Source organism: Barnesiella propionica, from assembly GCF_025567045.1.
GTDB classification, from domain to species: Bacteria; Bacteroidota; Bacteroidia; order Bacteroidales; family Barnesiellaceae; genus Barnesiella_B; species Barnesiella_B propionica.
In genome coordinates, this window is the sequence record NZ_JAOQJK010000008.1 from 115,343 (window position 1) to 172,807 (window position 57,465).

At 39.4% G+C, this 57,465-nt stretch carries 64 protein-coding genes (2 of these 64 only partly in view); 50 read left to right on the forward strand and 14 right to left on the reverse strand.

Translation table 11 applies throughout. From position 1 onward, the window contains the following. Both OCV73_RS11365 and OCV73_RS11370 read left to right on the forward strand, forming a co-directional pair. Positions 1–146, forward strand: partial view of an Ig-like domain-containing domain gene (locus tag OCV73_RS11365; RefSeq protein WP_147552290.1) — the final stretch only. The gene continues 1,822 nt to the left of window position 1, outside the view; 146 of the gene's 1,968 nt are visible here — the last part of the coding sequence; its start codon lies beyond the left edge, outside the window; the stop codon is at positions 144–146. Continuing rightward, positions 85–888, forward strand: a complete 804-nt coding sequence (locus OCV73_RS11370; protein ID WP_147552292.1) for a DUF3108 domain-containing protein — start codon at positions 85–87, stop codon at positions 886–888. Before OCV73_RS11365 ends, OCV73_RS11370 begins: the two co-directional genes overlap by 62 nt. Positions 889–952: 64 nt before the next feature. Here the strand turns inward: OCV73_RS11370 and cysS are convergent, their stop codons facing one another. The 5 genes from cysS to OCV73_RS11395 form a co-directional block, all read right to left on the reverse strand. Beyond that, on the reverse strand, positions 953–2,428 hold the full coding sequence (cysS, locus tag OCV73_RS11375; protein WP_147552293.1) for a cysteine--tRNA ligase: 1,476 nt from the start codon (positions 2,426–2,428) through the stop codon (positions 953–955). 77 nt (positions 2,429–2,505) lie between these two features. Beyond that, positions 2,506–2,820 (reverse strand): DUF3467 domain-containing protein, encoded by a 315-nt coding sequence (locus tag OCV73_RS11380; RefSeq protein WP_147552295.1) that lies wholly within the window; start codon positions 2,818–2,820, stop codon positions 2,506–2,508. Between the two features lie 21 nt (positions 2,821–2,841). Continuing rightward, positions 2,842–3,504, reverse strand: a complete 663-nt coding sequence (locus tag OCV73_RS11385) for a NigD1/NigD2 family lipoprotein (RefSeq protein WP_167551259.1) — start codon at positions 3,502–3,504, stop codon at positions 2,842–2,844. Next, positions 3,497–4,174: an ABC transporter ATP-binding protein gene (locus OCV73_RS11390; protein ID WP_147552299.1), complete on the reverse strand. Its 678-nt coding sequence runs from the start codon at positions 4,172–4,174 to the stop codon at positions 3,497–3,499. Before OCV73_RS11390 ends, OCV73_RS11385 begins: the two co-directional genes overlap by 8 nt. Next, entirely contained in the window at positions 4,171–4,890 is a 720-nt protein-coding gene (locus tag OCV73_RS11395) for a tRNA threonylcarbamoyladenosine dehydratase (protein WP_147552301.1), read from the reverse strand. The genes OCV73_RS11390 and OCV73_RS11395 overlap by 4 nt, the downstream gene beginning before the upstream one ends. 246 nt (positions 4,891–5,136) lie before the next feature. Here OCV73_RS11395 and OCV73_RS11400 point away from each other — a divergent pair, with 246 nt between their 5' ends. Beyond that, positions 5,137–5,430: a hypothetical protein gene (locus OCV73_RS11400; protein ID WP_147552303.1), complete on the forward strand. Its 294-nt coding sequence runs from the start codon at positions 5,137–5,139 to the stop codon at positions 5,428–5,430. Between the two features lie 47 nt (positions 5,431–5,477). Here OCV73_RS11400 and OCV73_RS11405 read toward each other — a convergent pair whose 3' ends face one another. Then, a complete protein-coding gene (locus tag OCV73_RS11405; RefSeq protein ID WP_262512957.1) occupies positions 5,478–7,643 on the reverse strand; it encodes a cation:proton antiporter in 2,166 nt (721 codons plus the stop codon). Between the two features lie 307 nt (positions 7,644–7,950). On the opposite strand from OCV73_RS11405, the gene OCV73_RS11410 reads away from it, so the two are divergent. Beyond that, positions 7,951–8,952: an aspartate-semialdehyde dehydrogenase gene (locus tag OCV73_RS11410; protein WP_147552305.1), complete on the forward strand. Its 1,002-nt coding sequence runs from the start codon at positions 7,951–7,953 to the stop codon at positions 8,950–8,952. Positions 8,953–9,049: 97 nt separating this feature from the next. Here the strand turns inward: OCV73_RS11410 and OCV73_RS11415 are convergent, their stop codons facing one another. The 3 genes from OCV73_RS11415 to dgt form a co-directional block, all read right to left on the reverse strand. Next, complete coding sequence (locus OCV73_RS11415; RefSeq protein WP_147552307.1) at positions 9,050–10,873, reverse strand: beta-N-acetylhexosaminidase; 1,824 nt, start codon at positions 10,871–10,873, stop codon at positions 9,050–9,052. Between the two features lie 591 nt (positions 10,874–11,464). Next, a complete protein-coding gene (locus OCV73_RS11420; protein ID WP_147552309.1) occupies positions 11,465–12,691 on the reverse strand; it encodes a TPM domain-containing protein in 1,227 nt (408 codons plus the stop codon). A 19-nt stretch (positions 12,692–12,710) separates the two neighbouring features. Further along, positions 12,711–14,039, reverse strand: a complete 1,329-nt coding sequence (gene dgt / locus OCV73_RS11425) for a dGTP triphosphohydrolase (protein ID WP_147552311.1) — start codon at positions 14,037–14,039, stop codon at positions 12,711–12,713. Positions 14,040–14,253: 214 nt separating this feature from the next. Between dgt and dut the strand changes: the two genes are divergently transcribed. The 7 genes from dut to OCV73_RS11460 are packed head-to-tail and all read left to right on the forward strand — an operon-like array spanning position 14,254 to position 21,792. Next, positions 14,254–14,694: a dUTP diphosphatase gene (gene dut, locus OCV73_RS11430; protein ID WP_147552313.1), complete on the forward strand. Its 441-nt coding sequence runs from the start codon at positions 14,254–14,256 to the stop codon at positions 14,692–14,694. Positions 14,695–14,701: 7 nt separating this feature from the next. Next, positions 14,702–16,432, forward strand: coding sequence for a tetratricopeptide repeat protein (locus tag OCV73_RS11435; RefSeq protein WP_147552314.1), 1,731 nt, complete (start codon positions 14,702–14,704; stop codon positions 16,430–16,432). Continuing rightward, a complete protein-coding gene (locus OCV73_RS11440; RefSeq protein ID WP_147552316.1) occupies positions 16,429–17,259 on the forward strand; it encodes a DUF4292 domain-containing protein in 831 nt (276 codons plus the stop codon). The genes OCV73_RS11435 and OCV73_RS11440 overlap by 4 nt, the downstream gene beginning before the upstream one ends. Further along, positions 17,256–18,518 (forward strand): murein hydrolase activator EnvC family protein, encoded by a 1,263-nt coding sequence (locus OCV73_RS11445; protein WP_147552318.1) that lies wholly within the window; start codon positions 17,256–17,258, stop codon positions 18,516–18,518. The genes OCV73_RS11440 and OCV73_RS11445 overlap by 4 nt, the downstream gene beginning before the upstream one ends. A 28-nt stretch (positions 18,519–18,546) precedes the next feature. Next, complete coding sequence (locus OCV73_RS11450) at positions 18,547–19,479, forward strand: GNAT family N-acetyltransferase (RefSeq protein WP_147552320.1); 933 nt, start codon at positions 18,547–18,549, stop codon at positions 19,477–19,479. An 8-nt stretch (positions 19,480–19,487) separates the two neighbouring features. Further along, positions 19,488–20,930, forward strand: a complete 1,443-nt coding sequence (locus OCV73_RS11455) for an O-antigen translocase (RefSeq protein WP_147552322.1) — start codon at positions 19,488–19,490, stop codon at positions 20,928–20,930. Positions 20,931–20,940: 10 nt separating this feature from the next. Further along, positions 20,941–21,792 (forward strand): glycosyltransferase family 2 protein, encoded by an 852-nt coding sequence (locus OCV73_RS11460; protein ID WP_147552324.1) that lies wholly within the window; start codon positions 20,941–20,943, stop codon positions 21,790–21,792. On the opposite strand, the gene OCV73_RS11465 is transcribed toward OCV73_RS11460, so the two are convergent. Then, a complete protein-coding gene (locus tag OCV73_RS11465; protein WP_147552326.1) occupies positions 21,749–22,849 on the reverse strand; it encodes a glycosyltransferase family protein in 1,101 nt (366 codons plus the stop codon). The genes OCV73_RS11460 and OCV73_RS11465 overlap by 44 nt on opposite strands. A gap of 95 nt (positions 22,850–22,944) precedes the next feature. Here OCV73_RS11465 and OCV73_RS11470 point away from each other — a divergent pair, with 95 nt between their 5' ends. Further along, a complete protein-coding gene (locus tag OCV73_RS11470; RefSeq protein WP_147552327.1) occupies positions 22,945–23,883 on the forward strand; it encodes a glycosyltransferase family A protein in 939 nt (312 codons plus the stop codon). On the opposite strand, the gene OCV73_RS11475 is transcribed toward OCV73_RS11470, so the two are convergent. Beyond that, positions 23,884–24,951, reverse strand: coding sequence for a M20 family metallo-hydrolase (locus tag OCV73_RS11475; RefSeq protein ID WP_147552329.1), 1,068 nt, complete (start codon positions 24,949–24,951; stop codon positions 23,884–23,886). It abuts the gene before it with no gap. Between the two features lie 281 nt (positions 24,952–25,232). On the opposite strand from OCV73_RS11475, the gene OCV73_RS11480 reads away from it, so the two are divergent. The 3 genes from OCV73_RS11480 (at position 25,233) to argB (ending at position 29,014) form a co-directional block, all read left to right on the forward strand. Further along, complete coding sequence (locus OCV73_RS11480) at positions 25,233–27,035, forward strand: AMP-dependent synthetase/ligase (RefSeq protein WP_147552331.1); 1,803 nt, start codon at positions 25,233–25,235, stop codon at positions 27,033–27,035. Between the two features lie 95 nt (positions 27,036–27,130). Then, positions 27,131–28,241 (forward strand): peptide chain release factor 2 gene (gene prfB / locus OCV73_RS11485; RefSeq protein WP_147552332.1). Its coding sequence is split into 2 segments (ribosomal slippage): positions 27,131–27,193 and positions 27,195–28,241, totalling 1,110 coding nucleotides; the frame shifts between segments, so codons are not numbered across the junction. Positions 28,242–28,243: 2 nt separating this feature from the next. After that, positions 28,244–29,014 (forward strand): acetylglutamate kinase, encoded by a 771-nt coding sequence (gene argB, locus OCV73_RS11490; RefSeq protein WP_147552334.1) that lies wholly within the window; start codon positions 28,244–28,246, stop codon positions 29,012–29,014. 87 nt (positions 29,015–29,101) lie between these two features. On the opposite strand, the gene OCV73_RS11495 is transcribed toward argB, so the two are convergent. The 3 genes from OCV73_RS11495 to OCV73_RS11505 form a co-directional block, all read right to left on the reverse strand. After that, positions 29,102–31,858 carry an ATP-binding protein gene (locus tag OCV73_RS11495; RefSeq protein ID WP_147552336.1) on the reverse strand — a complete coding sequence of 919 codons (2,757 nt, stop codon included), beginning with the start codon at positions 31,856–31,858 and terminating at the stop codon, positions 29,102–29,104. A 788-nt stretch (positions 31,859–32,646) separates the two neighbouring features. Then, positions 32,647–33,837, reverse strand: a complete 1,191-nt coding sequence (locus OCV73_RS11500) for a putative sugar nucleotidyl transferase (protein WP_147552338.1) — start codon at positions 33,835–33,837, stop codon at positions 32,647–32,649. A gap of 71 nt (positions 33,838–33,908) precedes the next feature. Continuing rightward, a complete protein-coding gene (locus OCV73_RS11505; protein WP_147552340.1) occupies positions 33,909–36,791 on the reverse strand; it encodes a M16 family metallopeptidase in 2,883 nt (960 codons plus the stop codon). A 125-nt stretch (positions 36,792–36,916) separates the two neighbouring features. On the opposite strand from OCV73_RS11505, the gene OCV73_RS11510 reads away from it, so the two are divergent. From OCV73_RS11510 to OCV73_RS11680, 35 genes are all read left to right on the forward strand, one after another. Then, complete coding sequence (locus tag OCV73_RS11510) at positions 36,917–37,153, forward strand: acyl carrier protein (RefSeq protein WP_147552342.1); 237 nt, start codon at positions 36,917–36,919, stop codon at positions 37,151–37,153. 28 nt (positions 37,154–37,181) lie between these two features. Further along, positions 37,182–38,885, forward strand: coding sequence for an asparagine synthetase B family protein (locus tag OCV73_RS11515; RefSeq protein WP_147552344.1), 1,704 nt, complete (start codon positions 37,182–37,184; stop codon positions 38,883–38,885). A 570-nt stretch (positions 38,886–39,455) separates the two neighbouring features. Then, complete coding sequence (rfbC, locus tag OCV73_RS11520) at positions 39,456–40,004, forward strand: dTDP-4-dehydrorhamnose 3,5-epimerase (protein WP_147552346.1); 549 nt, start codon at positions 39,456–39,458, stop codon at positions 40,002–40,004. Between the two features lie 317 nt (positions 40,005–40,321). Further along, the gene (gene rpsL / locus OCV73_RS11525) at positions 40,322–40,726 is read left to right on the forward strand and encodes a 30S ribosomal protein S12 (RefSeq protein WP_147552347.1); all 405 of its coding nucleotides are present in this window, start codon (positions 40,322–40,324) and stop codon (positions 40,724–40,726) included. 163 nt (positions 40,727–40,889) lie between these two features. After that, positions 40,890–41,366 carry a 30S ribosomal protein S7 gene (rpsG, locus tag OCV73_RS11530; RefSeq protein ID WP_147552349.1) on the forward strand — a complete coding sequence of 159 codons (477 nt, stop codon included), beginning with the start codon at positions 40,890–40,892 and terminating at the stop codon, positions 41,364–41,366. A 28-nt stretch (positions 41,367–41,394) separates the two neighbouring features. Beyond that, the gene (gene fusA, locus OCV73_RS11535) at positions 41,395–43,518 is read left to right on the forward strand and encodes an elongation factor G (RefSeq protein ID WP_147552351.1); all 2,124 of its coding nucleotides are present in this window, start codon (positions 41,395–41,397) and stop codon (positions 43,516–43,518) included. Positions 43,519–43,544: 26 nt separating this feature from the next. Next, entirely contained in the window at positions 43,545–43,850 is a 306-nt protein-coding gene (rpsJ, locus tag OCV73_RS11540) for a 30S ribosomal protein S10 (RefSeq protein ID WP_147552353.1), read from the forward strand. Positions 43,851–43,867: 17 nt separating this feature from the next. Next, complete coding sequence (gene rplC / locus OCV73_RS11545) at positions 43,868–44,485, forward strand: 50S ribosomal protein L3 (protein ID WP_147552355.1); 618 nt, start codon at positions 43,868–43,870, stop codon at positions 44,483–44,485. Beyond that, positions 44,485–45,105 (forward strand): 50S ribosomal protein L4, encoded by a 621-nt coding sequence (gene rplD / locus OCV73_RS11550; protein ID WP_147552356.1) that lies wholly within the window; start codon positions 44,485–44,487, stop codon positions 45,103–45,105. The genes rplC and rplD overlap by 1 nt, the downstream gene beginning before the upstream one ends. A gap of 17 nt (positions 45,106–45,122) precedes the next feature. Further along, complete coding sequence (rplW, locus tag OCV73_RS11555) at positions 45,123–45,413, forward strand: 50S ribosomal protein L23 (protein ID WP_147552358.1); 291 nt, start codon at positions 45,123–45,125, stop codon at positions 45,411–45,413. Between the two features lie 7 nt (positions 45,414–45,420). Further along, positions 45,421–46,245 (forward strand): 50S ribosomal protein L2, encoded by an 825-nt coding sequence (gene rplB / locus OCV73_RS11560; RefSeq protein WP_147552360.1) that lies wholly within the window; start codon positions 45,421–45,423, stop codon positions 46,243–46,245. 20 nt (positions 46,246–46,265) lie between these two features. Continuing rightward, positions 46,266–46,535 (forward strand): 30S ribosomal protein S19, encoded by a 270-nt coding sequence (rpsS, locus tag OCV73_RS11565; RefSeq protein ID WP_147552362.1) that lies wholly within the window; start codon positions 46,266–46,268, stop codon positions 46,533–46,535. A gap of 48 nt (positions 46,536–46,583) precedes the next feature. Next, entirely contained in the window at positions 46,584–46,994 is a 411-nt protein-coding gene (gene rplV / locus OCV73_RS11570) for a 50S ribosomal protein L22 (RefSeq protein ID WP_147552363.1), read from the forward strand. A 5-nt stretch (positions 46,995–46,999) separates the two neighbouring features. After that, positions 47,000–47,731: a 30S ribosomal protein S3 gene (gene rpsC / locus OCV73_RS11575; RefSeq protein WP_147552365.1), complete on the forward strand. Its 732-nt coding sequence runs from the start codon at positions 47,000–47,002 to the stop codon at positions 47,729–47,731. A 19-nt stretch (positions 47,732–47,750) separates the two neighbouring features. After that, positions 47,751–48,182, forward strand: a complete 432-nt coding sequence (gene rplP / locus OCV73_RS11580) for a 50S ribosomal protein L16 (protein ID WP_147552367.1) — start codon at positions 47,751–47,753, stop codon at positions 48,180–48,182. Between the two features lie 6 nt (positions 48,183–48,188). Then, positions 48,189–48,386 carry a 50S ribosomal protein L29 gene (gene rpmC / locus OCV73_RS11585; RefSeq protein ID WP_147552369.1) on the forward strand — a complete coding sequence of 66 codons (198 nt, stop codon included), beginning with the start codon at positions 48,189–48,191 and terminating at the stop codon, positions 48,384–48,386. A gap of 13 nt (positions 48,387–48,399) precedes the next feature. After that, a complete protein-coding gene (rpsQ, locus tag OCV73_RS11590) occupies positions 48,400–48,657 on the forward strand; it encodes a 30S ribosomal protein S17 (RefSeq protein ID WP_147552371.1) in 258 nt (85 codons plus the stop codon). A gap of 1 nt (position 48,658) precedes the next feature. Continuing rightward, positions 48,659–49,024 (forward strand): 50S ribosomal protein L14, encoded by a 366-nt coding sequence (rplN, locus tag OCV73_RS11595; RefSeq protein ID WP_147552372.1) that lies wholly within the window; start codon positions 48,659–48,661, stop codon positions 49,022–49,024. 17 nt (positions 49,025–49,041) lie between these two features. After that, on the forward strand, positions 49,042–49,362 hold the full coding sequence (gene rplX, locus OCV73_RS11600; protein ID WP_147552374.1) for a 50S ribosomal protein L24: 321 nt from the start codon (positions 49,042–49,044) through the stop codon (positions 49,360–49,362). Further along, complete coding sequence (gene rplE, locus OCV73_RS11605) at positions 49,362–49,919, forward strand: 50S ribosomal protein L5 (RefSeq protein ID WP_147552376.1); 558 nt, start codon at positions 49,362–49,364, stop codon at positions 49,917–49,919. The genes rplX and rplE overlap by 1 nt, the downstream gene beginning before the upstream one ends. A 3-nt stretch (positions 49,920–49,922) precedes the next feature. Beyond that, a complete protein-coding gene (rpsN, locus tag OCV73_RS11610; RefSeq protein ID WP_147552378.1) occupies positions 49,923–50,192 on the forward strand; it encodes a 30S ribosomal protein S14 in 270 nt (89 codons plus the stop codon). A 58-nt stretch (positions 50,193–50,250) separates the two neighbouring features. Next, positions 50,251–50,646: a 30S ribosomal protein S8 gene (gene rpsH, locus OCV73_RS11615; protein ID WP_147552380.1), complete on the forward strand. Its 396-nt coding sequence runs from the start codon at positions 50,251–50,253 to the stop codon at positions 50,644–50,646. Positions 50,647–50,662: 16 nt separating this feature from the next. Next, on the forward strand, positions 50,663–51,217 hold the full coding sequence (rplF, locus tag OCV73_RS11620; RefSeq protein ID WP_147552381.1) for a 50S ribosomal protein L6: 555 nt from the start codon (positions 50,663–50,665) through the stop codon (positions 51,215–51,217). A 21-nt stretch (positions 51,218–51,238) separates the two neighbouring features. Beyond that, complete coding sequence (gene rplR, locus OCV73_RS11625; RefSeq protein WP_147552383.1) at positions 51,239–51,580, forward strand: 50S ribosomal protein L18; 342 nt, start codon at positions 51,239–51,241, stop codon at positions 51,578–51,580. 5 nt (positions 51,581–51,585) lie between these two features. Further along, on the forward strand, positions 51,586–52,104 hold the full coding sequence (gene rpsE, locus OCV73_RS11630) for a 30S ribosomal protein S5 (protein ID WP_147552385.1): 519 nt from the start codon (positions 51,586–51,588) through the stop codon (positions 52,102–52,104). A 14-nt stretch (positions 52,105–52,118) separates the two neighbouring features. Further along, positions 52,119–52,295, forward strand: coding sequence for a 50S ribosomal protein L30 (gene rpmD, locus OCV73_RS11635; RefSeq protein WP_147552412.1), 177 nt, complete (start codon positions 52,119–52,121; stop codon positions 52,293–52,295). 31 nt (positions 52,296–52,326) lie between these two features. After that, a complete protein-coding gene (rplO, locus tag OCV73_RS11640; protein WP_147552387.1) occupies positions 52,327–52,773 on the forward strand; it encodes a 50S ribosomal protein L15 in 447 nt (148 codons plus the stop codon). A 4-nt stretch (positions 52,774–52,777) separates the two neighbouring features. Further along, on the forward strand, positions 52,778–54,103 hold the full coding sequence (secY, locus tag OCV73_RS11645; protein ID WP_147552389.1) for a preprotein translocase subunit SecY: 1,326 nt from the start codon (positions 52,778–52,780) through the stop codon (positions 54,101–54,103). A 20-nt stretch (positions 54,104–54,123) separates the two neighbouring features. Next, positions 54,124–54,906 (forward strand): type I methionyl aminopeptidase, encoded by a 783-nt coding sequence (gene map / locus OCV73_RS11650; protein WP_147552390.1) that lies wholly within the window; start codon positions 54,124–54,126, stop codon positions 54,904–54,906. A gap of 9 nt (positions 54,907–54,915) precedes the next feature. Next, the gene (gene infA / locus OCV73_RS11655) at positions 54,916–55,134 is read left to right on the forward strand and encodes a translation initiation factor IF-1 (protein WP_009318521.1); all 219 of its coding nucleotides are present in this window, start codon (positions 54,916–54,918) and stop codon (positions 55,132–55,134) included. A gap of 11 nt (positions 55,135–55,145) precedes the next feature. Further along, complete coding sequence (gene ykgO / locus OCV73_RS11660) at positions 55,146–55,262, forward strand: type B 50S ribosomal protein L36 (protein WP_147552392.1); 117 nt, start codon at positions 55,146–55,148, stop codon at positions 55,260–55,262. Positions 55,263–55,294: 32 nt separating this feature from the next. Then, entirely contained in the window at positions 55,295–55,675 is a 381-nt protein-coding gene (rpsM, locus tag OCV73_RS11665) for a 30S ribosomal protein S13 (protein WP_147552394.1), read from the forward strand. A 9-nt stretch (positions 55,676–55,684) separates the two neighbouring features. Then, on the forward strand, positions 55,685–56,074 hold the full coding sequence (gene rpsK / locus OCV73_RS11670; RefSeq protein WP_147552396.1) for a 30S ribosomal protein S11: 390 nt from the start codon (positions 55,685–55,687) through the stop codon (positions 56,072–56,074). A gap of 121 nt (positions 56,075–56,195) precedes the next feature. Then, complete coding sequence (gene rpsD / locus OCV73_RS11675) at positions 56,196–56,801, forward strand: 30S ribosomal protein S4 (RefSeq protein WP_147552398.1); 606 nt, start codon at positions 56,196–56,198, stop codon at positions 56,799–56,801. 11 nt (positions 56,802–56,812) lie between these two features. Then, positions 56,813–57,465, forward strand: partial view of a DNA-directed RNA polymerase subunit alpha gene (locus OCV73_RS11680; protein ID WP_147552399.1) — the 5' portion only. 340 nt of this gene lie beyond the right edge of the window; 653 of the gene's 993 nt are visible here — the first part of the coding sequence; it begins with the start codon at positions 56,813–56,815; the stop codon falls past the right edge of the window.

Consider the following 57,465-nt stretch of genomic DNA (forward strand, 5'->3'; position numbering starts at 1 on the left):
AGAATAAGCCCAAGGAAAAAACTCCGGTGACTGAAGAGAATGAAGAAGAGGATGATAATTATAGTAACCAACAAATGAACGGATATGGATATGGTCAGCAAAATATACCGGGCCGGCAAAATTACGGCGGTAATTATAATTATTAATTTTCTGTTTTTTACAAGTGGGGCGGTTACTGCTTTTGCCCAGTGCCCTGTTAAGACGGATTTTAAAGATGAAATGTTGCCTTATGATGTAATATATCAATGGGGTATTCTTTGGAAGCGTGCCGCGGAAGCAAGTCTAAGTCTGGAAGTTTCCCCTCTCAATTACAAGTCTGTCCTTACTGCACGGACCCTTTCATTCGCCGATGCCATATTTCCGGTGAGAGATACGCTTATATCGGTCATGAAACGCCAGGATATGGCTCCGTTATACTATGCAAAGATTGCCAATGAAGACGGAACGTACCGGAAAGATGAAGTCAAATATATTTATAATGCCGGAAATTGTATTGGCGACATAACTTTATACAGGCCGAAAAGAAATGCAGTCGAGCATTATACGGCGGTGGTCGAGAATTGTGCGTATGACATGTTGAGTGTGTTTTATCTTATTCGTACGATCGATTTTGCCGGGTTTAAGATGAATCAGGTAATAGAAACGAAGATATTCAGCGGTAAGAGTGTGGAACATTTGAAAATAGAATATCTCGGTCGTACCATACTTAAACAAAATAAGAAAGAGTATAATGCCTATAAAATAGCTTTCCGTTTCTCGGACGAAAGCGGTAAAAAAGTAAGTGATAATATATGGGCTTGGATTAGTGAAGATGCTGGGCGCATACCATTGAGAGTCGAGGGTAAATTACCTATCGGTACGATGAGAGCCGAATATAAAGGGTGGTAAATAAATACAAAATGCCGCTTGAAGTTTTTCCTTCAAGCGGCATTTTTGTTGAATAAAAGCCCGCTTATTTAAGTTTCCATTCGGAGCCTTCTTTCGTATCTTTTATTTCAAAACCTATTTCGGTGAGTTTATCCCTTATGAAATCCGAAGTAGCCCAGTCTTTACGTAACTTGGCTTCTTTACGTATCTCCATCATGAGATCTACCGCTTGTTTATAGGCTTTATTGCTTTCGTCGCTATCTCCTTTATTCTCTTCTTTCAGGCCCAGTACATCGAACATGAATATCCTGAAAGTTTCTTTCAGTTCCTGAAGATCCTGCTCAGTGATGGTTTCATTTCCTGCCAGGATGTTGTTGATAATGCGTACTCCTTCAAACAAATGGGATATGACGATAGGAGTACTTAAGTCATCATTCATTGCTTCATAACACCGTTCCCGCAAAGAAGTTATGTTTACGCTGGAAGTTTCGGATACTTGTATTCTGGACAGGTTATTCCAGCCTTCCATTAACCGGGACAGGGCTTTTTCCGAGGCCTGTAATGCTTCGTTGCTGAAATCTACTGTACTGCGGTAATGAGCCTGCAAAATAAAAAACCGGATCGTCATAGGAGAGTACGCTTGTGTCAGCAATTTGTGCTTTCCCGTAAAGAATTCGTCCAGCGTAATGAAGTTTCCTAATGATTTGCCCATTTTCTGGCCATTGATGGTAATCATGTTATTATGCATCCAGTAATGTACCGTTTCTTTTCCTTGTGCGGCTACCGATTGGGCGATTTCACATTCATGATGGGGGAAGAGCAAGTCCATTCCACCTCCGTGAATGTCGAATTCTTCACCGAGATATTTGGTTCCCATGGTAGAGCATTCGAGATGCCATCCGGGGAAGCCGTCACTCCAAGGAGAGGGCCAGCGCATGATATGTTCCGGAGAGGCTTTTTTCCAGAGAGCAAAATCGAAACTGTTGTGTTTTTCGGTTTGCCCGTCCAGTTCGCGGGTAGTATTTAAGAGTTCCTCGATATTCCTTCCCGATAATTTCCCGTAATGGTATTTTTTGTTATATTTTTCAACATCGAAATATACCGATCCGTTACTGATATAGGCGAATCCGGTATCTATGATTTTTTTGATGTATTCAATCTGTTCTATAATATGTCCCGACGCATGAGGTTCGATACTGGGTGGCAATACGTTAAGGGCATCCATGGCCTTATGATACCGGTTCAGGTAATATTGAACCACTTCCATAGGCTCCAGTTGTTCAAGTCTCGCTTTTTTTGCGATTTTATCTTCTCCTTCATCCGCATCGTTCTCGAGGTGGCCTACATCGGTAATGTTTCTTACATACCGGACTTTATATCCCAGATGTAATAGATACCGGAAAAGAACGTCGAAAGTGATTGCCGGCCTGGCATGCCCCAGATGACCGTCTCCATATACCGTAGGTCCGCATACATACATTCCTACATAAGGAGGATTGATAGGGATGAATTGTTCTTTCTTGCGTGAAAGAGTATTATAAACATATAAAGGATGCTCCATTTTTTGAAAAATTTGTATTGGATGCAAAGATAACAATAAAATACCGGAAATTTCCAGACGTAAATTTACTTTTTATATCAGGCTTGTCCACCCGGAGCCATAAATGGCGGAATATTATTCGCATCGGGATCGATTACACGTATAGGGCCGAACTGGGCTTCATATTTCATTACATTTTCTTGTAATGCGAAAAGCAGTCGTTTTGCATGTTCGGCCGTAAGCACGATACGGGATTTTACCGGAGCTTTGGGTACTCCTGGCATCATGCGTATAAAATCAATGACAAACTCTGAAGACGAGTGTGAAATGATAGCGAGATTAGAATAAACACCTTCTGCCATTTCCGGAGACAGTTCGATCTGTATCTCTTTTTTTTCCTGATTATTGTCCATAGGTATTAATGATTAATGTTATTATTCTTTTTTTAATCTGAAATAGTAATATTTTTCGGGGTAATTTATATTATTGACATATACTTTCAGTATTTTACACGGCCTGTTTTTTAATGCGCCTATGTAATATGACGAAACGGAATTGCTCCAGTACCCGGGAGGATCGTTCCTCCGGTTATGACGTATTTCTGCAACTATAGTGTCATTCATTAATTTATCTTTTTCTGTGACGAGTATTTGTGAATGTGGTATATTATGAAATTCGCTTTGATATTTAATATTCAGGTAATCGCCCGATTTCCAGATGCTGTTTAACCGTATTGTGTCATTTTGCAGTAATTTCATTAACTCGGGAGTTGCGCCTCTCAGCGAATCCGATAAAATACGGGAAAGTCCTTTGATCGTGATATAATATTCTTTATCATTAATCGCTTCGTCCTTAATATACTGGAGCATGACTCTGGTTCCGTCCTTAATATTATTGAGGGATAGTCGCTCGGTTGGGATTAAAGACTGCGATTCTTCTTTGTCTTTTTCCAGAATAAAATAAGCCGGGATATTGTTTGCCTGATAGGTAACAATATCGAGCCGGAAAGGACCATAGTCATAAGAAGGTTCTTTTTCGCAAGATAGGAGTAGTCCGGCGAGTAGGAAGGCTATGATATGGTTCTGGAATTTATTCATGTATTGTTTTATTTTCATGGGAAACAATGAGGCCGTCTTTCATTTGTATAACACGGTCGGTAATTTTAGCTAATGACTCATCGTGCGTTACTATAACAAAAGTATGATTAAATTCGTTTCTCAAATCAAAAAATAGTTTATGCAGTTCTATCTTGTGTTGTGTGTCCAGGCTGCCCGAAGGCTCGTCCGCAAGGATTACCGACGGATGATTTATCAGAGCTCTTGCTACGGCTACTCTTTGTTTTTCTCCTCCTGAAAGTTGTGCCGGTTTGTGTTGTGACCGGTCACTCAGATTCAGGAATGCCAGTATCTCTTTTGCTCTTTTTTTTGCTTCAGAGCTGCTTGTTTTACGAATGAGGGCCGGGATCATTACATTTTCCAGCGCGGTAAATTCTGGTAAAAGTTGATGAAACTGAAAGACAAAACCTATATTCCGGTTCCTGAATGCAGCCAGTTGTTTTTCTCCCAGATCTCCTACGCGTATTCCATCGAAAATGATTTCTCCCTTATCCGGTTTTTCCAAGGTTCCGGTTATTTGAAGCAAAGTGGTTTTTCCGGCTCCGCTTGGGCCTACTATCGAAACTATTTCGCCTTGTTGTATTGTGGCGTTTATTCCTTTTAATACTTCCAGCTGACCGTAACTTTTATGTATGTCTTTGATTTCTATCATGCTTGCGTAATTTTTTGGATGACATAAGATGCCATATAGCAGCCGAACATGGCCGGCATATACGAAATAGTGCCTACAGTTGATTTTTTATTTCTTTCTTCTTCAGTACGTATAATGGCGTTCCTATTGGTTTGTTCTGTGGAAAAAACAACTTTTACCCCTTTTGTTATTCCCATTTCCCGCAATCGGTGACGTACCGCTTTTGCCAGAGAACAGTGGTATGTGTCCGAAATATCGGCATATCTGATTTGAGTGGGGTCTATTCTGCCTCCTGCACCCATAGAAGAGATGATTTTGATCTTTCGTTTTATGCAACGATATATAAGAGATACCTTCGGAGCTAAAGTATCTATGGCATCTACTACAAAATCCGGTTTTTCCGAATCGAGAAGAGAATCTATCGAATCGGGTTCCAGAAAAGAGTGTATAAAATGTAGATGTAATTCGGGATTAATATCTATTAATCTTTCAGCAAGTACTTTTACTTTTTCAGTTGCAAGAGTGCTGTGTAGCGCTATTAGTTGACGGTTGATGTTGGACATCGTTATTACGTCTCCGTCAACTATGGATAGGGTATGGATTCCTGCTCGTACGAGCATTTCTGCGGCGTAGGCTCCGACTCCTCCAACTCCTACGACCAGTATGCGTGCGGTATGTAATTTTTCCAGTTTTTCGTCACCCAGTAATTGACGGGTACGGGATAGCCATTCTTCCATACGTTATAATAGTATTCTTTGTTACGAAGATAATGTTTTTTCTTGAAATAGACCTTATGCATAATGAATTCTTGGATGTACGGGTCGAGGAGGATATTGGTTCCGGACTGTGATTCCGGCGGTTTCCGGATCGGCGGGAGAACGTAGCATCTTTATTTTTTCTTTAAAAAACATTATTGGGAAGATCGGATAGAAAAAAACATATTATATTTACCGGACATAAATCAAATTGTAAAGGAAAAGAAGATGAAGAAGTTATTAATAATGGGTTGCATTGTTATTATGTCAATGTTTGCCGGGGATATAGTGGCTCAAAATACGGCCAAGAGGGAAAAAAAGGTTAGAATGGAACAAACTTGTAGAGCTAAATGTCCCCAAACTAAGACAGAATGTTGCGAGCCAAAGGCTAAAGAATTTTGTGTGCGGGATCAGCAATGTTGTGTGCAGAGTCAGGAGTGTCCGAATACAAAGCTGAATTGCAAAGCGAATAAAAAATGTCCTCAGGTAGTGGAGAAAAAAACCGTCAAAATGAAAAAATAAATCGTATGATTAATTGAAAAGGGATGAAATTGATTTCATCTCTTTTTTTATGACTTTATTTCTATTTTTTTCTTACGGTTCCTGTGTGTCCATTTTTTCTTTTTTACGATAAGCCGGTGGAAGAAAGAGCGCAGACCAAAGAATCGGGGAGAGTTGCTTTGTACGTCATTTAATAGAGGATCGGTAAAATAGGTGATTTCGTCATTGCTTTCGAATTGTTCCGGATATAATACCACCAGATTGTTATTAGCAAAGTATTTAGACAGAAAAGAGGGAATGGCCTCGAAATCGGTATTGAAAGATACCGATGTGCGTCTGGCACTTATGACAATGAATAGGTCGTCGTCCAGTACTTCATTTGCCAGCATAATTATATTGTCCCAGCATTCCAGAGTTTCGAATTCGTTCCGGATATGGTATCTTCCTGTTTTAAGTACAGTTTTAAGAGGACCTATGGTGTCGGGATGTGCATAAAATATAGCCCGGCATCCTATTTGTTTGGTCATGTTGGCGATGCGGTCCACCCACTTGGCGAATCCTGTTTCATATTCCGCTTTATGAGGTACGGCTATAATGATGCGGGTTATAGTATTAATGGGGATGATAAATTTTGAGATAATAATCATTTTTCGTGTACTTTTCAGTAATGATTCTATTTTAGAACCGAAAAATGAATCGACGATATTTGCTTTCTGATGCAAGCCTACCACCAGTTCCGAAATATTATGCTCTTTCATGGTATGGATAATGCCGCTGGTTATATTCATATCATACCGTGATATGGGGACTAGGTTTGTGTCGGCAGATGAAGCTACTTTGGCTGCTGTTTCCAGTGTCGTTTTTGCCGTATATGAATTGCCTGTACGGCTGTCGTCCGTGACATGTAGAGCATATATTTCGCTTTTTTTTCGGGGACTTTTAAGTAAAAGCGCCAGGTTTATCAGATTTTCTATGGTTTGGGGATTGGATATAGGGATAAGTATACGTTCTTCTCCTGTGTCGTATTTCAAATCATTATCATCTTCGTTTTGCAACTTCATGGCCATTTCTTTTGCTGCTTTTTCTGTCACAATGGAGCTGATGATACATGTCAGCAAGATCATGACGATTGTGCCGTTAAGAATACTTTCATTAAATAGTCCTATTTCATATCCGATGATAACGGCTGCAAGGGTGGCCGCCGCTTGTGCATTACTGAGTCCGAATATCATGCGACGGTCGAGGGCGGATAATTTGAATGTTTTTTGTTGCAGCCATGCGGCGATCCATTTGCACGTTGTCGCTACAATAGTCATGTTTGCTGCTACAAACAGAGTATCCCAGTTTTGAAATACGACACGGAGGTCGATGAGCATACCTACCCCGATAAGAAAATAAGGGATGAACAGTGCATTACCGACAAATTCGATTCTGTTCATCAAGGGTGAAACTCCGGGGATATATCTGTTAAGGACGATACCTGCCAGAAATGCTCCGAGTATGCCTTCCAATTCTATTAATTCTGCCAGCCAAGACGCCAGAAAGACGAGGGCCAGTATAAATATGAACTGAGTAATATTGTCATTATATGTTTTGAAAAACCAGCGTGTAAGTCTGGGATAAGTGTATACGATAGCTAAGCTGTAGAGAGTAATATATATAATCAGTTTTACTCCAAAAAGATGTGTCAGGTTTCCCCGTACTATTCCGGCAATGACGGCCAGGATTATCAGTGCCCCTAAAACTGTGAATATAGTACCTGCAATGGTTACGGTAACGGATGTGTTACGGGTCACGCCGTAGCGGCTTACGATAGGATAGGCGATCAATGTGTGCGAAGCGTACATGCTGGCCAGAAGAATGGAGGTTGTCCAATTCAGATTCAGAGTGTAATAACTGATGATTGTACCCAGGAGCATAGGTATCATAAATGTATAAAAGCCGAAAACCAACCCTTGCTTTTTGTTTTTCTTAAAATCGTACATATCTATTTCCAGTCCGGCCAGGAACATAAGATATAATATGCCAACATTCCCGAATATCTCGAAACTGCTGTCTCTTGCCAGCAAATTTAAACCGTAAGGTCCTACGATAATTCCGGCTATAATGAGACCTATGATATGGGGAATTCTTAAACGATTCAGTAAAATAGGAGCGAATAGTATAATAATCAGTACAATAAAGAATATTAGTACCGGATTCGTAATGGGTAATGCGGTCATTATACTATCCATATATATGATTATTGAGATATTAAATGTATTTATACGTAAAATACTCTACAAATTTATGAAAAATATTTGGATTATATCGAAGGGTATCTGGATATTGTCATGCAAAAAAGACTTGTATTATTCTCGTTAATTCTATGTAAAGAGTACATTTATTTTATGAGAACGACCGGATAATTTAATTTTATGGCGATAAATAGATTAAGTCATTCAAAATGTTGTATATTTGCGCAAATTTAACGTGTTTTGTAAATGAAATATGTGAAATAGATGTAGTTTTAATTCCTATTATTTATAAAAGTAAAGAGAAATGAAAGTTGCTATTGTGGGTGCCAGTGGTGCCGTAGGCCAGGAATTTCTTCGCGTTTTAGACGAAAGAAATTTTCCGTTAGATGAATTGCTGTTGTTTGGTTCGGCCAGAAGTGCTGGTAATAAATATACCTTTAAGGGTAAAGAAATTACAGTTAAAGAACTGAAACATAACGACGATTTTAAGGGCGTAGACATAGCATTCACATCGGCCGGAGCCGGTATTTCAAAAGAATTTGCCGATACGATAACCAAATACGGGGCGGTGATGATAGATAACTCCAGTGCATTTCGTATGGATGAGGAAGTTCCTTTGGTCGTTCCCGAAGTGAACGGTGCAGATGCCTTTGTACGTCCGCGGGGTATAATTGCAAATCCGAATTGTACAACGATTCAGATGGTAGTTACGCTGAAAGCTATTGAAAATATTTCGCATATTACGCGTGTACATGTTTCTACTTATCAGGCTGCCAGCGGGGCTGGTGCTTCGGCCATGCAGGAATTGAAAAAACAATATGAACAGTTGTTGAACGGCGAAGAGCCTACGGTTGAGAAATTTTATTATCAACTGGCATATAACCTTATTCCTCAGGTAGATGTTTTTACTGACAATCTGTATACAAAAGAGGAAATGAAAATGTACCATGAAACCCGCAAGATTATGCATTCCGATATACAGGTAAGTGCCACATGTGTAAGGGTTCCTGTTATGAGGGCCCATTCGGAAGCCATCTGGCTGGAAACCGAACAACCGGTTTCTGTAGAAGCAGCACGTGAGGCTTTCTCAAAAGCAGAGGGTATTGTTCTTCGCGACGATCCGGCTGATAAAATTTATCCGATGCCTTTGGATGTTGCCGGAAAAGATCCGGTGTATGTAGGTCGCATTCGTGCCGATATAACTAATTCTAATGGTTTGACTTTTTGGGCGGTCAGCGATCAGATAAAAAAAGGTGCGGCATTGAATGCTGTTCAAATTGCCGAATATTTGTTAAAGCACCAATGATAAATTTTAAGTAAAGAACGAAAAGAAATATTGCATCAATAAAAACGACCGGAAAAAATTCCGGTCGTTTTTATTGATGCAAGTATATCGTGCTCTTTTATTTATTACTTAAAACCGTGGTAACAACAATACTTCGTTTTCCCGAAGGCGTGATTACAACGCTTTTGACTATTCTCTCTTCGCCTGCAGGAACAGTTATCGTAACCGGTTTTGTATAAAGTTTATTGAATGCATACGGTATGCGTCCGTCGATGGTATAAAATATATTTGCACCTTTTACGGGCACTTTATAATTCAGAGTATATGAGCTTGTTTTAATCGTGTCATTTACTGCCCCTATCGGTTCGGGTACGCGATAAGTAAGACCGGCGTTATCAAAGACGGCCAGATGTTCCGGCAAACGGTTTTCGGAAAAGTCGGCCCAGTTCTTTTTTTCCACCGGAGTCCATGCTATTTCAGATAAAGCCAATATACGGGGAAGTACCATATAAAATGCTTTATTCGGAGTCTGTATGAATTCGACCCATAAATTTGCTTGTACACCTTTGATATGTTGTTTTTCGGTGTCGTTAAGTTCGCTCGGGGTTGGATTGTATCCGTAGATTTTATCTAATGTAAGGAACATTTTGTTATTATCGTTGATCGTATTCGGTTCTTCGTCGGAAACGGCCGCTCTTTTATCGAAATACAAGAACTCTCCGGGGGTCATTATCGCATCATGATGCATCTGTGCTGCCGCGATTCCACCTTTGGTTCCCCTCCAGCTCATGACGGTAGCGTTGGGAGCTAATCCCCCTTCCAGTATTTCATCCCATCCGATGATGTTCCGTCCTTTTTTATTCAAATATTTTTCTACACGATGTACAAAATAAGATTGTAGTTCATTTTCATCTTTCAGCTTTTCCTTTTTGATTCTTTTCTGGCAGTAGGGACATTCTTTCCATCGGATTTTAGGACATTCATCACCTCCGATATGTATATATTCCGATGGGAATATTTCTATGATTTCGTCCAATACGCCTTCTGCGAATTTAAAGGTTGCTTCTTTTCCCGGACAGAAAACTTCTTTGTGGACATCCCAGTGGCATGAAACTTCGAAAGGACCGGGATTATCTCCGCATGCCAGTTCGGGATAAGCAGCCAGTGCAGCCGTCGCGTGTCCCGGAAATTCGATCTCGGGGATTACCGTAATATATTTGGATGCAGCGTAAGCTACGATTTCTTTTGCTTCTTCTTGAGTGTAATATCCTCCGTAGGGAATATCGTCATATGTTTTTGTTTTAGCAATAAGGGTACATTTTCTTTTACTGCCTATTTCGGTAAGCAATGGATATTTTTTTATCTCTATTCTCCAGCCCTGGTCATCACTCAGGTGCCAGTGAAAAGTATTTATTTTATATTGTGCCAAAAGATCAATATATTGTTTGATGAATTCCATGGGAAAAATGTGCCGGCATACGTCCAGCATGGCACCCCGATAACCGTACCGGGGATAATCTTTGATTTGGGCAAAAGGAACTGTACCGTTTTGATTGTCTATCATTTGTGCAAGAGTCTGCAATCCGTAAAATACTCCCTTTTCCTGAGGTGCTGTAATTATAACACCTTCGTTATTCACAGTGAGGAGATATCCTTCGGCAGGAACATTGGCAGCGGGATCGAGCTGAAGGGTAAGAGTTCCTCTGTCGCAACTGAGTTTATTAAAATCTTTTACCCTATTGCCGACAATTGTTTCCGCAAAAGAAATCAGGTTTATCGGAGAAATTTTAAATCCGTTCACTTTGATTTTTGCAGCTTTCAGGTTGTACTCCCCTTCCTGCAATTGGACTTCCACCGGTTGGGGAATAACGTGTAATGATCGTCCTAAAGCGTATTCGCTGGTAAGAATAAGTATGAGAAAAAGAAAGAACACTTTTTTCATGGCACAATTATGATTTAAAATTAATATGTATGCAAATATAATAAAATATTTTATTATCTCTAAAATTCTTTTAGTGGTATTTTATTTATATGTGCTATTGAAATTTTCCTTATCAAACTAAAGAATTGCGTATGAGCATTAAAGAAAAAGTAAAGTTAGGATATCGGGATAAAGTAGTAACATGATAAAAGTAAAATTTTCACAGATATATCGAGAGTGGATAACAAAATTTTATAGAGCTGTATCACGTAGAATATATAGAAATATAAGAACTCGACAAGGGGGATAAGGGATATCGGAATCAGCTTAAGCTGTTGTCTTATTTTTTATTTGCCTGGGTCGAGTTGTACCGGATTTGCACAGGATACTCATACAGAGTTTTTTTATTTCCTCTTATAAAGTTCGGGAAATATTTTAAGCAAAATGGCCGTATATTGTTAACTGTTTTCGTATTGTCAGCCATACTGTTGCAGGTGGCTATCATACTTGTAAGCTGATTGGAGATATATATGAGATAATCCGAAATCAATGTAAATAGTCTAATATTAGATCATGATGATAGTGGTAGCTCCAAATTGTAATATTGATGCTTTACCATCCGGAGGTAGAACCTCCTCCTCCGGTCATTCCTCCTCCAAACCCTCCGCTGAATCCTCCTCCGCCCCGGTTTCCTCGTCCGGCTGCCGAGGCTGCTATAATAATAGGTATGATATAAGATTTCCGTATCGTTTTATGACAATGCTCACAATAATATATTTTTTCTCCCATTCCTTGTGAAAGAGTGGTTGCATGACGCACGATGTGATCTTTTTGCAAACTAAATGCCTTTGTGTGGCAATTAGGACATTCGGTATACCCACACATGTTGTTCTCATAAGGATATACCTGTGTGTCGCCGCATTTGTCACATAGCCAGACGTCGTAATCTACCGAATTTATTTTTTCTTCGGTGTTTTCTTGCGGGGTAAGATAAAAGTTATCTTCTTCTTCATTCAATTTTCTCATAGGAGCACCACATTGCTCGCATTTGCGAGGTTCGTTGCGCAGTCGTTTCAATGAAGAGGCGACCCACCAATAAAGAAATAGAGTAAAGACCGGAAAAATAAATGATGCCGATAATAAAAATACTTTATAAGTTTTTAAAGCTTTATATTTTTCGTATGGATTATGGTCTTTTTTTCTTCGTTTGGCTGTAAGAATGATGGCAAGCATGATAAAAGAGAAAATAACAGAGAAGGTCAGATAGCCGCTAATGAGCGATATTGCCGAAAATTCTTCATTCTCTCTTACTGCCGTAAGTTCTTCGGTGGCTCCAGGTGTGGTAAGGACTTTTGTAATGGTACCGACACCATTGATGAACCCGTTGTCATAATCTCCTTTTTTGAAATAGGGCAGCATATCTCTCGTTTGTATACGTTTGCAAATAGCATCGGGCAATACCCCCTCTACACCATATCCGGTGCGGAAAGTGATTTTTCGCTGATCCAGTACAAAAAGGATAAGGACGCCGTTGTCTTTGCTTCTTTTGCCTATTCCCCACGAGGAAAAAAGATCGGTGGCGAATATATCTATGTCTTTGTTTCCGATAGATTCTACTACTACGACAGCTATTTCCGCGGTATTCTCTGCCTGCATTTGATAAAGCATTTGGTCGAGGGTGGCGACTGTCTTATCGGAAAGGATACCATCGGGATTACTCACGAATAGTCTTCCATCGTTCAGATGGACATTCGGTATGTTTTCGACCGTATATTCTTTAGCATATAACTGGGCCGAGATAAATATAAATATGAGTATAAACAGACGGGTAATTTTCATTGCGATTGTTTTTTGTGGATTAAAGAGCCGGAAGGCTCATGCCGTTTATTTTTCTGTAAAGGTCTAGCGCATAGACATCTGTCATCCCCGATATGTAATCGATAACTGCCTGTATTTTCCCGTATAATGTATCGGCATTGGTCTCGTATTGACCGGGAACTTTATTGAGCAATAGCTGAGAATAAGCTTTTTCGGGATATTGTACGGCGTTGATCAGTTTATCCAATAAAATAGATATAATACGATTACCCGCTAATTCTATGTCTAATACGTCGGAGGATTTGTAGATGCTTTTCCAGGCTACGTCTGAACAATCGGAATAAGCTTTGCACGGTAGTCCTTCGATTTTTTCTATAAGGATTCCCTCGAAACGGCCTTCCAGGATAGCATCTTCTTCATTGCAAAAAACTTTTGAACATTCATCTACTAAGGTGCCTATGACACAGGATCGCAAATAAGCGATTTGTTCGTTCACATCATTGACCAACCGCATAACTTCTTGGATATGTTCTAATCTCTCTCCTTCGAAAAAGCCGAGAAAAAGTTCTTTGGTCTTTTCGGTAGTGAGGATTTTCAGTTTATGAGCGTCTTCTATGTCCATTACCTGATAGCAGATATCGTCTGCAGCTTCTACGAGATATACCAGAGGATGGCGATGGTAACGTAAGCCGCTGTTGCCGTCTGCCAACATGCCTAATTCTTCGGCTACTTTTATGAAATAATCTTTTTCGGAAGTAAAGAAGCCTGATTTCCCTTTTCGGGTTGATAACGAGGCTGCATAAGGATATTTAACTATAGAGGCGAGAGTAGAGTAGGTCATGGCGAATCCCCCTGGGCGGCGTCCGTTAAACTGGTGTGTCAATAGCCGGAAAGCATTGGCATTTCCTTCAAAATGAGTCAGATCCTGCCATTCTTCCGGCTGTAACTGAAATTGTAGCGGAAGTCCGTTCCCTTCTGAAAAATATGTTGCTATCGCTCTTTCTCCCGAGTGTCCGAAAGGAGGATTCCCCATATCATGTGCCAGGCATCCAGCCGCGACAATGGCACCTATTTCATTTAGTTTTTCCCGCCAGGGTTCTTCTTTGTATTTTTCCAGAAGACGCGTTGTGACATTGTGCCCTAAAGAGCGTCCTACACAAGATACTTCCAGACTATGTGTCAGTCTGTTATGAACGAATACACTTCCCGGCAAAGGGAATACCTGAGTTTTATTCTGTAATCTTCGGAAAGGAGCGGAGAATACGAGCCGGTCATAATCCCGCTGGAAATCGGTTCGGCTGTGCTGCCTGTTGTCATGATATTTTTCCATCCCGAATCGTTTGGACGAAATAAGTTTGTCCCATTCCATTCTCCGTTTTTTTCCAGAAGTACTATTGAGAGTCATATTCATTATCCTGTTTTTTATATAGATTGCAAATGTAATAAATTCATGTAGCATATAATAAGATAAGAAGTGCTAATTCCTGAGATTTTGTTTTAATTCATTTAAAAATAAACAATTCGCTGTAAAGTTTGCTTAGTTTTCGTTATTTTCGCACATTAATCGAAATGGAATTTTTCTTATGAATGTAAAAGTAAAAATTATAAATAAATCCAAACATGAATTACCCGCTTACGGAACGCTCTTTTCTGCGGGTATGGATATTCGCGCCAATCTGGATAATCCTGTAGTAGTAGAACCTATGCAGAGGATACTGATACCTACGGGACTATATATGGCTTTGCCGGAAGGTTTCGAAGCGCAGATACGTCCCCGTAGCGGATTGGCATTAAAACATGGGATAGGGATACTTAATTCTCCCGGAACTATTGATGCAGACTATCGTGGTGAAATAGGGATTATACTGATAAATCTTTCTGATAAACCGTTTGAAATAAAAGATGGTGAACGTATATGCCAGATGGTGGTGAAAGAATTTTGTAGAGTAGAGTGGGAAGAAACCGATACATTAGAAGAAACCGACCGTGGCGCGGGAGGTTTCGGTCATACAGGCGTACAATAAAAAGTATATGAATAAATTCAAAATAACAGTGGTCTTGCTTTTGTGCGGGTTACTTATGTCATGCGGAACCGGACGAAAGAGCATAAAAGCGGAATCAGGACTCTCACCACAAGAACAGAGAAAATTCGATTATTTTTTTCTGGAAGCATTACGTATGAATTCTTTGGAAAAAGAAGATGCTGCATTCGATCTTTTGAAAAGAGCTGCGGAGATAGATACGGCGAGTGCTGTCGTACAATATGAATTGTCTACATATTATTTACAGGTAGGTCAGACCGAAAAAGCATATAACAGTCTGCATGCGGCTGCCGAAAAGGAAAAAGATAATTTTTGGTATAATACTTTGTATGCGCGGCTGGCAAGCCGCTTAGGACAGTATGATGAAGCTATACGTGTGTATAAGCGTCTCGTTGCACAGAATCCGGGAAAACCGGAGATCAATTATTCTTTAGCAGAGGCGTATGTCAATAAAGGTGATTTTAAAGAAGCAATTGCTTGTTATGATCGTTTGGAAGAGTCTATGGGGAAAATGGATCTGATTACGGCTCAAAAGATGGCTTTATATCATAAAGCAGGCGATGAGAAAAGTGTTATTGCTGAGGCTGAAAAACTGGTGGCTGCTTATCCCAAGAATATAGCTTATATGATGTTGCTGGCAGATGTTTATATTGAGGCAGGCAGGGACTCGGATGTATTGGAGTTATATAAAAAAGCAGAAGAGGAAGATCCTAATAATGGGTATTTATTACTTTCCCGTGCCGGATATTATGAGAAAAAAGGAGATATAGAGGCTTATGAAGCGGAAATCCATAATGCCCTTCTTAATATGAATCTCGATATAGAAACAAAGTTGAGGATATTTACGACATACATAAGTGACAAGTTACAGAAAAAAGAGAATTTAGACCAGATAGAACCATTGTTTAAGGAGATGCTGGAGATATATCCTCAGGAGGAATCGGTTCATAAGTTGTATGCCAGTTATTTATTGTCCCGTCAGGAATTTGACAAAGCAAAAGAGCAGTTGTCTGTTGCCGTAGATCTGAACCCCGCGAATATAGAGAGCTGGATGCAGCTGATGGGTATTGCGATGAACCGTAAGGATTTTTCTTCGGTCGTGGAAACCGGAAAAAGAGCATTGACTTATTTGCCGGAAGAGAAAGACTTGTACTTGTATACTTCGGTGGGTTATAGCCAGACAGGAAGTTATGATGAAGCGGCCGCTTTGTTGGAGAAGGGGCTCGGTTATGTAGCCAAGGAGGATGTGAATACTATTTCGGATTTTTATGGCCAGTTAGGAGATGTTTATCATAGCGCCGGAAAACCGGAAAAGGCGTATGAAGCTTATGAAAAGGCTCTGGAGTATAATAGTCGTAATGTGGGTGTACTGAATAATTACAGTTATTATTTGTCCCTGGAGAAAAAAGATTTGCAGAAAGCGGAGAGAATGAGTGCCGAGACGGTAAAGGCCGAACCGGACAATGCGACTTTTCTGGATACTTATGCCTGGATATTTTTTCAGCAAGGAAATTACACTCTTGCAAAACTGTATATGGAAAGTGCAATGAGTAAGACGAAGGAAGAAAGTCCCGATATGCTCGAACATTACGGTGATATTCTTGCTAAACTGGGACAAATGGAAGAAGCGGTCGAAAATTGGAAGAAATCAAAAGAGGCCGGAAATGAATCTCCGGTATTGAAAAAGAAAATAGAATTGAAAAAATATATCGAACCATGAAACATATAATAATATGTTTGTCAGTAATTTCTTTATTATTTGCCAGTTGTAAAACTCCTAAAAGCGCAACTGAAATACCCGTTCGGGTCAAGTCGGAAGTGAAAAAACAATATGACCGCATATTGGAAAAACATAACGAGTGGAAAACGTTTACGGCAAAGGCAAATATTTCTATTTCTCAGAAACAAGGAAGTTCTATAAGTTCGGCATTGCAGATACAGATGATCAGGGATAGTGTCATACTGGTATCGGTGCGCCCTCTGCTCGGCTTTGAGGTGGCCCGTTTTCAGATGACAAAAGACAGTGTAAAGGTTGTTGAAAAGATGGGAAAACGCTGTATTGCAGAAGCATTGCCTGCACTCGGCAGTATGTTCCCGTCCGGAATGTCTTTGACGGTTGCGCAGGATGTTTTGATCAACCGCATATTCTTGTTGGGAGACGATGAATTAAACAAAAATAATTTTTCTTCTTTCGATATAAAGGAAGAAGACAGCGAATCCTGGTGGATGTCTCCACTGGAACAACCGTCTTCATTTAATTATGATTTTCTTTTGCAGAATGACCGGTTGGTTACTACGATGGTTTCCAGCAAAAGTGGAAATAAACAGGTAGTATGTAATTATACGCAATTTGAAACTGTGGGTGGCCATGAGTTGCCGCAATGGGTACAGATAAAGACGAGTGGATTCTCTTCCGCACCTTCTTTATCGTTGCGTTATGATGTTTCTTCTATTTCCTGGAATAAGAATGTAAAAAATGAATTCCCCGATATATCACGTTATTCTCAAGTTTCAATAGATATGTTGTTAAAAATGTTCGCTAAATGAAAAGACTTTTAGCTATATTTTTGTTTACAGTAATTCCTTTGCTTGCTTTTTCCGATGTTCCTTCTATGAAGGATCTGAAGCAGCAACAAAGAGAGGCGTTAAAAGCAATAGAAGAAACCAGTAAGAAGCTGGCTTCTACAAAGAAAAATGCCCGTAATTCTTTATATGAACTGAATGCAATTACATCCGAAATAAAAACGCAGAGGGGAATCATCGAAACTTTGAATAAAGAGATTTCTATGGTGAACCGACGGAATAGGGCTGTAAGTGATACGATTTATTTGTTGCAGAAAGAACTGAATGCGAAGAAAGCCAGTTATGCTAAAGCTGTCCGGGGCATGGGACACCGTCATTCCGAATATGATGAACTAATGTTTATTTTTTCAGCGTCGTCCTTGAGCCAGTCATACCGGAGAGTACGTTATTTGAAAGAATATTCGGCCTGGAGGAAACGACAGGCTTCGGAAATTATTTCCCGTCAGGAAGAGCTAAAAGTACAAAAAGCGAAACTGGAGAGAATTATAGCAGAAAAAAAAGCATTGTTAGGGGAACGGAATGTAGAGGCTGAAAAATTAAAGAAGAAAGAAAATAGTAAGCGGAGTATTGTTGCTGACCTGAAAAAGCAGGAAAAGAGTTTGCAGAGGGATTTGAAAAAAAGGCAGCAACAGGCCGATGCTCTTAACCGTAAACTAGAACAACTGATTGCGGAGGAAGAACGCAAAGCTGCTGAAAGGGCGGCGAAACTGGCTCAAAAAGAAAGTACCGGAAAAAAAGGATCGGAAGCGGCCTCGAAACCTAAATCGACAGGCGGATATAAAATGACAAAAGAGGAGCAAGCTCTTTCAGGCAGTTTCGAGAAGAATAAAGGTCGTTTACCTTTTCCGCTTTCGGGCAGTTACCGGATCGTAGGGCATTTCGGTATGCAACAACATCCTGAATTGAAATATGTGAAAATTAATAATAACGGCATTGAGATACAAACGACTCCCGGGAATGTGGCGAAAACTGTATTTGGCGGGGTTGTTTCAAGGGTATTTGTTACGCCGGGTTATAATACATCGGTAATTGTACGGCATGGAAATTATCTGACGATTTATGCTAATTTGAGCGAAGTGTATGTCAAAGCCGGAGATAAATTATCGGCCCGACAGAGTGTCGGTAAAATATATTCCGATCCTGAAGAAGGAAACAGGACTATTCTCCATTTTCAGATATGGAAAGAAAGAACGAAACTCGATCCTGAACAATGGATTAACTAACTTCGGATGCTTAAGTAGAAGAGATACTATGGAAATAAAAAGATATACGCCGGAGAATAAAATATTATGGAATTCTTTTGTGAATTCTTCCAAGAACGGCACATTCCTTTTTCTCCGGGAATATATGGAATATCATGCCGACCGGTTTACCGATCATTCTTTATTGGTGTATGAAGGAAATAAATTATTGGCCGTTCTGCCTGCCCATGAAGTGGGAAATGCTTTTTATTCCCATCGTGGATTAACCTATGGCAGCCTTGTATTGTCTGTAAAAAATACATCCGGTGAAGTCTTGGATATATTTGGCACTATAGTTTCTTATTTAAAAGAAAACGGTTTTATTTCCTGGGAATATAAATGTGTTCCTCATATATATCATACTTATCCGGCTGAAGAAGATTTGTATGCTTTATTCCGTTATAATGCAAGGTTAATAGCCCGTAATATTTCTATTGCCATTCCTATGGAGAATCGTATTCGGTTCAGCCGGGTACGTCGCAGGGCTATTTCACGGGCCGACGAAGAAGGTGTAGTTATACGAGAATCTAATAACTTCGTTCCTTTCTGGAAGGTTCTTACTGAAAATTTGCAATCACGCTTCGGGGTATTTCCCGTTCATACAGTAGAGGAGATTACTTATTTAAACTCTTTATTTCCTGACAGAATCCGTTTGTTTGATGCATGGTTGGGAGATGAAATCATAGGAGGATGTACGGTTTATGATACGGGACAGACTTTACATGTGCAATATTCATCTGCAACTCCTCATGGAAAAGAGATTGGCGCAATAGATGTTTTGTATCGCCATTTAATCGATCAGGTATATATACATAAAAAATATATAGAATTCGGACAATCGACAGAGCAGATGGGACATTATTTAAATAAAGGGCTCATAGCACAAAAGGAAGGATTCGGAGGAAGAGGTGTCGTTTATGATATCTACCAACTTGACATATAATCCTTATAATGGAGAAAACGGAAGACATAAGAAATTATCGGCGTATAGTGAAAGCGACCGGATTATTCGGAGGCGTTCAGGTCATTAATATTTTATGTTCGCTCGTTAAGACCAAATTGATTGCAGTTTGGCTTGGAGCCGAAGGCGTCGGGCTCATCGGATTATACAATACGACGGTGGATATGATGACTTCTCTTACGGGCCTCGGATTAAGGAACAGTTCGGTAAGAGATATTACGCATGCTGTGAAATCGGGGGATGAAAGAAAAATTCAGGAAACTAAATTAGTGGTTCGTCGTTGGTCCTGGTTCGTCGGATTATTGGGTTCGGTTGTTTTACTGACTTTGGCGCCTTGTCTCAGCCGCTGGACTTTTGGTAATGACAAATATATGTGGGGATTTGTTATCCTTTCGTGTACGATGTTGTTGAAAGCTTTAACCGATGGAGAGCAGGCTATTTTACAAGGGAGTAAACGACTTAAGAAACTTGCCCGATGTTCGGTATGGGGAGCGGTAGCCGGCACGGTTTTTTCCCTTCCGTTGTATTATTTCTTCGGACTGGATGGTATTGTGCCTTCTTTGGTATTGTATGCCGTTTCACTGTGGACCGCAACTTTTTTGTCACGGGATAAAGAGCCAATGCGCAGTGTGGAATCATTGTCATATAAAGAAACCTGGCAAAAAGGGCGTACAATGGCTTCTTTGGGAATATTTATGACTGTAAGTGGTTTTGTTACCACTTTATTTTCATATCTTTTTATTACTTATCTGAATTACCGGGGAGGAACGGCCGATGTCGGTTATTATCAGGCCGGATATACACTGGTCACCCGTTATGTGGGACTTATATTTACTGCGATGGGTATGGAATATTATCCCAGACTTTCTGCCGTGAGCGAAGATAAAGAGACGTTATCAAAATATGTTTCACAGCAGGCGGAAATATCTTTATTGATTTTAGCCCCGTTAGTTTGTATGTTTCTTATATGCCGGGAGTGGATCATACATTTGTTATATACATCGCAGTTCGTAATAATAGAAGGTTATCTTTCCTGGGCTATTTTAGGTACGTTATTTAAAGCTGTTTCGTGGTCTTTAGGTTTCATTTTATTGGCTAAAGGAGTCGGTAAATTGTTTTTAATAACCGAGATTTTATCTAATTTGACACTGTTTGCACTGAATCTTGGAGGATATCATTTCTTGGGACTTACGGGTATCGGTATTTCTTATATGGCGGGATATTTTATATATATGACAGGCATGTATATTCTTTGCCGCATGAAATATGGAATTCGTTTTAATAGATCATTCAGGTCTGTTTTTATAATCATATTGGTTCTGTGTCTGGGTACTTTTATATCCTATATGTTCAGATTAAACTGGTTAATGATGGGAATAACGATATTCGTATGTTTATATTCTATGATATATCTGAAGAAGAAAATTTTATAAATGTGGGGATATGAAACTTAATATTTTGATTTGTACATTTAATGACGGGATATATCGTGTACCTGATGTTTTATTGCCTCAGAGAGAAGATGTGTCATATATTGTTTCATTTCAATATACTGAGCAAAGTTTCTTGGTACCTGAAATATTAATTAAAAGACCGGATGTAAAGGTTTATTCATATTTGGGAAAAGGCTTATGCCGCAATCGTAATTATGCGCTTTCACATGCTTCGGGTGATTTGGCTATGATTGCCGATGATGATGTCCGTTATAAACCGGAGTATATAGATGAAATTATTGATATATTTAGTAAAGAAGACAGTCTTGATGTTTTATTAGGAAAAATAAAAACCGAAATCGGAGATCCCCCGTATAAAAAGTATCCCGCCCGTTCGTTTAAATATGAAGGACTGAGTAGAAAATATCATGCATCCTCTGTAGAAATGGTCTTTCGTATCAATAAAATTAAAGATTATCTCTTTTTTGACGAACGTTTCGGGTTAGGCAGCGAATATTTGTCGGGAGGAGAAGAAACGATCTTTTTACATGATTGCATTAACAGGTCTTTATTGGTAAAATATTTTCCGGTTGATATTGTAGAACATCCCTATGAAAGTTCGGGAAAAAATAAAAATTCGTTTCTTTCATTAAGGACGAAAGGAGCTGTCTATAGTTATGTTTATGGAAAAACCGCATTCTTGTATATCGGTAAGGAAGTTTTATCTTTATGGGTGAAGAAAAGACTTAATCCTTTCTTTACGCTTAGATATTTATTAGAAGGGATGAAATATCAGCGTACATCAGTAAAATTCAGGTTTAATGTGCCGACCAAAAATCAAGATATTGCTGAGCCACTTTAATGTGGTCATGATGCCTTTTGATGAATTCATGACTTTCAAAAGCCAGTTGCGGAATTTTTCTTTTGGATTTAATTAAATTTTCAAGTTTAATATAAATATCTTCCCGGCAGGGCTTTACATTGATGATAGGATGTAGTTCCTTTTCTCCGATAAAATCATACATTTCGGCTTCTCCTCCACTGACCGCTATAATTCCCTGGGCCATAGCTCCCAGTGCATTCGTGGCAGGCGTATAAGAATAAAGTTGGTCTAGTAAAACATCTGCTTTATTCATCATAATTTTATATTCGGTCAAAGGAATGGATTCGGCTTTAAGAATATTACATTCTCGTGGGTAGTCGTTTTTTATAGTTCTCAATATGTCGTATAGAATATCTGTCCCTTTAATAATAGACCTGTCTTTCTGAATTCCAATGAAGAAATTCACCGTTTGCGGAAAAGCTGATATTTCTTTTAAAGGATGTTGTGCCAAATTAATAGGAATGGGAATGTATCCTAATTTATTTTTATACTTGTTTTCATAAGAAATGTAATATTCATATAAGCAGGCTATTATGCCGTTTGTTTCTTGCGCAATTTCATGATTGGGTTTTTCATTAGGTCCTCCGATCCAGGCATTGATTATATTTTGACGTTCTGGAAATTGTAGCGGCTTACCGTTGATGAAGAAATCGGAATAACATAATTTTTTTTGCTCGAGACAGGTTTTAACATAATAATGATCGGTGCCTAATGCGCTGAGGAATATTTTTTTATTGTGTTTTTTTAGAAATCGGAAAATCATTAAATTCTTTTCGGGCCGTAAATCAAAAAAAACCGGATTTTTGATTTGTACTATGTCGTATCCTTTAAAATCTTTACAGTGATATAATACTTTGGAAAGATATTTTACGGAGTCGATAATGCCGTTGCTTTTGCGTATGAGGCTGATGTCCCGTGAGTTGTCCATCCAATGAGAACCATTGGAAGCAACGGTAACCTGATGTCCCAAGCTTCTTAATCCTTCGGCTAATGTCCAATGTAAATTGCTGGCTTCTCCTAATAACAATATCTTCATGAAACTCTTTATTTGTAGTTACAAATATACGATTTTTGTATATTACTATTTATGTGGGAATTTATAATTTGTATATTTGCTTTAAAAGAAGTTTTATGCGAGAAATCATGTCGATAGTTGTCCCCGTTTTCAATCGGGAAAAATGGATTGAAAAGATGTTTCTTTCTGTACGGGAGCAAACATATCGTCCGTTAAGATTGATCTTGGTTGATAATGGTTCGACAGATTCTTCCTTGTCTGTTTGTCATCGGTTAAAATCGGAATATGAGACGGATGATTTTACGGTTGATGTTTTACAGGAATTAAAACGGGGAGCCAATGCTGCCCGTAACAAGGGATTCTCTGAAGTGAAAAGTAGGTATGTTATGTTTTTTGATTCCGATGACGTTCTGTTGCCCATGACAGTTTCTTTATATATGAAGGAATTCAACGATAATCGGGAACTGGATATTGTTGCCGGTTTTGTCCGGTTTGTCACCGGAGACGGGCAGAGGTTGTTCTCTAAAACATCTTTTAAAGATCCGTTGAAGTCACAAATATTATATGGGATTTTGGGTACACAGCGTTTTGCAGTGAGAACAGAATTATTAAGATCGGTAGGAGGCTGGAGTGAAGAACTGATGCGCTGGCAGGATTGGAATCTTGGTGTCCGGCTGTTGTTAAATACTTCCCGTATCGGATGGATAAAAAAAAATCCTTTGGCAGATATATATTTGCATGAGGATAGTATTAGCGGAGTGAATTATTCTTCGTCCAGTAAAGATATAACTCTTTCTCTGGATCGTACATTTGAAGCTGTGATGGAGAGCAACATTCCGAATAAATGTTATTTTGCGAAACTTATTTCTTTTAAACGTATAGTAATGGCCGGAATATATAGCTATGAGGGTTGTGATGACGGAAAGGTGTTATATAGGGAAATAATAAAAGATGTTCCGGATATTTATTTAAAAAGTTTATTCCGCATTAGTTACCGGCTTGCTTCTGTTACCGGCCGGGGTTTTTCTTTTTTAGCCGATTGGTTTATCCGGTGATTATTTTAAAGTTAGTCTGTCTAATAAGGATATATATAGTTCTATAGCTTCTCTTATTTCATCAAGTTTGATATATTCGTCTGCCGTATGAGAACGGGCAGAATCGCCCGGGCCTATTTTTACCGAGGGGAAAGGCATAAGGGCTTGATCGGACAATGTCGGGGAACCGAAAGGTTGTTTTCCTGCTATAATTGCCCGTTGGACGAAAGGATGCGAAAGTTCGATACGGGAAGAGTTTAGCCGTAAAGAGCGGGGTGTGATATCGCATGGAATTTGTTTTTTCAGGATATCTACGACTTCTTTATTCGTATAATGGTCATTTGTTCGGATATCTACCACAAAGTCGCAACGGTCGGGTATAACGTTATGTTGTGTTCCAGCCTGTATTTGTGTGACACTTATTTTTATGCTGCCTAAATTTTCGGAAATTTTCGGAAAAGAGAAATCCCGTAAAGCGCTGATTATAGGCAGAGCTTTATATATTGCGTTTTCCCCTTCGTTTCTGGCTGCATGTCCTGATGTTCCGTATACACTACAATCCAGAACAATAAGTCCTTTTTCGGCTATCGCCGGAGCCATGTCGGTAGGTTCTCCCACTATAGCGAAATCTATAACCGGTAATTCAGGGAGGATACTTTCTATTCCGTTTTTTCCGGATACTTCTTCTTCGGCAGAAGCCAGAAAGATCAAATTGTATTTTTGGTCTGTTTTTATGAGATATAGAAAAGCGGAAAGAAGGGAAACTACAGACGCGCCGGCATCGTTGCTGCCCAGACCGTAAAGCCGGCCGTCTTCAATAACAGGCATAAAAGGTTCTTTTTTCCAGCCTGCTACCGGTTTTACCGTATCGATATGTGAGTTTAATAAAATAGTTGGATGAGATAAATTATATTGTGGGGAAATTGCCCATACATTATTGCCTTTACGGTAAGAAGTGATGCCTTCAGACGATATGACCGATTCGATGAGGTCGGCGGCTTTTACTTCTTCCCGGCTTATGGACGGATTGCTGATTAGATTTTTTAACAAATCCAAGGCCTTATAATATAATTCGTCTTTAGTAGCCATTTTTGTAATCTTTATATGGCAAAGATAAAAGTTTTTCCGTTTTTTCTCTCTATAAAAGCTTTAAATCTTGTATGGGTTAATGCTTTTAAGAATATGAATAGAGTAAAACGAGTAGGTTTAATTATAAATAAAAAATAATATATGTATATAAATATGTATAAAATAGCGCGATTATTCAGTAAGAGCTATATAAATAGTATGAAATAGGGTTTAAATCTTATTAAAAATAAATTCATATATAATTAATGATTAACTTTGTCGCAGATTTTGAACGTTTTTATATGATAAATCAACTTACTTCTCTAGTCCGTCGCCAGGCTTCTAAATATGGTGAACGGGAGGCATTCAGCCACCGGGACTATTCTTCAGACACATGGATATCCACTTCCTGGAATACTTTTTCCGAACAAGTTACAGATGCTGCTAAGGCTATGGCTATGATTGGAATTCGTGAATTGGAGAATATCGGTACTTATACGCAAAATAAGCCGGAAGGTCTTATTGTGGATTTTGCCGCATTCGATAACAGAGCTGTTCCGGTTCCGTTATATCCTACAAGTTCTTTAGATCAGATAGAATATATTATAAATGAAGCGGAGATTCGTTTCCTTTTTGTCGGAGAACAGGCTCAATATGACAATGCAATCGAGGCGCAGCGTATTTGCAAGACTTTGGAAAAACTTGTCATTTTTGATAATACGGTTTGCCTGAAAAAAGAGGATACGACATCTATTTATTTTGATAATTTTATGGAAATGGGACGCCATGCCGACAATGATGCTGTGGTGGAGCAACGTCGCTCAAATGGCTCTCCGGATGATCTTGCTACCCTTATTTATACATCGGGGACTACCGGAGAACCTAAAGGTGTAATGTTGACTCATTCGAATCTGGATGAAGCTATGCGTATACACCGGCAAAGATTGATTTGCGTGTCCGATAAGGATGTGTCACTTTGTTTTCTACCCCTTACCCATGTATTTGAAAGAGCCTGGACTTATTTCTGTTTGACCGTTGGAATGCGCGTGGCAATCAATCTCAATCCTAAAGATATTCAGCAAACTATACGTGAAGTACGTCCTACTATCATGTGCAGTGTACCCAGGTTCTGGGAAAAAGTTTATACGGCTGTCCAAGAAAAAATGGTATCCTCGAAAGGTCTCGTTCGTTTATTGATGAAACGCGCCTTGAAAGTGGGTAAAAAATATAATCTCGATTATGTTCGGCAGAATAAGATGGCTCCGTTATGGTTGGAGTTGGAATATAAATTTTTCGATAAAATCGTTTTAAATAAAATACGTAAAACGATCGGCATTGAAAAAGGAAATATATTTCCCACAGCCGGAGCCCCTTTGTCCGATACTATAAACGAGTTCCTGCATTCCTGTGGAATAAACATAGTCTATGGTTACGGACTTTCGGAAACGACTGCTACAGTGACGTGCTTCGACTTTACCGGTTATGAAATAGGTACGGTGGGAAGTGTTATGCCCGATGTGAAAATTAAGGTAGGAGAAAATAACGAGATTCTGGTAAAGGCGGCTACGGTAATGAAAGGTTATTATAAGAAGCCTGAAGAGACAGCCAAGGTTTTTACGCAGGATGGTTGGTTCAAAACAGGCGATGCCGGAAAATTATCTGCAGACGGTTCATTGGTATTAACGGAACGTATCAAGGATTTATTTAAAACTTCAAACGGCAAATACATTGCTCCCCAGGCTATAGAAACCCGGTTGGGAGAAGATAAATATATTGACCAGATTGCTGTTATCGGAGACCAGCGGAAATATGTAACGGCTATTATAATACCGGCTTATGAAGCTTTAAAAGAATATGCCGCACAACAACAGATAAAATATCATAATCTGGAAGAACTGGTTAAAAACCAGAAAATACATAAACTTATTGAGGAGCGTATAGATACGTTACAAAAGAATTTTGCACGTTTCGAACAAATAAAACGATTTACTCTTCTTCCCCGTGCATTCAGTATGGAAACGGGTGAATTGACAAATACTTTAAAAATACGCAGACCTATAATCAACCAACTTTATAGTGCCGAGATAGAAGCAATGTATGCTTAAATAGAGATAAAATTTGGCAGAATGGCTAAGGGTGTATATTTTTGTACACCCTTAGTCATTATTATATAAGTGATTATTTAAAATAGAATATAAATATGATTACACAAGAGCAATTAAAAGAGACGGAAGAGCGCAAGCTTGCGCTTAGGAGGTACCTTTGACATCGATTCAAAGATAATAGAAGTAGAAGAAGAAGAATTGCGCACTCATGTGCCCGACTTTTGGGAAGATCAGAAAAAAGCTGAGGCGCAGATGCGTAAAGTCAAAGAACTTCATTTTTGGATTGACGGATATAAAGAAGTCGATAAAGAAGTAGAAGAGTTGAAACTGGCCTTTGATTTTGTAAAAGAGGGGATAATTACGGAAGAAGAACTTGACCAGATTTACGAACGTGCCGTGACAATGCTTGAAAAGCTGGAGTTAAGGAATATGTTACGACGGGAAGAAGATAAACTGGGTGTCGTACTTAAAATTAATTCCGGTGCGGGTGGTACGGAAAGTCAGGACTGGGCTTCTATGTTGATGAGGCTTTATCTTCGTTGGGCCGAGCAGCACCATTATAAAGTATCGGTTGCGAATTTACTGGAAGGTGATGAGGCTGGTATCAAGTCGGTGACGATGCAGATAGAAGGTGATTTTGCCTATGGTTATTTAAAAAGCGAGAATGGCGTACATCGTCTGGTGCGTGTTTCCCCGTATAATGCTCAGGGAAAAAGAATGACATCTTTTGCATCGGTTTTTGTAACTCCTCTTGTTGATGATTCTATTGAGATTCATATTAATCCGGCCGATGTTTCTTGGGATACTTTCCGTTCCGGCGGAGCTGGCGGACAGAATGTGAATAAAGTAGAAACAGGCGTGCGGTTACGGTATAACTATAAAGATCCGGAAACGGGAGAGACTCGTGAAATCCTGATAGAGAATACCGAAAGCCGTTCTCAGTTGGACAATCGTGAGAATGCCATGCGTTTATTGAAGTCTCAGCTATATGATATGGCGTTGCAACGTAAGATGGCCGAGCAACAAAAAATAGAAGCGGGAAAGAAGAAAATCGAATGGGGTTCCCAAATCCGCAGTTACGTTTTTGATGACCGCAGGGTGAAAGACCATAGGACCAACTACCAGACGTCCGATGTTCAGGGCGTGATGGATGGTGATATAGATAATTTTATTAAGGCGTACCTGATGGAGTACGGTGCTGAATAGTGATGGAAAAGCTTACGCTTATTAAGGTCGGCGGTAAAATTGTAGAAGAGCCGGATACATTACTCAACTTGTTATCTGATTTTTCTATGGTTCCGGGTCATAAGGTCCTGGTACACGGAGGTGGCCGCTCTGCTACCCGTCTTGCCGCCCGATTAGGCATAGAAAGTAAGATGATAAATGGACGCCGTGTTACCGATGCCGAAATGCTGGAAGTGGTAACAATGGTTTATGGCGGTCTTGTGAATAAGAATATAGTAGCCGGGTTACAGGCATTGGGAGTAAATGCTTTGGGACTAACCGGAGCAGACATGAACGTATTATTATCCGATAAACGTCCTGCAGGCAGTGTTGATTATGGATTTGTAGGCGATATAAAACGTGCAGATGGTTCTGTTCTGGCAAAGCTTATCGGAGAAGGAATTGTGCCGGTAATGGCTCCTCTTACTCATGATGGTAAAGGACATATGCTGAATACGAATGCTGATACTATAGCCGGGGAGACGGCTTGTTCACTTGCCTCTTTTTTTGATGTGACACTAGTCTATTGTTTTGAAAAGCCCGGAGTTTTATTGCAGGAAGATGATGATAACAGCGTAATTCATGAAATCGATTATTGCGGTTTTTTGGATTATGTAAAAAATGGAATCATACAAGGAGGTATGATTCCTAAATTAGAAAACGCTTTTGGGGCTATTCGTGCCGGTGTGCGGGAAGTTTTGATAACCCGGGCAGATTGTCTGTGTTATCCTGAAAAAGGTACAAAAATAGTGTAAGTGTTATTATCGTAAGATTAAGAAACCATCTTTTATTTTCAATCAAATAGAAGATGGTTTCTTATTTGTAAATTATCTGTTGAACGCTTATTTATTTATGTCCAGATATATTTGTATCTTATCTTTTAATTCCTGTGCATGGATGGGTTTAGGTAAATAATCGTTGAAGCCGCTCTTGAGTACTTTTTGTTCATCTTCGGCGAATGCAAATGCCGTAACAGCGATGATAATCACGGAGCCGGATATTTCTCTTATTTTCCGGGTAGCTTCATAGCCATCCATTTCGGGCATTTTTAAATCCATTAATATGATATGAGGATTTTGTTCTTTGAACAATCTTATTGCTTCGATACCATTCCATGCATGGATTAAGGTATAGTTTTTCTTTAGAACGGTTTCGAATAATTTATAATTACTGGCATTATCTTCAGCAATTAAAATAGTGGGTTTTTCTACTATACCTGTTTCTCCCAAAGTTATGTCTTGTAATTTTTCCGATTTGTTCTCGATATTCTGGACAGGTTTGTATGGGATTTTGAACCAGAAAGTGGAACCTTTTCCTTCAGCAGATTCGGCACCGATTTTTCCTCCCAGCCGTTGGATAATGCTTTCGCTTATAGCCAGTCCTAATCCTGTCCCTTGTGCGAAATCGTTTAATTTAACAAAACGTCCGAATATCTGATCCCGTTTATCTGCCGGTATTCCGCAGCCGGTGTCAGAAACATAAAAATAGATATATCCGTCATCAGTTAATCGATATCCGAAATTTATATTTCCTTTTTCGGTAAACTTAATAGCATTCGTAATGAAGTTGTTGATTACTTGAGATAAGCGGTTACGCTCGGTATTTATGATGCATTCAGGTATTTTTTCGGTGAAAGAAACAGATACTTTGCCACTGTTTACTTTTAGTTTTGTTATTTGTTCTATTTCATTCAATAACGAGTTTATATCCACGTCGGTATAAATAAACTCCAATGTACCGGCTTCTATTTTGGACAGGTCGAGAATATCTCCGATCAGTTGTAATAAGAGGGCATTGTTATTTTCAATAATATTGAGATATTCTTGTTTTTCTTCTTCTATATCTGTTTGAGCAAGTACTCCGGAGAATCCTACTATTGCATTTAAAGGTGTACGTATTTCGTGGCTCATATTCGCCAAGAATGCCGATTTTAGCCTGTTGCTTTCTTCTGCCTGTTCTTTGGCCAGCATCAGATTTTGTTCCATCCGTTTTTGCTCGGTGATTACTATACTTGAACCTATAATTGTTTTCGGCGTGCCGTTTTCATCATATTCGTAAATGGCTCCTTGCTTGTCTATCCATTCGTATTCCCGGTCGTTGTACCAATGTACCTGATATGTTTCGTGAAATTCTGTACATTTTCCGTTGAGGAGATCGGTAAAGACGTTACGCATATGTTCTCTGTAATCGGGATGTATGGAATTGATATATTTTTCTACCGAACAATAATATTTGCCGTTGATAGGTTCTTTTTGGTCTTCGTGATGATAAATATCGTAATTGCATGAGAATATTTGGGTAGGAACGTCACAATCCCAAGGAAGAACTTTTGATAAGCTTAATACGGAAGAAAGGATCGAATTGGTAATTTCAAATTCATTTTTAGCTTTGGTTAAGGATAGTTCCATTTCTTTATGCTGGTCCACCGATGCAGTAGTACCGATCAAACGTGTTATTTTTCCTGAAGAATCTTTTTTTTCTATTGATATATGTAATTCTATCCATGTGTATTTCCCTGTTTTTCTGAAGTCGGCTCTTATTGTTTTTTGAATATTATCCACTAAACCTTTTTCGAAATTGTCAAAATCTGTACAAATACCACTTTGGTCGTCAGGATGAATAGCTTCCAGAAATTTATCGAGAGGGATTTTCAGATCCCAGTTTAGAGTTTCTACAGGCAAGCCTTTTATTTGTTTGGAATCCAGGATGAATTCTTTGTTTATTATATCGTAATTCCAAAGCATCATGCGGCTTATATTAAGGGCTAGCATCAGTTTTTGGGTAACCGATTTTATCTGTTCTTGTTGTTTTTGTAAATCTGTTATATCTGATGTGCTGCATACCAGCCATTTGGTATCTCCGTATGAAAAGATATTCTTGGTTACAAGTAATGAATGTGTTACCCCATCTTTAGTAACGAATGTTTCTATATCCTGATACGAGCCATTTGTCTTGGCTAAATCTCTGTCAAATTTACGAATGGCTTCTGCTTCTTCATAATTCATGAAAAGATGTTCCGTTTTTCCGATGACTTCTTCTGATGTAAGCCCGAAGAAAGATGATTTTTTACTCCAGAATATATATTTTTCAGTAGTCATATCTTTTATGGAAACGGGGATTGCCATATTTTCCATAGCCCGGTTCAGGAATATTCTTAATTTTTCAGATTCAATTTTATTTAAGGTATTCTCGGTTATATCTCTTAAAAATGTAATGACAAGGTTTTCTTTTAAATATGCGGTACATACTTCAAAATATATGATTTTCCCTCGTACAGGTAGATTGAATTCAAACCTTCTTCGCGTCTGGTTATTAATAGCATGGTTAAGGTTTCTGGCATAATCTTCCGCCATTTTTTTGTCCATAATAATATCACGAACGTTCATCCCTATCATTTTTTGTGAAGGGATAGGCAGTATGGTATCATCGGCATTAAATACTTTAATGATGTTCAACTCTTTATCATGGATAAATATCATATCGGGTGTTACGGATATAATTTCGTTATTCAAATCCTCCATGCCGATATTTCGTGTTGAATACGGCATTTCGATTTTGCGTTTCAGGAAATTAGCGAAAAAACTTTGAAACTTATTCATAATTGTATGCGTATATTATCTATTCAAAGTAGCTATAATTATAGTTTTAATGGGATAATCGGAGTTTCTATTTATTAAAGACTATTATTCAAAGGTAATTATAAATAATATATTTAATGTATTTATTTCTATTATTTTATGAGTATGGTGAAGTTGACGTAGTTTATTGTGGATTTTATTTATATTTGTTTATCTGATATACTCAACATCCCAGGTGGAGGAACATTTCAAGCCCGAACCCTCATTTGAATTCGTATAGAAAATATATCGGATGTGATGGCTCCGGAGCAGGTATTATTCAATAGATGATCGTATATGGTACAAGAGTATATTTGACTATACGTATTGTCTTTGTTGTAAAGCATGAGTTAATATTAAAATTCTTTTTTCATGTGACGATGCGACGTATAGATAGGTTGCCCGGTGGCTTGATCTCATAAAAATATTGCTGCTAAGGGTGTCTCATCGGCATAAGTGATCAAGTCTTGTATTTTTTATACTGCGTAGTTTAATATTGTAGAGCGTGTTTTATTTGCGATAAGATTTTTCTCTTAGATTTAAATCGAGTATGACTGTATCGGCAGGAAGTAAGTTGCTGTTTTACTTTTGGCCTGGAGGTAGTTTATTGAATGATTGGGTGTCTTTAAAAACATCGTCAATTTCTTTTGGGTGTAATGCCTAAACCATATTTGTGTTTAAAAAGTTACAAAATTAATATGGTATAAATATAGAGATAAAACAATTTTTGTATTGTAGAATTGACAGAAAACGTTTTATCGTCATATTATTTATTTATATTGTTCCGCCTGGTTGTATATAGATTCCAGAATTGTTTTGTCAATCTCGGTGAGTGTCATATTTCTTCGGGCCATCACTTTTTCGGCAATAGAGAAAAACCTGGGTAATTGGACATCGTTGAATCCGGATGTACCTCCTTCGCTGAACGATGCCACGAAATTACGGGGGAATCCGGCGCCATGTATATTTACTCCTACGCCTATAACTGTTGCCGTATTGAACATCGTATTAATTCCGGCTTTAGAATGATCGCCCATAATTAATCCGCAAAACTGTAATCCGGTGCGTAAAAAGCGCCGAGTGGTATAATTCCATAATTTTATTTCACTGTAATCGTTCTTGAGGTTAGATGCTGTTGCTCCTGCTCCCAGATTGCACCATTCCCCTATTACGGCATTTCCGAGGAAGCCATCATGTGCTTTATTTGAATACCCGAACATAACGACATTGTTAAGTTCTCCTCCTGCTTTACAATATGGTCCGAGTGTAGTAGCCCCGTATATTCTGGTTCCCATATTTACGACGGAATGATTGCAGGCGGCAAACGGAGCCCGTATACAGCTACCTTCCATTATTTCCACTTCTTTCCCGATATAAATAGGACCATTCATAACATTTAAAACAGCACATTCTACGGTTGCCCCCGGTTCGATAAAGATTTTAGGAGTTCCGTCCGGGAAATACGGGTCTCCTATGATCCGGTTTGTAGGGCTCGGGACAGAGCTGTTCCCATGGGAAGTAATATATTTAAAGTCATCTATCATGGCCTCTCCGTTCTTGATAAATATATCATAAAGCATTTCTATAGATAGGGGGGGGACGTCCAATTCTTTTACGGATTCGAATTGTTGACGAAGGAATCCTTCCTTATGACCCTTATAAGCTATTAATTCCTGTTTATAGGTAAGGGCTTCTCCTGAGGATAAATCTGTTATCATGTCCGATAGAGCTGGAGACGGCAGACAATTACCCGCTATAAAAAGGTTTTCATTTTCAAAAACGGCAGGGAATTTGACGGACAGATAAGGCTCCGTCCAATAAGAATAAATACCCGGTATTTGTTTTTCCCATTTTTCACGTATGGTAAATATACCTATTCGTATATCGGCAAGAGGTCTCGTAAAAGTCAGCGGAAGTAGGTTCTCGTGTGCTCGTGTAGTGTCAAAAAGTATGATATTCATTGATTATTCTTTTTATTTTTTACTTAAATTGAAATCCTTTTATGAAACAATTGTTGGCAAAGTAAGGTTTTTTACCTGTATATATCTTTCTCTTTTACCTTGATTATTTTTCCGAAAGAAGACAGTTTTTCCATATTTATTGTTCTGGAATTTCCTACAATAATATAGATAATGGGACGTCCCGATACCTGTTCTTCATAAAATCTGCTTATATCATTTATATCGGTATTTTGTATGCCTGTATATAAAGACCGGTTCGGATCTTCTTTATAACCGGCGTGCTTCCAGGATGCTACTTTCTTTGAAATATCCCGGAAAGAAGGATAATTGTTATTGATGTTATTCGTAATAAATTGTTTAGTGGCAGATATCCGTTCAGGTTTTTGAGGCATAAAGCGGATGAGTGAATCCAATACTCCGAGCGCGTCGATTGTTTTGTCTCCTTGTGTGGATAACATGCTTAGAAGTATCCCGGATTTTCCTTTATGTACAGGTGAAGGAAACTGGAATTTTGCATTTACACGATAAGCATAAGACCTGAATTCTCTTATTTCCTGAAATAGTAAAGAAGACATGTCGCCTCCGAAATATCCGGTATATAACTGAGACATATGTCTGTCTTTGGAATCTTTTGCCGTATCGCCTTTAACATATCCCATAATAATGCTTTGTGAGGAAGATGGCATATCATAAAAATAGATTAGGGATTCATTATAAGAAAGTTTTTCCCGGTGAACGGGGGTATGAGCTTCATATTTGGATTTCTCCACAGGAATGTATTTTCTGATGCTCTTTTCTACCTGAGAAGATGATAGTTTTCCGCAATAATGAATATCGCAGGCAATTTCTTGTATATGGGCAAATGCTTTTGACAACTGGTCTTCTTTTATTTTTTTTACTTCGGGATAAGAAAATTTAGTAAGATAGCGGGATGAATTTCCATACATAACTTTCTCTAATATGGCGTTTGCTATCATATCGCCCGATTTAAAAAAAGAGTGTTTTTCCAGCTGTTCGTTATTTCTAATTTGTTTTAGTTGCTTTTTATCCGCTTTGGCATTTTTCATAAAGTTTCCTACTAAAACGAGTGTTTCGTCAAAGTGATTGTCATATCCTGAAATGTGAATAATGAAAGACTTGTCGTCTGAGCTGAATGAAAGAGTGCTGCCTAATGATTGCAACCGGTTGCGGAAATCCTGATATGTTATGGAGTCGGTTCCCAGATATAATAGATAATCCGCCAGATGTGTCAGGATAGAATTATCCAGTATTCCGGTTCTGTATGAAATGTCCAGCGAAAATATATCATTCACGGGATTTTCTGTTGTATATAAGGTGACAAACTCGGTTAAGCCGGTAGTATGGATGTCTTTGTCAAAGTCTATATATTTAGGAGGGTGGTTGATGACAGGCATTTGTTCCAGTTGCAAGGCATATTTGGATTTAGCTTCACTGTTTTTTGGCACGATGGGATTGAAGTCGGGTTTTGAGATATTGTCTTTAGGATAATTACCGGTTTTTTTAGTTACATACAGATAATTGCCATTGAAATACGTTTTTGCTGCTTCTATTACATCTTCTTTTGTCAAGGAGTCGATACGGTTCACAAAATTTAGGTAATCATCCCAGGTTTTTCCCTGTGAAAATAATTCCATCATTACAGAACTACGGGAATCTATATCCTCCATTTGGGTGTCATAATATCGTTTCTGTTCCAGTTTTAAATTTCGAAACATTTCATCAGTGAAATCACCCTCTTTGATACGTTCGATTTGTTTCCAAACAAGTTTTTCCGCAGATGAATAGGACTGGAAAATTATTTTGGGCATAACTAATATTCCCAGTATACCGGCATCGTTCAGACTTTCATTGATAGCTTGTGCTCCCAGCAGTTTATGGCCGCTGGAAAGTTGGTCGAGATATCCGGTCCCGTTTGAGTTATTTAATATGCCTATTGCAATATTTAAAGCGATCTGGTCTTTGTGATTGGCAGGAACTCCCCTAAATCCCAGTCCCATTATTTTTACGATGGGAATAGGTAATTTTATTTTGAAATGTTCTTTCCCTTTGAACGGAGGGGGAGGAGCTGTGCCGGATCGGGGTGCTGTTCCTGACGGGATTTTGGAGAAAGTCTTTTCCAGAATAGGTAAGACTGTTTGTGTGTCGAAATCTCCGCTTAATATCAGCCCCATATTGGAACCGACATAGTAATCTTTGAAAAAACGTGCCATCTGGGTAAGCCTGGGACTTTTCAGGTTGTCGGTGTTGCCCAGTATGGGGTATGCGTATGGATGAGGTTCGAAATATCGTTTTGTAAGATTTTCTATTGCCTGGTATCCGATGAAATCGCTATACATATTTTTTTCTTCGTAAACCGTTTCCAGTTCGCTTTGGAAAAGGCGGAATACAGGGTTGATCAGGCGCTCGCTGTTGATTTCTGCCCATTGGGCGATATATTGAGGGGAGAAGGTATTGTAGTAAACTGTGCAGTCATACGATGTTCCTGCATTGATCCCTGTACCCCCGTATCGGGTAAGTAAACGGTCGAATTCGTTGGGTATGGCATATTCTCCGGCTTTTATGCTGAGGGTGTTAATCTCTGTCTGTATATTGTTGCGCTCGTTCGGGGATATTTTTGTGGCGAGTTCGTCGTATTTTTTAGCTATAGAGTCCAACCATATTTTTTCGGCGAAATAATCGGTCGTTCCTATTTTGTCTGTACCCTTGAACATCATATGTTCGAAATAATGTGCTATTCCTGTATCCGGACAATCTTTTGCACCTGCTTTTACTACGATTGCCCCGAATATTTTGGGCTGGTTGTGATCTTCGTTCAGCCATACGGTCAATCCGTTTTTTAGCGTGTATTGTTTTACCTGTAACGAGGACGAAACTTTTGCTTTTGTACAGAAAAAAACGATTGCGAATAGTAAAAAAAAGATACTTCTTTTCATTATATAAAAAATGTTGATCGAGACAAATATACCTTTTTTATCTTTTGTATCTATAATCGGTTTTAAAAAAATGAACAATACTCCGACTTAGTCCGTTAAAAAAGTCAGGATGAAAGAAGGTATTTATGGAAGAAAGGCATTTTTTGGATTTAATAGCATCTATGATGTACAAGACTCGGAAAGAAAATCTGAGACCTTTTACATGCTATAAAGAATTGTCGGAATGGAATGCGGTTTTAGCAGTATCGCTTTCTCTGATGATACAAGAGGAATATCGAGTGCAAGTAACGGATGAAGATTTCAGGCAGACCGATACCATACAAGATTTGTTTTTCAGAGTGAAGTCAAGAAAGAAATCCTGAAAGTTGAGTTATCATAAATAAAACAGATATGTGCGGAATAGCAGGAATAGCAGGAGAAGAAGAACAAATAGCAAAGAAGTTGATGCTTATGACACAGTCTCAGATTCACCGAGGGAATGATTTTGAAGACCTGTGGACCGACTTGTTTTTGGATGCCGGTATAGGACTATCTCATAATCGGCAGAAAACATTGGATATGCTTGATGAATCGAATCAGCCTTTTTCGGATGAAGATACGGGACTGGTCGTTATCGTTGACGGTGAAATCTATAATTATCCAGAATTACATCAGGAATTAAGCCGGCATTATAATTTTCGCACAAAAGGAATGATAGAAGTTATATCGAAAGCGTATCATCGATGGGGGGAGAATTGTCTCCGCCGTTTTAACGGTATTTTTGCTATAGCCATATATGACCGTACGGCCCGGCATTTGTTTTTGGCGCGGGACCGTTTCGGGATCAAGCCTTTGTATTATGCTTTTCAGCGTGGGAATTTTTATTTTGCCTCTGAAATAAGAGCCTTGTTTGCGGCGGGGATAAAGCATAAAGCTTCAGCGGAACGTTGGGCCGGATATTTCGTTTACTCTTCTTATGGTTCACCCGGGGAAACGTTTTGGGATGGGATATTTCAGTTACCTGGCGGTTGTGCTATATATTATAACGGTTATTCGATAAGGGAATCCCGTTGGTATTCTTTCGGGGACGAAGTGGAAAAAGTGCAAATGCCCAATGACCGAAGAAAAATATCCGAACATTATTTGGAGCTGATAGATGAAAGTATACATGAAAATATTCAGGCCGGTGTACCGATAGGATTTTGTATGTCCGGTAAAATAGATTCCGCAATTCTGTTATCATCTATGTTCAGGCACGGAAAAGGGTATCCTTTTAAAGTATTTTCTTATTATCACGGATCATTGGCCGGAAGCGATATTCTGTGGATTGAAGAAATGCTTGCCGGTACACCGTTTCGTCTCGACAGGGTAAAGCTTACTCCGAGACAGGCAGTAAATGAGGCTATACATATCGCTCATTGTCAGGAAGAACCGTTCGACGGTTTGGATTCGTTGGCCTGGTCGTATATGATGAGAACGACACGGCGAAAGGGAGTAGGTGTGTTGTGCGATAGTCTGGGGCTGGAAGATGTATGGCAGTGCGACTGGATGAATTCCGGATTACGGTTTGATGTACTCGATGATAGCGGTGTTTTAGATCCTGAGTTCCGGAAATTGGCAAGGAAACCGGTCTATCCGCATTATTTTTCCGATGAAAATAGAAATCTGAGATATAGCGACCTTTTTCAGGAGCGAATTCCTCACATACTCCGGTTTCACGATAAAATAAGTTCTGCTTATACAGTCCTTTTAAGACGTCCGTTCTTGAATCACAAATTGCTGGAATTTTCCTTTGCCATACCGTCGGAATATAAACGGGACCTAAATGCAAAAAGGTCTTCTTTAGTAGCCGATATGGCACACCGGGCGTTACCCGAAGATGTAAGGCTGGCCCCTTGCCGATGTGAAAGTGTTTCCCGCCAATGGTTGAAGGCGGAATTAAAGAACTGGGCCGAGGATTTGATTCTGGGGTTGAGAGAGGGACAAACTTCTTATTGGTTTAATGGTAAAAGGCTGGAGCAGGCCTGGCATGATTACAACGGAACACTGGGTGACGATTATTCTGCACATGTATGGAAATTACTGTCATTGAGATTAATAATGAGCGTTGTTTAAATAGTTATGAATGGCTGAAAGAGAAACTTGCAAACTATTGTAAATTTCTTTTTTCGTGATAATTTTAAAAATATATTTTTCTGATTATTTTGGAACAATGTAATTTGAAGTTATTATACTACGAAAACACAAAAAGGTTATCTAAACATTACGGAGACCTTGTGCCTTCTGTTCTCGATTTTTTAATAATGTTTGCTCCCGGATTAGATGAGGAGCACTTCCCTATGTCTGTTCCGTAAAAGCAGATAAGTCTGTTGGTGCTGTTTCGGATAATCATAAGGTTCCTTATACCAATCTCAACGATGGTGTAATGACTGTTAAAACGACCGATAAAATGGTAGAGAACGGAGTTAGGTCTTTTCAAGTCCTTATGTCCTGGAAGGATTGTCGGTTTTGTCTGGCAGGATTTATGTTCTTAAGATTTATTTTCCTTTAGGTGTGGATATTCATAAAGTTATGATAAACAAATAAAATATATGGTATAAATATATTTAAGACGGATATAATCGTTTTATTTCGGTAAGTTGCTCATATTTTTATTTTATTGTATTTTTGGAAAAAAATAGAAATATGCAATTTACAGAATTAGAAATTCCGGGTGTTTATGTAATAGAACCTCGTGTGTTCGGAGACATACGGGGTTATTTTATGGAAAGCTATAAAAAACACGAATTTGATGCCCATATAGGCCCGGTAAACTTTATTCAGGATAATGAATCCAGTTCGGTGTACGGGGTATTACGTGGGTTGCATTATCAAAAAGGGATATATTCGCAGGCTAAATTAGTACGTGTGACATCGGGTAACGTCCTGGATGTGGCTGTAGATTTACGGAGGTCATCTCCTTGTTTCGGAAAATATGTGGCGGTGGAACTGTCTGCAGAGAATAAAAAGCAATTATATATACCCAGAGGATTTGCTCATGGTTTTTTGGTTATGAGCGGTACGGCGCAGTTCAATTATAAAGTGGATAATGTATACGCGCCAGAACAGGAGGCGTCTATCCGTTTCGATGATCCGCAAATAGGAATACAATGGCCGGTTCCCGCGGCCCGGATGATATTGTCGTCAAAAGACAAGGGAGGGGCATTTTTGTATGAGGCGGAATGTTTTGATTGATTATGAAGAAGTAGCTCTGTCGTTTCTTTTACGGAAAGATATATGCGCCGGAACGTGGGATGTGTATAATATGCGATATATTCTTTTTCTTACTTTCCTGAGAAAGGAAAAATGAAAAATAGTGAGAAAATATTATCAATATGTTTGGTTTCTAATGATTTAGTGTTTATCTTTGCAAAGTTTTTGATGCTGTAAAAGGCTCATATTCTCGCCTAATTTGTTGATTATGTGAGAATAATGGCCATTTTTGGCGTCTGTTTAGAGAGAAACTGAAAAATAATAGATTTATAATTTTAAGATTAAAAAAGTTCTAAGAAATGCCTACAATTCAGCAATTAGTAAGAAAAGGACGGGTAGTTTTGGAAGACAAGAGTAAATCTCCTGCATTGGATTCATGTCCTCAAAGACGTGGCGTATGCGTGAGAGTTTATACTACGACTCCTAAAAAACCTAACTCTGCAATGCGTAAAGTAGCACGTGTGCGTTTGACAAATGGTAAAGAGGTGAACTCTTACATTCCGGGAGAAGGTCACAACCTGCAGGAACACTCTATCGTACTTGTACGTGGCGGTCGTGTGAAGGATCTTCCTGGTGTGCGTTATCATATCGTACGCGGTACTTTGGATACTGCCGGCGTGAGCGGACGTACTCAGCGTCGTTCCAAATACGGAGCTAAAAGACCTAAACCGGGAGCGGCACCTGCAGCAAAAGGTAAGAAGTAATTTACCTGCCGGCTTGGAAAACCAACAAGAGAATTTTAAATTAGTGTAAAAACGCTGGTTTTAGTTTATTGGATAGGCTGATTGGGTTGAGTAAATAGGGTCGGAGGACCTTGTTGAAGATGTAATAAGCAACCAAAAACAAGAACAACAATTTTTGTAAAAAATGAGAAAAGCAAAACCTAAGAAAAGGATCGTATTACCTGATCCTGTCTTCAGTGATGTGAAGGTTACGAAATTCGTTAACCACTTAATGTATGACGGCAAGAAAAGTACCGCCTATACTATTTTCTATACTGCTTTGGAGACTGTGAAGTCTAAAATGCCGAATGAGGAAAAATCTTCCCTCGAAATTTGGAAGAAAGCATTAGAAAACATAACTCCTCAAGTAGAGGTGAAATCCCGCCGTGTGGGTGGAGCTACCTTTCAGGTTCCTACCGAAATCCGCCCCGACCGTAAAGAATCTATTTCAATGAAAAATCTTATTAACTACTCTCGTAAAAGAGGTGGAAAAACGATGGCAGACAAATTGGCTGCTGAGATCGTTGACGCTTTTAACGAACAGGGTGGTGCATATAAACGTAAAGAGGATATGCATAAAATGGCAGAAGCTAACCGTGCATTTGCTCACTTTAGATTTTAATTGACAATAATAAGTAAGGGAAAAAAAGATGGCAAAATCTGACGCTCATTTAAAGTATACCAGGAATATTGGTATTATGGCACACATTGATGCCGGTAAAACAACTACCTCGGAACGTATTTTGTTTTATACCGGTCTTACTCACAAAATTGGTGAAGTACATGATGGTGCTGCTACAATGGACTGGATGGAACAGGAGCAGGAACGTGGTATAACGATTACTTCTGCTGCTACCACTACTTTCTGGAATTACGGTAATGAAAAATTTAAAATCAATCTGATTGACACTCCGGGACACGTTGACTTCACCGTAGAGGTAGAACGTTCCTTGCGTGTGCTTGACGGTGCTGTTGCTGCATTTTGTGCTGTAGGTGGTGTAGAACCTCAGTCCGAAACAGTTTGGCGCCAAGCAGATAAATATAATGTTCCCCGTCTCGGTTATGTAAATAAAATGGACCGTTCGGGTGCAAATTTCTTTGAAGTGGTTCGCCAGCTCAAAGATGTATTGGGGGCAAACCCTTGTCCTATTCAGATTCCTATCGGTGCTGAAGAAACTTTTAAAGGTGTAGTCGATTTGATTACGATGAAAGCTCTTTACTGGCATGATGAAACTATGGGTGCTGATTATAGCGAAGAGGAAATTCCTGCCAGCCTGAAAGAAGAAGCTGAAGAATGGAGAGATAAAATGTTAGAAAAGATCGCCGAATGTGACGATGCTTTGATGGAAAAATATTTTAGCGATCCATCTACTATTACTGAAGATGAAATACGTGCTGCTATACGCAAAGGAACTTTGGCTATGGAAATCGTTCCTATGATATGCGGTTCTTCTTTCAAAAATAAAGGTGTTCAGAAACTGTTGGATGCAGTTTGTGCATTCCTTCCAAGTCCTATCGATACGGCTGCTGTAGTGGGTCATGCAATCGATGATCCTGAAAAAGAAATCGTAAGAAATCCTTCTTTCGATCAGCCGATGTGTGCTTTGGCATTTAAGATCGCTACCGACCCCTATGTAGGACGCCTTTGCTTCTTCCGTGTATATTCTGGAGAAATTGAAGCCGGTTCATACATATATAACTCTCGTTCCGGTAAAAAAGAACGTATTTCCCGTTTATTCCAGATGCATTCGAACAAACAGAATCCGAAAGAATCTATCGAATGTGGAGATATAGGTGCAGGAGTAGGTTTTAAAGATATTCGTACAGGTGATACGTTGTGTGCGGAAAATGCTCCTATCGTACTTGAAGCTATGGACTTCCCCGATCCCGTTATCGGTATTGCTGTTGAGCCTAAAACGCAAAAAGATCTTGATAAGTTAGGTGTAGGTTTGCAGAAATTGGCTGAGGAAGATCCCACTTTCCGTGTACAGACAAATGAAGAAACAGGACAGACGGTAATTAGTGGTATGGGTGAGCTTCACTTGGATATTATTATCGACCGTTTGAAGCGTGAATTTAAAGTAGAATGTAATCAAGGACGTCCTCAGGTTACCTATAAGGAGGCTATTACCAAGCCTGTTGAGTTGCGTGAAGTGTTTAAAAAGCAAACAGGTGGACGTGGTAAATTTGCCGATATTATTGTACGTGTTGAACCTGCTGACGATTCATTTGAAGGAACATTGCAATTTGTAGATGAAGTAAAGGGAGGTAATATCCCTAAAGAATTCATTCCTTCGGTACAAAAAGGTTTCACCAATGCTATGAAAAATGGTGTTTTGGCTGGATATCCTTTAGATCGTCTTAAAGTTACCTTGTTAGATGGTTCGTTTCACCCGGTTGACTCGGATCAGTTGTCTTTCGAGCTTTGTGCTATTCAGGCATTTAAGAAAGCTTCTGAAAAGGCAGGTCCTGTGTTGATGGAACCTATCATGAAAATAGAAGTGGTTACTCCGGAAGAAAGTATGGGTGATGTGATTTCCGACCTTAATAAACGTCGTGGGCAAGTTGAAGGTATGGAGTCGAGCCGTTCGGGTGCACGTGTCGTAAAGGCAAAAGCTCCTTTGGCCGAGATGTTCGGTTATGTGACCGCTTTACGTACAATCACTTCGGGGCGTGCAACCTCTACTATGACGTTCTCTCACTACGAAGTAGTAAGTGCGTCGATCGCTAAGTCTGTATTGACCGAAGCTAACGGTAGAGTAGATTTGTTGTAATAAATGTTATTATTATTAATATCAATATGAGCCAAAAAATCAGAATTAAATTAAAATCTTACGATCACAACTTGGTTGATAAATCGGCTGAGAAGATTGTTAAGACGGTGAAAGCTACAGGTGCAGTAGTAAGCGGTCCTATACCCCTCCCTACCCACAAACGTATTTTCACTGTAAACCGTTCGACTTTTGTAAATAAAAAGTCAAGAGAACAGTTCGAATTGTCTTCATTCAAGCGGTTAATCGACATCTACAGCTCTACTGCAAAAACAGTAGATGCATTGATGAAGTTGGAGTTGCCCAGTGGAGTGGAAGTAGAAATTAAAGTGTGATTTAAAAATTAAGAGAAATGCCAGGATTATTAGGAAAAAAAATCGGAATGACATCCGTTTTCAGTGCCGATGGTAAAAATGTTCCATGCACTGTTATCGAAGTTGGTCCTTGTGTAGTTACTCAACTGAAAACCATTGAAAATGATGGTTATGAAGCTGTACAGGTGGGTTTTGTTGATAAAAAAGACAAACACACTACCAAACCGGAAGCCGGACACTTCAAAAAAGCTGGAGTAACACCCAAGAGACACTTGGCCGAGTTCAAAGGTTTTGAAACAAGCTACAATTTAGGTGATACAATCACAGTTGACTTGTTCGAAGGTACCGAATATGTAGATGTAATCGGTACATCAAAGGGTAAAGGTTTCCAGGGTGTAGTAAAACGTCATGGTTTCGGTGGTGTAGGTCAGTCTACTCACGGTCAGCATAACCGTTTACGTGCCCCCGGTTCTATAGGTGCATGTTCTTATCCTGCCCGTGTGTTCAAAGGAACTCGTATGGCTGGTCAGACAGGTGGCGACAGAGTAACTGTACAAAACCTTCAAGTGTTAAAAGTAATGCCGGAACACAATCTTTTGCTTATCAAAGGATCGGTACCGGGAAGTAAAGGTTCAATCGTAATAATTGAAAAATAATGGAACTGAGCGTATATAACATTAAAGGTGAGGACACGGGAAAGAAAGTTGCCTTGAGCGATGCCGTTTTTGGCATTGAGCCCAATGAACATGCTATTTATCTGGACGTAAAACAGTTTTTAGCAAACTCTCGCCAGGGAACTCACAAGTCGAAAGAAAGAAGCGAAGTATCGGGAAGTACCCGTAAGCTGAAAAAGCAAAAAGGTACGGGAGGAGCTCGTAGTGGTGATATCAACTCGCCGGTTATGGTAGGTGGAGGACGCGTATTCGGCCCTAAACCACGTGATTATCGTTTTAAATTGAATAAAAAAGTAAAAAATTTGGCTCGTAAGAGTGCATTGACATTTAAGGCTCAGGAAAATGCAATTATCGTAGTCGAAGATTTTACTTTCGAAGCTCCTAAAACTAAAGAATTTGTTAGCTTGGCTAAAAACCTGCAAGTAGCTGATAAAAAGTTACTTTTAGTTTTAGCAGACCAAAATAAAAGCGTATATTTGTCCGCTCGTAATTTAGCAAACGCAAAAGTAGTGACAGTTTCTGAACTCAATACGTACAAGGTGTTGGATAACAATGCTTTGGTTCTTACCGAGAGCTCATTGGCTGTTATTAATAATCTTTAAAGTAGAGGAGGCTTGAAATGAAAGTGATAATAAAACCTATCGTGACGGAGAAAATGACCGCATTAGGCGAAAAGCTTAACCGCTACGGCTTTTGTGTGGATCCGCGAGCAAATAAGCTGCAGATAAAGAAAGCAGTGGAAGATTTATACGGTGTAACCGTAAAAGCAGTAAATACGATGAACTATAACGGAAAAAACAAGAGCCGTTATACCAAATCTGGTCTTATACAAGGACGTACTGCAGCTTATAAGAAAGCTATGGTTACATTAAAAGAAGGTGAAACTATTGATTTTTATAGCAATATTTAATTAGAAAATGGCAGTACGTAAATTAAAGCCCACAACACCGGGGCAGAGACACAAAATTATTGGTGCATTTGATAAAATCACTGCTAGTGCGCCAGAAAAGTCTCTTGTAGTAGGTACAAAAAAATCGGGTGGACGTAACAACGAAGGGCATAGAACTATGCGCTATATTGGTGGCGGACACAAACGTAAATTCAGATTTATTGACTTCAAGAGAAGAAAAGACGGTGTGCCGGCAACAGTAAAAGCAATTGAGTACGATCCTAATCGTTCGGCTCGTATCGCTTTATTATATTATGTTGACGGTGAAAAGAGTTATATTATTGCACCCAACGGCTTAGAAGTGGGAGCAACTGTAATGTCTGGCGAAAATGCTGCACCTGAGATAGGTAATGCATTGCCATTGAAAAACATTCCTATCGGTACGGTAATTCATAATATTGAATTACGTCCGGGGCAGGGAGCTTTCATGGTTCGTTCGGCGGGTACTTTTGCTCAATTGACTTCGAGAGAAGGAGATTACGCAATTATCAAATTACCTTCAGGTGAAACGAGGAAGATACTTGCTACATGTAAAGCTACTATCGGTAGCGTAGGAAACTCCGACCACGCATTGGAAAGATCTGGAAAAGCAGGTCGTTCTCGCTGGTTGGGCCGTCGTCCTCGCAACAGAGGTGTTACGATGAACCCGGTAGATCACCCGATGGGTGGTGGTGAAGGCCGTTCATCAGGAGGACATCCAAGATCTCGTAAAGGCTTGTATGCAAAGGGTCTTAAGACGAGAGCTCCGAAGAAGCATTCTTCAAAGTATATTATTGAAAGAAGGAAAAAGTAATCTGATTAATTGAAACAATTATGAGTCGTTCATTAAAAAAAGGCCCATATATCAGTGTGAAGCTGGATAAAAAAGTAGCTGCCATGGAGGCAACAGGCAAAAAGTCTGTTATTAAGACATGGTCGCGTGCATCTATGATTTCTCCGGATTTCGTAGGTCATACTTTTGCAGTTCACAATGGTAATAAATTTATTCCCGTGTACGTTACCGAAAACATGGTAGGTCACAAGTTGGGCGAATTTGCCCCTACTCGTAACTTCCGTGGTCATGGTGGTAACAAGAAAAAATAAGGGCCTGAACGGGAATTGAGAATTTCTAATAAAAAAAAGAATTAAAAAATGGGTGCAAGAAAAAGAATATCAGCCGAAAAAAGGAAGGAAGCCCAGAAAACTCAGTATTTTGCTAAGTTAAATAATGTTCCTACTTCTCCCCGTAAAATGCGTCTTGTCGCAGATATGGTAAGAGGAATGGAAGTATTCAAAGCTCTTGGCGTACTTAAGTTTTCTAACAAGGAAGCTTCTGCAAGACTGGAGAAATTGTTACGTTCTGCCATTGCCAATTGGGAGAATAAAAACGAACGTAAGGCCGAAAACGGAGAACTTTTCATTACAGAAATCTATGTAGATGCTGCTGCAATGTTGAAAAGACTGCGTCCGGCTCCTCAGGGCAGAGGATACAGAATTCGTAAACGTTCGAACCACGTAACTTTGTTTGTTGACACAATGAGTAAAAACGATAACAAAAATTAAGCTGGATGGGACAGAAAGTAAATCCGATAAGTAACCGTTTGGGAATCATCAGAGGATGGGATTCTAACTGGTATGGCGGCAAAAACTATGGAGATACCCTGCTGGAGGATAGCAAAATCCGCAAGTATCTCAGCGCCCGTCTTGCAAAAGCGAGCGTGTCACGTATAGTGATTGAACGCACATTGAAACTGATAACAATTACGGTTTGTACTGCAAGACCGGGTATTATCATCGGTAAAGGAGGTCAGGAAGTTGATAAACTTAAAGAAGAACTCAAGAAAATTACCGATAAAGATGTACAGATCAATATTTATGAAGTAAAAAGACCTGAACTCGATGCCGAAATCGTTGCAAGCAATATAGCTCGCCAAATCGAAGGTAAAATAGCTTACCGTCGTGCCGTTAAAATGGCTATTGCTTCTACTATGCGTATGGGGGCAGAGGGAATTAAAGTTCAAGTATCAGGACGTTTGAATGGAGCTGAAATGGCTCGTTCGGAAATGTATAAAGAAGGAAGAACACCTCTTCATACGTTGCGTGCCGATATTGACTATGCTTTAGCTGAAGCATTGACAAAGGTAGGTTTAATTGGTGTTAAGGTTTGGATTTGCCGTGGTGAAGTTTACGGTAAAAAAGACTTGGCTCCAGCCTTTACAAACAATGCGAAGGAGTCTCGTGGCGGTAACAATGGCGGTGCCCCCAAAAAAGGCTTCAGAAAACAAAAAACGAATCGTTAACGAATTGAATTAACACAAGATGTTACAACCGAAGAAGACAAAATTCAGAAGGCAACAGAAAGGGCGTATGAAAGGTTACGCTCAAAGAGGTAATCAGTTGGCCTTCGGTTCTTTTGGTATAAAATGTTTGCAATCGAAATGGATAACCGGACGTCAGATAGAAGCTGCCCGTGTCGCTGTTACCCGTTATATGCAACGTCAAGGTCAGATCTGGATCAGAATTTTCCCGGATAAACCGATTACCAAAAAACCAGCAGAAGTACGTATGGGTAAAGGAAAAGGTTCGCCTGAAGGATTCGTGGCTCCTGTTACCCCTGGTAGAGTTTTAATCGAGGTCGAAGGTGTTCCTTTTGAAGTAGCGAAAGAAGCTTTGCGTCTGGCTGCACAAAAATTGCCGGTGACTACTAAGTTTATAGTTCGTCGTGACTACGATGCAAGTCAAAATGTGTAATAAGGTATGAAGAAAGCAGAAATCAAAGAATTGGGTTCCAAGGAATTGGCTGAAAGACTGGACGCTGCAGTCGTAGCTCTCAACCAGTTGGAAATAAATCATAGTGTTTCTCCCTTGGACAGTCCTGCTAAGATAACCAAAGAACGCAGGATGATTGCGCGCATGAAATGTGAGTTGCGCAAAAGAGAACTTAATAAACAATAACCAACCAAGCCAGATGGAAAAAAGAAATTTAAGAAAAGAGAGAGTTGGGGTTGTTAGCAGCAATAAAATGGAAAAGACCATTACCGTTGCCGTTAAATGGAAAGAAAAACACCCCATTTATGGTAAGTTCGTTAGTAAAACGAAAAAATACCATGCTCACGACGAAAAAAACGAGTGTAACATTGGCGATACAGTGAGATTGATGGAAACTCGTCCTCTGAGCAAAACAAAAAGATGGAGATTAGTAGAAATAATCGAAAGAGCTAAGTAATATGATACAACAAGAATCAAGACTTACAGTAGCCGATAACAGCGGAGCAAAGGAAGCTCTTTGTATTCGCGTGTTAGGTGGTACAGGCCGTCGATATGCTTCCGTAGGAGATATTATAGTAGTTGCTATAAAAAGTGTTATCCCTTCGAGCGATGTAAAAAAAGGTACTGTATCTAAAGCCGTTGTAGTACGTACGAAAAAAGAAATCCGTCGTCAGGATGGTTCTTATATTCGTTTCGATGACAACGCATGTGTATTATTGAATGGCGCTGGCGAAATCAGAGGTAGCCGTATTTTCGGACCGGTGGCGAGAGAATTACGTGCAACCAATATGAAAATAGTTTCGTTGGCTCCTGAAGTACTTTAATGTAAATAAGAAAGTTAATGAGTAAATTACACATTAAAAAGGGTGATACCGTATATGTAAACGCCGGAAGTGATAAAGGAAGAACCGGTCGTGTTTTAAGCGTATTGGTAAAAGAAAACCGTGCGATCGTAGAAGGTATCAATATGGTGTCTAAGAGCACCAAACCTAATGCTAAGAATCCCCAGGGAGGTATAGTGAAAAAAGAAGCTCCTCTTCATATCTCAAATCTCAATCTGTTAGATCCGAAGACGCAAAAACCGACTCGTATCGGTCGTAAGAGAAATGAAGAAGGTGTTTTAGTGCGTTATTCTAAAAAATCAGGAGAGGAGATCAAATAATGAGCAACACCGTAAATCTGAAAAAAGATTATCTGGAAAGAATCGTGCCCGCTTTGGAAAAAGAATTTAATTATTCTTCCGTTATGCAGGTACCAGTCTTGAAGAAGATCGTTATCAACCAAGGTCTTGGTCAAGCTACTGCAGACAAAAAAATCATTGAAACTGCTATTACCGAGTTAACGGCAATCACAGGTCAGAAGGCTGTGGCTACTCTTTCTCGTAAAGATATTTCGAATTTTAAACTGCGTAAAAAAATGCCTATCGGTGTGATGGTTACATTGCGTCGTGAAAGAATGTACGAATTCCTTGAAAGACTTATTCGTGTGGCTTTGCCCCGTATACGTGACTTCAAAGGTATCGAAGGCAAACTTGACGGAAGAGGTAATTATACCCTCGGTATTCAGGAACAAATTATTTTCCCTGAAATAAATATCGACAGTATTACTAAAATATTAGGAATGAATATTACCTTTGTAACTTCTGCGAAAACAGATGAAGAAGGGTATGCTCTTTTGAAAGAGTTCGGTTTACCTTTTAAAAACGCAAAAAAAGACTAAGATATGGCAAAAGAATCGATGAAAGCTCGTGAAGTAAAGAGAGCGAAATTAGTTGCCAAATATACTGCTAAAAGAGAACAACTTAAAGCAGAAGGAAACTATGAGGCTCTTCAACTGCTGCCGAAAAATGCTTCTCGCGTACGTTTACACAATCGTTGCAAATTGACCGGTCGTCCTAAAGGATATATGCGTCAGTTTGGGATTTCCCGTATACAATTCCGCGAAATGGCATCGGCCGGTTTAATTCCGGGTGTTAAAAAAGCAAGCTGGTAAATTATTTTTAGTGTTAAATATTGTCCGGAATGCCGGATCAATTTAAACAATCATTTTTATGACAGATCCAATAGCAGATTATCTGACAAGATTGAGAAATGCAATTAAAGCTCAGCACAGAGTTGTTGAAGTGCCTGCCTCGAACTTGAAAAAAGAAATCACGAAAATCCTTTTTGAAAAAGGCTACATTCTGAATTATAAGTTTGTAGAAGACGGTCCTCAAGGTTCTATTAAAATAGCCTTGAAGTATGACCCGGTAAACAAAGTAAACGCTATCAAGAAACTGATTCGTGTTTCAAGTCCGGGTTTACGTAAGTACACAGGATACAAAGATATGCCACGTGTACTTAATGGTTTGGGTATCGCTATCCTTTCCACTTCTAAGGGTGTTATGACGAATAAAGAAGCCCGTGAGTTGAAAATCGGAGGTGAAGTAATTTGTTACATATATTAATTAAAGGAGGTTTATTATGTCAAGAATAGGAAAATTGCCCATAGTTATACCTGCCGGAGTAACAGTTACTGTAAACGGAACAGAGGTAAAAGTAAAAGGTCCCAAAGGAGAATTGTTCCAAGTGGTTAATCCCGATATCAAAGTTGAAGTTGCCGATGGTCACGTTGTTGTAACAAGGCCTAGCGATGATAAAGAACACCGTGCTTTACATGGATTATATCGTTCTTTGATAAACAATATGATAATAGGAGTGTCCGAAGGTTATAAAAAGGAACTTGAGCTGGTTGGTGTAGGTTATCGTGCATCCAATACAGGACAAGTACTTGAATTATCCTTAGGGTATTCACATGCTATCTATTTGAAACTTCCTCCTGAAGTGAAAGTAGAGACGAAATCCGAAAGAAATAAAAACCCGTTGATTATTCTCGAATCATGCGATAAACAGCTTATCGGTCAAGTATGCGCTAAAATTCGTACTTTCCGTAAGCCAGAACCTTACAAGGGTAAAGGTATTAAGTTCGTTGGCGAGGTAATCCGTAGAAAATCGGGTAAATCAGCAGGTGCTAAATAATTCACGTAAATTGGTATTATCATGACAACGAAGATAGAAAGAAGAATAAAAATTAAAACTCGCGTACGTGGCCATATCTCAGGAACAGCGGAACGTCCCCGTATGACAGTTTTTAGAAGTAACAAACAAATATACGTGCAAATTATCGATGACCTGGCAGGTAAAACTCTTGCTTCCGCTTCTTCAACAGCTATTGAAGGCGGAGCTAAAAAGGAACAAGCTGCAAAAGTAGGTGCTGAGATTGCTAAAAAAGCACAAGAAGCAGGTGTTACTTCTGTAGTGTTTGACCGTAACGGTTACCTGTATCATGGGAGAATTAAAGAATTAGCTGATGCTGCACGTAACGGTGGACTTAAATTTTAATGATCATGGCAGGAAAAGTAAATAGAGTAAAATCGACGAACGATCTTGAATTAAAAGACCGTTTGGTTGCTATAAACCGTGTAACTAAGGTAACAAAAGGTGGTCGTACTTTCAGTTTCTCAGCAATTGTTGTAGTAGGTAATGAAGACGGCATTGTAGGCTGGGGATTAGGTAAGGCCAGTGAAGTAACGACAGCTATAGCTAAAGGCGTAGAAGCTGCAAAGAAAAATTTGATAAAAGTACCTGTACTTAAAGGAACTATTCCTCATGAACAATTGGCAAAGTTCGGTGGTGCTTTGGTATATATCAAACCCGCTTCTCACGGTACCGGGGTAAAAGCCGGTGGTGCTATGCGTGCTGTGCTTGAAAGTGTAGGTATTACAGACGTGCTTGCCAAATCTAAAGGTTCGTCTAACCCTCATAACTTGGTAAAAGCAACAATTGCTGCTTTAGGTGAATTGAGAGATGCTGCAACAGTTGCACAAAACAGAGGTATCTCTTTAGAAAAAGTCTTTAAAGGTTAATGGGAGCTCAAGACATGGAAACAATTAAGATTAAACAAGTAAAGAGCAGGATTAAATGCCCTGCAACCCAGAAAAAAACGCTAGATGCGTTGGGACTGAAAAAACTCAATCGTGTAGTTGAACATAAGGCTACCCCCCAGATCATGGGTATGATAGCAAAAGTAAAACACTTGATTGCAGTAGTAGAGTAATATTCATACATCGATTAAAAAAATTTGCAATATGAACTTGAGTAATTTAAAACCCGCAGAAGGGTCAACTAAAACAAGAAAAAGAATCGGTCGTGGTTCTGGTTCAGGATTAGGGGGAACTTCTACACGCGGTCATAAAGGTGCAAAATCGAGATCTGGTTACAAACGCAAGATCGGTTTTGAAGGCGGTCAGATGCCGTTGCAACGCCGTGTTCCTAAATTTGGATTCAAGAATATAAACCGTGTTGAATACAAAGCTATCAATCTTGAGACTTTACAAGCTCTTGCTGAAAAGACCAATGCCAGTAAACTGGGTATTGAGGCTTTAGTAGAAGCTGGGTTCATTTCTTCGAATCAATTAGTAAAAATTCTTGGTAAAGGTACTATTTCGGCGAAACTGGAAGTGGAAGCCCATGCTTTCTCTAAAAGTGCTGAAGCCGCTATCGTTGCCGCAGGTGGAACAATAGTTAAACTCTAATACGATGAGAGCAATAGAAACTATAAAAAACATTTGGAAGATTGAAGATCTGCGTAAACGGATCATCACTACTATCCTGTTAGTGTTGGTGTATCGCGTAGGTTCACATGTGGTACTCCCCGGTATCGATCCCGGTAGCCTGGATGCTTTACGTAACCAGACAAGTAAAGGACTAATGCAGTTGCTCGACATGTTCTCGGGCGGTGCATTCTCTAATGCATCTATTTTTGCGTTAGGTATTATGCCGTATATTACCGCTTCTATCGTTATCCAGTTGTTGGGGATGGTATTACCTTCTTTCCAGAAAATGCAACGGGAAGGTGAGAGCGGAAGGACAAAACTTAACCAATACACCCGTTATCTTACGGTGCTTATTCTTTTGATGCAAGGTCCTGCATATTTGGTTAACCTTCGTGTGCAGATGGCCGGAGCATTTCCTGATACAGGCTGGATGTTTATAGTTTCTTCTACTATTATTCTTGCTGCTGGTAGTATGTTTATCATGTGGTTGGGAGAAAGAATTACAGACAAAGGAATAGGTAACGGTATATCCTTTATCATTCTCGTAGGTATCATTGCCCGTTTGCCTCTTGCCTTTGCGCAGGAGTTTACCAGCCGTTTGGCTTCTAAACAAGGAGGATTGGTGATGTTCCTGGTAGAAATAATAATCCTTCTGGCTGTGATTGCAGCTGCAATACTATTGGTACAAGGCACTCGTAAGGTGCCCGTACAGTATGCGAAACGTATCGTAGGGAATAAGCAATACGGAGGCGCAAGGCAGTATATTCCTTTAAAGGTAAATACTGCTGGCGTAATGCCCATTATCTTTGCGCAAGCTATTATGTTTATACCTATTACGTTTGCAAATTTCTCGTCAGACGTATCGAGCTCATTCTGGCGCTCGTTCATGTCCAATACGGGATTCTGGTACAATTGTGTATTTGCAATACTGATTATAGTATTTACCTATTTTTATACGGCAATTACTGTACAACCCAATCAGATGGCCGAAGATATGAAACGTAACAATGGTTTTATTCCGGGTATAAAACCGGGAAAACAGACAAAAGACTATCTGGACTCTGTAATGTCGAGAATAACTTTGCCCGGTTCTATCTTCTTAGCACTGGTAGCAATTATGCCTGCTTTTGCACAAATAGCTGGTGTAAGTGCAGAATTTTCACAATTCTTTGGAGGTACTTCATTACTCATCCTCGTAGGTGTGGTATTGGATACATTGCAACAGATCGAAAGTCATTTAATGATGCGTCACTATGACGGACTCCTTAAATCGGGTAGAATTAAGGGGCGTAGCGGTGCCGCTTATTAAAGTCATTATTTGAGAAAAAAATGATTTATCTCAAGACAAATGAAGAAATAGAGTTGATGCGTGAGAGTAATCTCTTGGTGGGCATGACCCTTGGTGAAATGGCTAAGTGGGTAGCTCCGGGGATTACTACGCTGAAACTTGATAAGATTGCTGAAGAATTTATACGTGATCATGGAGCCGTCCCCGGTTTTCTCGGTTATGGCGGTTTTCCCAATTCACTCTGTATCTCGGTAAACGAAAACGTAGTACATGGTATTCCATCAAGCTATGTGTTGCGAGATGGAGATATAGTTTCGATCGATTGCGGTGCGGTTAAGAATGGTTTTAATGGCGATTCTGCTTATACTTTTTGTGTGGGGGAAGTCGCCGAAGAAACAAAAGCACTCTTGAAAGCTACCAAAGAATCACTCTATATTGGCATAGAAAATGCGGTAGAAGGAAAGCGTATAGGAGACATAGGAAGCGCAATACAAATATACTGTGAAGGAAAAGGTTATTCTGTAGTACGCGAGTTGTGCGGACACGGAGTAGGAAAAGCTCTCCATGAGAGTCCCGAAGTCCCTAATTACGGTCGTAGAGGTACAGGGCCTGTCCTGAAGAATGGAATGTGCATTGCCATAGAACCTATGATAAACCTTGGCTCACGTAACATTGTTGTAGAAAGAGACGGTTGGACTGTTCGCACACGTGATCGTAAGCCTTCCGCCCATTTCGAACATACAGTAGCTATTTGCGGAGGTAAAGCAGATATCTTGTCTTCCTTCAAATATGTTGAAGACGTTTTAGGAGATAAATCAATTTAAATTTAATATATGGCTAAACAAGCTGCAATAGAACAAGATGGAGTAATCGTAGAAGCATTGTCAAATGCAATGTTTCGTGTAGAGCTGGAAAACGGTCACGAAATTACAGCTCATATCTCGGGGAAAATGCGTATGCATTATATAAAAATCTTACCCGGAGATAAAGTGAGAGTGGAAATGTCACCATACGATTTATCCAAAGGAAGAATTGCTTTTAGATATAAATAATACATAAAGATATGAAAGTAAGAGCATCATTAAAAAAGCGTACGCCAGATAGCAAAATAGTTAGAAGAAATGGCCGCTTGTATGTAATTAACAAGAAAAACCCTAAGTATAAACAACGTCAAGGATAATTTATTACCTTTGCAAAAAAATATTCTATTATATGGCAATAAGAATAGTTGGTGTTGACCTACCGCAAAATAAAAGAGGCGAAGTAGCCTTGACTTATATCTATGGTATTGGTCGTAGCGCCGCAAATACCATCTTGGAAAAAGCTGGTATCGATAAAAATATTAAAGTAAAAGATTGGACTGATGATCAATCAGCTAAAGTTCGTGAGATAATAGGTGCGGAATATAAAGTAGAAGGAGATCTTCGCTCTGAAGTTCAGCTCAATATCAAACGTCTCATGGACATCGGTTGCTACCGTGGTGTACGCCATCGTAATGGTCTGCCTGTGAGAGGTCAGAGCACTAAGAATAACGCTCGTACACGTAAGGGTAGAAAGAAAACAGTTGCTAACAAGAAAAAAGCTACTAAATAATAAGTAAGTATGGCAAAAAAGACAGTCGCAGCAAAGAAGAGGAATGTAAAGGTTGACGCAGTTGGCCAGGCACACATCCATTCTTCGTTCAACAACATTATTGTATCGCTTGCCAACAGTGAAGGTCAGGTTATTTCTTGGTCTTCGGCAGGTAAAATGGGCTTTAGAGGTTCTAAAAAGAATACTCCGTATGCCGCTCAAATGGCCGCACAGGATTGTGCAAAAGTGGCATTTGATTTAGGCTTGAGAAAGGTAAAAGCTTATGTGAAAGGACCAGGTAACGGTCGTGAATCTGCAATCAGAACTATTCATGGTGCAGGTATCGAAGTAACCGAGATTGTCGATGTTACTCCGCTTCCACATAACGGATGTCGTCCTCCGAAAAGAAGAAGAGTCTAACTTATTCTTTTTATTAGAAAACTGAATCTCGAATAGTGAATAGATTGCACTTAATCCTCTCTGCAATCGCGGCTGCACTCTTCCGGGTTCGCAACTTATAATTTATAAAAAAAAATTAGAAATGGCAAGATATACCGGACCTAGAACAAAAATTGCTCGTAAATTTGGCGAAGCTATTTTCGGGCCAGATAAAGTTCTTTCAAAAAAGAATTATCCCCCGGGACAGCATGGTGCAAATAAAAGAAGAAAAACTTCAGAATATGGTATTCAGTTGCGAGAGAAACAAAAAGCTAAATATACTTATGGTGTATTGGAAAAACAGTTCCGCAACTTATTCGAAAAAGCCTCACGTACCAAAGGTATCAAAGGTGAAGTGTTGTTACAATTACTTGAAGCACGTCTTGACAATGTAGTATTCCGTTTAGGTTTAGCACCTACCCGTTCTGCCGCTCGTCAGTTGGTTTCGCATCGTCACATCGTAGTAGATGGAAAAGTAGTTAATATCCCTTCATATTCATTGAAACCCGGTCAGGTTGTAGGTGTTCGCGAAAAATCGAAATCTTTGGAAATAATCGCTGACTCTTTGTCAGGATTTAATCACAGCAAATATCCTTGGTTGGAATGGGATGAAAGCTCTAAGAGCGGTAAAGTGCTTCACACTCCCGAGAGAGCCGATATTCCTGAAAATATCAAAGAACAGTTGATCGTTGAGTTGTATTCTAAATAATAATTGATTCCATGGCGATATTAGCATTTCAAAAACCCGATAAAGTATTGATGTTGGAAGCGGACAATTTCTTCGGTAAGTTCGAGTTTCGTCCGTTGGAACCAGGCTATGGTGTTACGGTAGGTAACGCTTTACGCCGAATCCTCCTTTCCTCCCTCGAAGGCTTTGCAATTACATCGATTCGTATCGATGGAGTAAAACACGAGTTTTCTACCATTCCCGGTGTTATCGAGGATGTTACGAATATAATTCTTAACCTTAAAAAGGTAAGATTTAAACAAATTGTGGAGGAAATCGAGAATGAGAAGGTAACTATTACTGTTTCGGGCTCGGAAGTGTTCAAAGCTGGAGACATTGGCAAAACTTTGACCGGATTTGAGGTTCTCAATCCCGAGTTGGTTATCTGCCATTTGGATTCAAACGCAAGTTTTCAGATGGATATCACTATCAACAAAGGGCGCGGTTATGTCCCTGCCGATGAAAACCGTAATCCCGGAGATGAAGTGAATGTAATACCCATCGACTCTATTTTTACCCCTATCAGGAATGTAAAATATGCAGTTGAGAACTTCCGTGTAGAACAAAAGACGGACTACGAGAAACTGGTATTAGAAATTGCAACCGATGGTTCAATCCATCCGAAAGAAGCTCTTAAAGAAGCGGC

Coding starts and splice junctions, on each gene's coding strand:
- rplC (WP_147552355.1), top strand. CDS start 43,868: ATGCCAGGATTATTAGGAAAAAAAATCGGAATGACATCCGTTTTCAGT.
- rplP (WP_147552367.1), top strand. CDS start 47,751: ATGTTACAACCGAAGAAGACAAAATTCAGAAGGCAACAGAAAGGGCGT.
- OCV73_RS11475 (WP_147552329.1), bottom strand. CDS start 24,951: ATGGCTACTAAAGACGAATTATATTATAAGGCCTTGGATTTGTTAAAA.
- OCV73_RS11450 (WP_147552320.1), top strand. CDS start 18,547: ATGGAAATAAAAAGATATACGCCGGAGAATAAAATATTATGGAATTCT.
- cysS (WP_147552293.1), bottom strand. CDS start 2,428: ATGGAGCATCCTTTATATGTTTATAATACTCTTTCACGCAAGAAAGAA.
- map (WP_147552390.1), top strand. CDS start 54,124: ATGATTTATCTCAAGACAAATGAAGAAATAGAGTTGATGCGTGAGAGT.
- OCV73_RS11500 (WP_147552338.1), bottom strand. CDS start 33,837: ATGAATATCATACTTTTTGACACTACACGAGCACACGAGAACCTACTT.
- rpsD (WP_147552398.1), top strand. CDS start 56,196: ATGGCAAGATATACCGGACCTAGAACAAAAATTGCTCGTAAATTTGGC.
- rpsS (WP_147552362.1), top strand. CDS start 46,266: ATGAGTCGTTCATTAAAAAAAGGCCCATATATCAGTGTGAAGCTGGAT.
- OCV73_RS11440 (WP_147552316.1), top strand. CDS start 16,429: ATGAAACATATAATAATATGTTTGTCAGTAATTTCTTTATTATTTGCC.
- rfbC (WP_147552346.1), top strand. CDS start 39,456: ATGCAATTTACAGAATTAGAAATTCCGGGTGTTTATGTAATAGAACCT.
- rpsH (WP_147552380.1), top strand. CDS start 50,251: ATGACAGATCCAATAGCAGATTATCTGACAAGATTGAGAAATGCAATT.
- rplB (WP_147552360.1), top strand. CDS start 45,421: ATGGCAGTACGTAAATTAAAGCCCACAACACCGGGGCAGAGACACAAA.
- rplR (WP_147552383.1), top strand. CDS start 51,239: ATGACAACGAAGATAGAAAGAAGAATAAAAATTAAAACTCGCGTACGT.
- rplF (WP_147552381.1), top strand. CDS start 50,663: ATGTCAAGAATAGGAAAATTGCCCATAGTTATACCTGCCGGAGTAACA.
- rpmC (WP_147552369.1), top strand. CDS start 48,189: ATGAAGAAAGCAGAAATCAAAGAATTGGGTTCCAAGGAATTGGCTGAA.
- rpsC (WP_147552365.1), top strand. CDS start 47,000: ATGGGACAGAAAGTAAATCCGATAAGTAACCGTTTGGGAATCATCAGA.
- OCV73_RS11420 (WP_147552309.1), bottom strand. CDS start 12,691: ATGAAAATTACCCGTCTGTTTATACTCATATTTATATTTATCTCGGCC.
- infA (WP_009318521.1), top strand. CDS start 54,916: ATGGCTAAACAAGCTGCAATAGAACAAGATGGAGTAATCGTAGAAGCA.
- rpsN (WP_147552378.1), top strand. CDS start 49,923: ATGGCAAAAGAATCGATGAAAGCTCGTGAAGTAAAGAGAGCGAAATTA.
- OCV73_RS11470 (WP_147552327.1), top strand. CDS start 22,945: ATGCGAGAAATCATGTCGATAGTTGTCCCCGTTTTCAATCGGGAAAAA.
- OCV73_RS11465 (WP_147552326.1), bottom strand. CDS start 22,849: ATGAAGATATTGTTATTAGGAGAAGCCAGCAATTTACATTGGACATTA.
- OCV73_RS11505 (WP_147552340.1), bottom strand. CDS start 36,791: ATGAAAAGAAGTATCTTTTTTTTACTATTCGCAATCGTTTTTTTCTGT.
- rplE (WP_147552376.1), top strand. CDS start 49,362: ATGAGCAACACCGTAAATCTGAAAAAAGATTATCTGGAAAGAATCGTG.
- OCV73_RS11410 (WP_147552305.1), top strand. CDS start 7,951: ATGAAAGTTGCTATTGTGGGTGCCAGTGGTGCCGTAGGCCAGGAATTT.
- rplO (WP_147552387.1), top strand. CDS start 52,327: ATGAACTTGAGTAATTTAAAACCCGCAGAAGGGTCAACTAAAACAAGA.
- secY (WP_147552389.1), top strand. CDS start 52,778: ATGAGAGCAATAGAAACTATAAAAAACATTTGGAAGATTGAAGATCTG.
- OCV73_RS11395 (WP_147552301.1), bottom strand. CDS start 4,890: ATGGAAGAATGGCTATCCCGTACCCGTCAATTACTGGGTGACGAAAAA.
- rplX (WP_147552374.1), top strand. CDS start 49,042: ATGAGTAAATTACACATTAAAAAGGGTGATACCGTATATGTAAACGCC.
- OCV73_RS11435 (WP_147552314.1), top strand. CDS start 14,702: ATGAATAAATTCAAAATAACAGTGGTCTTGCTTTTGTGCGGGTTACTT.
- rplD (WP_147552356.1), top strand. CDS start 44,485: ATGGAACTGAGCGTATATAACATTAAAGGTGAGGACACGGGAAAGAAA.
- rpsM (WP_147552394.1), top strand. CDS start 55,295: ATGGCAATAAGAATAGTTGGTGTTGACCTACCGCAAAATAAAAGAGGC.
- rpsQ (WP_147552371.1), top strand. CDS start 48,400: ATGGAAAAAAGAAATTTAAGAAAAGAGAGAGTTGGGGTTGTTAGCAGC.
- argB (WP_147552334.1), top strand. CDS start 28,244: ATGGAAAAGCTTACGCTTATTAAGGTCGGCGGTAAAATTGTAGAAGAG.
- rpsJ (WP_147552353.1), top strand. CDS start 43,545: ATGAGCCAAAAAATCAGAATTAAATTAAAATCTTACGATCACAACTTG.
- OCV73_RS11385 (WP_167551259.1), bottom strand. CDS start 3,504: ATGAATAAATTCCAGAACCATATCATAGCCTTCCTACTCGCCGGACTA.
- OCV73_RS11510 (WP_147552342.1), top strand. CDS start 36,917: ATGGAAGAAAGGCATTTTTTGGATTTAATAGCATCTATGATGTACAAG.
- OCV73_RS11405 (WP_262512957.1), bottom strand. CDS start 7,643: ATGGATAGTATAATGACCGCATTACCCATTACGAATCCGGTACTAATA.
- dgt (WP_147552311.1), bottom strand. CDS start 14,039: ATGGAATGGGACAAACTTATTTCGTCCAAACGATTCGGGATGGAAAAA.
- OCV73_RS11380 (WP_147552295.1), bottom strand. CDS start 2,820: ATGGACAATAATCAGGAAAAAAAAGAGATACAGATCGAACTGTCTCCG.
- OCV73_RS11455 (WP_147552322.1), top strand. CDS start 19,488: ATGGAGAAAACGGAAGACATAAGAAATTATCGGCGTATAGTGAAAGCG.
- OCV73_RS11415 (WP_147552307.1), bottom strand. CDS start 10,873: ATGAAAAAAGTGTTCTTTCTTTTTCTCATACTTATTCTTACCAGCGAA.
- OCV73_RS11370 (WP_147552292.1), top strand. CDS start 85: ATGGATATGGTCAGCAAAATATACCGGGCCGGCAAAATTACGGCGGTA.
- ykgO (WP_147552392.1), top strand. CDS start 55,146: ATGAAAGTAAGAGCATCATTAAAAAAGCGTACGCCAGATAGCAAAATA.
- rplW (WP_147552358.1), top strand. CDS start 45,123: ATGAAAGTGATAATAAAACCTATCGTGACGGAGAAAATGACCGCATTA.
- OCV73_RS11515 (WP_147552344.1), top strand. CDS start 37,182: ATGTGCGGAATAGCAGGAATAGCAGGAGAAGAAGAACAAATAGCAAAG.
- OCV73_RS11480 (WP_147552331.1), top strand. CDS start 25,233: ATGATAAATCAACTTACTTCTCTAGTCCGTCGCCAGGCTTCTAAATAT.
- OCV73_RS11495 (WP_147552336.1), bottom strand. CDS start 31,858: ATGAATAAGTTTCAAAGTTTTTTCGCTAATTTCCTGAAACGCAAAATC.
- OCV73_RS11400 (WP_147552303.1), top strand. CDS start 5,137: ATGAAGAAGTTATTAATAATGGGTTGCATTGTTATTATGTCAATGTTT.
- rplN (WP_147552372.1), top strand. CDS start 48,659: ATGATACAACAAGAATCAAGACTTACAGTAGCCGATAACAGCGGAGCA.
- rpsG (WP_147552349.1), top strand. CDS start 40,890: ATGAGAAAAGCAAAACCTAAGAAAAGGATCGTATTACCTGATCCTGTC.
- rpmD (WP_147552412.1), top strand. CDS start 52,119: ATGGAAACAATTAAGATTAAACAAGTAAAGAGCAGGATTAAATGCCCT.
- OCV73_RS11445 (WP_147552318.1), top strand. CDS start 17,256: ATGAAAAGACTTTTAGCTATATTTTTGTTTACAGTAATTCCTTTGCTT.
- rplV (WP_147552363.1), top strand. CDS start 46,584: ATGGGTGCAAGAAAAAGAATATCAGCCGAAAAAAGGAAGGAAGCCCAG.
- OCV73_RS11390 (WP_147552299.1), bottom strand. CDS start 4,174: ATGATAGAAATCAAAGACATACATAAAAGTTACGGTCAGCTGGAAGTA.
- rpsK (WP_147552396.1), top strand. CDS start 55,685: ATGGCAAAAAAGACAGTCGCAGCAAAGAAGAGGAATGTAAAGGTTGAC.
- rpsL (WP_147552347.1), top strand. CDS start 40,322: ATGCCTACAATTCAGCAATTAGTAAGAAAAGGACGGGTAGTTTTGGAA.
- rpsE (WP_147552385.1), top strand. CDS start 51,586: ATGGCAGGAAAAGTAAATAGAGTAAAATCGACGAACGATCTTGAATTA.
- dut (WP_147552313.1), top strand. CDS start 14,254: ATGAATGTAAAAGTAAAAATTATAAATAAATCCAAACATGAATTACCC.
- fusA (WP_147552351.1), top strand. CDS start 41,395: ATGGCAAAATCTGACGCTCATTTAAAGTATACCAGGAATATTGGTATT.
- OCV73_RS11460 (WP_147552324.1), top strand. CDS start 20,941: ATGAAACTTAATATTTTGATTTGTACATTTAATGACGGGATATATCGT.